Origin of the sequence: Micromonospora chokoriensis, from assembly GCF_900091505.1 — a bacterium.
GTDB classification, from domain to species: Bacteria; Actinomycetota; Actinomycetes; order Mycobacteriales; family Micromonosporaceae; genus Micromonospora; species Micromonospora chokoriensis.
Map to the genome: position 1 here is coordinate 4,152,385 of NZ_LT607409.1, position 57,671 is coordinate 4,210,055.

Here is a 57,671-nt window from a genome sequence, read left to right on the forward strand (position 1 = left end):
GTCACCGTGGCGACCCCGGACGACCCGGGGCTGGCCGACGGCTTCTACTGGATCTACTCGTCGCTGACCGGCGAGCACCAGTTCACGGCGACCGCCGGCAACTACGTCAGCCAGACCAAGTCGGTCGACGTCGAGGCCGACTGGGCGACCACCGCGAACTTCCAGCTCGCGGCGGGCCGACTGTCGGTGACCCCGACCGAGCTGAGCGCCACGCTCCAGATGCCCAACGGCAAGGCGAGCAGGACGTTCACGGTGACCAACACCGGCGGCGCGCCGGTCGAGGTCAAGTTCAGCGAGCGGGACAACGGCTTCGAGCTCCTCCGGGCGGACGGGTCCACCGTCACCCGGCAACAGGTGCTCGGCGCCAGCGGCGCTCCGGAGCAGCGGCTCACCGCACCGACGTCGTTCGCCGCCAAGGCGTCCGGCAAGGAGGCCAAGGCCACCGCCGCCGCGACCGGCCCGCAGGCCGCGCCGTGGACGGACATCGCCAACTACCCGGCGAACGTGATGGACAACCGGGTGGTGAACCTGGACGGCAAGGTGTACTCGATCGGGGGTGGCGACGGTAGCGCCTCCACCGCCAAGAACTACGCCTACGACCCGGCCGCCCAGACCTGGACGGCGATCGCCGATCTGCCGGGCGCACGCAACGCCCTGACGGTGGGCGTCGTGCAAGGCAAGATCATCGCCAGCGGCGGCTGGGGCGACGAGGGGCCCGACGCCGCCACCTGGTCGTACGACCCGGGGGCCAACACCTGGACCGAGCTGGCCGACAACCCGGCACCCCGGGCCGCGGCCGGTCAGGCGGTCGTCGACGGCAAGCTGTACGCCGTCGGTGGCTGCACCACCGCCAACTGCACGCCGATGTCGAACAGCGTCGTCCGGTACGACCCGGCCACCGATGCCTGGGCGGCGGTGGCCAACTACCCGAAGTCGGTGGCCTTCGCCTCCTGCGGCGGGATCGACGGCACCCTCTACTGCACCGGTGGTAACGACGGCTCCGCCGCGCAGAAGTCCAGCTACGCCTACGACCCGGGTGCCAACACCTGGACCGCGATCGCCGACGCGCCGGCCGACAACTGGGCCAGCTCGTACGCCGTCGCCAGCGGCAAGCTGCTCGTCGTCGGTGGCTCGCAGGGTGGGGCCATCAGCAACGCCGGCTTCGCCTTCGACCCGGCCGCCGGCTCGTGGTCCAACCTGCCGAACGCCAACACCCCCCGTTACCGGGGCGGCGCGGCATGCGGCTTCTACAAGATCGGCGGCTCGTCCGGCAACTTCAACGCGGCAGCCAACAGCGAGGTGCTCCCGGGCTTCGAGGGTTGCGCCGAGTCGGTGGCCGACGTCAGCTGGATGACCATCGACAAGACGTCGGCCACCCTGGCGCCGGGCGCGAAGGTCACGGTCACCGTCGGCCTGTCCGCCAACGTGGACCAGCCGGGCACCTACTCCGGCTCCGTCGGGATCACGGAGAACACGCCGTACGCGGTGGCGCCGGTCGCGGTGAGCATGACCGCGAACCCCCCGAAGACGTGGGGCAAGCTCATGGGAACGGTCATCGGCAGCAGTTGCCAGGGTGCGACCTCGCCGCTCGCCGGCGCGGTCGTCCAGGTCGACTCGTGGGCGGCGTCGTACACCTTCGCCACCGACGCCGAGGGCAGGTACGCCTACTGGGTGGACCGCCGCAACAACCCGCTCACGATGATCGTCGCCAAGGACGGCTGGAAGCCGCAGACCCGTCAGACGAGGATCAACACCACCACTCCCACGGTGGAGAACTTCGGGTTGGTGCCGATCAAGTGCTGACGCCCGAGCGCTAGCGCACAGTCCGGCCCGCCTGGCTCCGACCAGGCGGGCCGGACCGTGTCGGGGGGATCAGACCGGGGCGAGCCGGAAGCCGACCCCACGGACCGAGTGGATGGTCGTCGCGGCGTTGAGTCTCGCGAGCTTGCCGCGCACCCTGCGGACCACCGAGTGCATGTCGGAGCCCCGGCCGAGGTGCCGGTTGCCCCAGACCTCGAGGTGCAGACGCTCGTAGGTCCAGATCTGCCCGGGCGCGTGCACCAGGCAGAGCAGGACGTCGTGTTCCAACCGGGTCAGGTCGATCTCCTGATCGCGCCACCGCAGCACCCGACGGTCGGAGTCGACGGCCAGGTCCGGTGGCGGCGACTGCGGGCTCGGTGTCACCTCGGCGAGCCCGGCGGTGGCCGGCGGGGCCGGGACGAGCCCGGCGGTGGCCTGTGGGGCCGGGACGAGCCCGGCGGTGGCCTGTGGGGCCGGGACGAGCCCGGCGGTGGCCTGCGGGGCCTCGACGGGCCCCGGGCCGTCCGGTGAGGTCGCCGCCGTAGGCGTCTCGACCACGCCGAGAAACTCTCGGGCCTGGTCGACTGTCGAGACGATCAGAAAGGCGTCAGTGCCGCCGAGCAGCCGGGCCAGATGTCGGCGTTCGGCCGGCGAGGACGCGATGCCGATGACCAGGCTGGCGACTGGAGTTCCCTGCATTCCCCCCACCCCTTCCGGTGCCCCAGCTCTCCGGATGGATTCTTCGCACCGATGACCGAGACATCGATCGGTGTCCTGACCCTAGTGGTGGCTGATCTCGGCGGGGTAAAACATCGTTGCATGCAAGCGTGTGGATGTCAGACGTCCGTCGAGGGTCACCCGGCCCTCCCGACGACGATCCGCCTCCGGCCGGCGCCGGGGGCGGTTGTGACAGAACCAAGACAATCCGAGTACGGCATCCGGACCTGCCGGAGCGAGCATGGCCGACATGACCATCGGATCGTCGTACCCCGTGGGGCGAGCGACGCCCGGCGCGCCGTCGGCGCGACCCCTGCCCTCCGCCCGCGCGGCGGTGCCGCTGGGTTTCCGGCTGCTCGCGGTGGCGCTGTGTTGTCTGGTCGCGTTCGCGCTCACCGCCGCCGTCTTCGTCCGGACGTACCCCGGTCAGTGGCTGGACGGCCTGCTCCTGCCGCGCGCCGAGCGGGGTGGGGGATACGAGCAGGAGACCCACCTGGTGGGTCCGGCCAAGACCCTGCTGGCCGGCTTCGGCAGTCCGACACTCCTCGCCGCCCTGCTCGGCGCGGTGCTGCTGGTGGGTGTGCTCCGTCGCCGGCTGGTGGCGGGGGTCGCCGGTGTGGGCATGGTGGTCGGCGCGGTGGTGGCAGCCGGTGCGCTGAAGTCGGCGCTGCCCCGTCCGGATCTCCAGATCGAGAGTTCGACCACCCACAACAGCTTCCCGAGCGGGCACGTCGCGGCGGCGACGGCGCTACTGCTGGCGTTCATGCTGGTCCTGCCCGGATGGGCCCGTCGCTTCCTGGCGGTGCCCGGCGCGGTCGGTGTCTCGGCGATCGCCTCGGCCACGATGATCGCCGGCTGGCACCGGTTCAGTGACGTGCTCGGCGGCGTACTGCTGGGGGTGGCGTTGTTCTGCCTGGCCGCAGCCGCGTTGGTGGGCCTGCGCGGGGACCGGGACGCGGACGGCGAACCGGACGGCGGGAGCCGGTGGCGTCGGTCGGCCGAGGCGACGGTGGGTCTGGTCGCGCTGGTGTGGGCGCTGGTGGCGGTGGTGCCCGGTCTGTCGGCCTCGGTGCAGCGCGGGGCGCTCGTCGCCATCGTGGTGGCGGGTGCGACGACGATGGTCCTGGTGGGTGTGGTGGTGTTCCTGGTGCGTTCGGCGGACTTCGTGGTCCCGCTGGGAGCCCGGCGTGGTGGACTGCCGTCGTCGGCTGATTTCCAAAAGATCTCATGATGGGATACTTGACGACATGTCCCAGGTCCTGCTGATCGAAGACCACCAGACGGTGCGCGACGGGCTTCAGCTGGCGCTCACCCGACAGGGCCACACGGTGCACGCCGTGGAGACCGGCGAGCAGGGGTTGGAACGGCTTCGCAGCACCCCCTCCGATGTCGTGGTCCTCGATCTGATGCTGCCCGGGATGGACGGCTTCGAGGTGTGCCGCCGCATCCGGCAGCTCGGCGACCTGCCGATCATCATGCTGACCGCCCGTAACGACGACATGGACGTGGTGGCGGGGCTGGAGGCCGGCGCCGACGACTACGTAGTCAAGCCCGTGCAGGCCCGGGTGCTCGAGGCGCGCATCCGTGCGGTGCTCCGCCGGACCGGCGGCGAGTCGCGGCGTGCCGGTGGCGAGCGGCCCGGCCTGGAACAGCACGGCGCGTTGACCATCGACCGGGCCGCGCTGGTGGTCAGCAAGGACGGCGTGCCCGTCGGCCTCGCCCCGACCGAGCTGCGTCTGCTGCTCGAACTCTCGCACACGCCGGGCCAGGTGCTCAGCCGCCAGCAACTGCTGGAGGCCGTGTGGGAACACGGGTACCTGGGCGACTCCCGGCTCGTGGACGCGTGCGTCCAGCGGCTGCGCGCCAAGATCGAAGTCGACTCGTCGGCACCGGTCTTCATCCAGACCGTGCGCGGTTTCGGATACCGGTTCGGGCCGCTGTGACACTCTGGCGCCGGGCCGGCGCGCGGGTCTCGGGCCTGCGGGTCCGGCTGCTCCTGACGTTCGTGCTGCTCGGCGTGACCACCGCGGCCGTCGTGGCCAGCGGCAGTTACGTCCAGGCCCGGACGGTCATCCTGCAACAGGCGCAGGACGCCGCGGTGACGTCGCTGACCGACCAGCTCACCAAGTACTACCCGATAGCCCAGTTGCCGCCGACCCAGGACGACCTCGACATCCTGGCCCAGCGTCTCTCCGACCGGAAGACGACCACGGTGGTCGTCTACCACGATCTGCGGTCGCAGGGTGCCGGGGTGACCGAGGCGCTCACCCCGGAGCTGCGGCGGGAGGTCGGCGACGGCCGGATCGCCTGGCAACGGGTCGCGTTCGACGGGGAACCCAAGCTGCTCATCGGCACCCAGTTGGCGCTCGAACGACCCGACGGCACCTCCCGACCGTCCGGGCTCGAGGTGTACTCGATGCGCAGCCTCCTGCCCGAGCAGCAGAGCATCGACCAGCTCGCCGCCCGCGCCTGGCTGACCGGCGGGCTGTCGCTGGTCCTCGCCGTCCTGCTGGCCCTGCTGGCCGCCGGCAGCGTGCTGCGACCCGTACGCGAGTTGGGCCGGGCGGCGCGCAGCCTCGGCGAGGGTGACCTGACCACCCGGCTGACCGTCCGGGGCGTCGACGAGCTGGCCGATGTGGCGCGGACCTTCAACGACACCGCCGGGACGCTGGAGCGGCAGGTCGGGGAGCTGCGACGGATGGAGTCCGACGCGCGCCGGTTCGTGGCGGACGTCTCGCACGAACTCCGTACGCCGTTGGCCGCGATGACGGCGGTCACCGACGTGCTCGACGAGGAGGCCGAACACCTGCCCGGGGACGCGGGGCGGGCGGCCCGACTGGTGAGTCGGGAGACCCAGAACCTCACCCAACTGGTCAACGACCTCATCGAGGTCAGCAGGTTCGACTCCGGCACGGCGCGGCTCGCCCTGGACGACGTGGACGTGGCCGCGGCGGTGACCGCCGCCCTGCGCATCCGCGGTTGGGTCGACCGGGTGCACACGGAACTGCCGCCGGGTGTGGTGGCCCGGCTCGACCCCCGCCGGCTGGACGTCATCGTCGCCAACCTGGTCGGCAACGCCCTGCGGCACGGCGCCGAGCCGGTGTCGGTGCGCCTGGGCGCCGACGGGGACTGGGTCACCATCGAGGTGGCCGACCGGGGGCCCGGACTGGACCCGGAGGTGTTGCCGCACGTGTTCGACCGCTTCTACAAGGCCGACACCGCCCGGACCCGGTCCGAGGGTAGCGGCCTCGGTCTCGCCGTCTCCTGGGAGAACGCGCGACTGCACCGCCACGGTGACCGCCGGGGAAGCCTCGTCGCCGACAACCGCCCCGATGGCGGCGCCGTGTTCACGCTCCGCCTGCCCCGCGACACGACGAACGAGGGAGGTGCCCGGTGAACACCCGGAGGACGGGTCGCGCGCTGGTCGCCGGCGGGCTGCTCGTCGCAGTGCTCACCGCGGGTTGCGGGGTGCGGCCCAGCGCCGTCATCACCGGTCGCGCCGCGGTCAGCGGCCCGACCGAGGGCATCGGGATCTACCTGCTCGCGCAGGGTGACCTCGCGCTGGTCCTCCGGCAGCCGAAGGCGACCCAGGCCGGTGTCACGCCCGCCGTGACCTGTTCACCGTCGGCCCCGGGCGGCTCGCCCTGCCAGCCGGCTCAGGCCCTCGCCCTGCTCGCGGCCGGTCCGAGCGGGGAGGAACGCGCCAGCGGCCTGACCAGCGAGGTGCCCGCCGGGCTCGGCCCGTTCACGGTGAAGCCGGCGGCGCAGAGATCTGACCTCACGGTGAAGACGACCGGTGCGGTGGGGCCGTTGACGGCCGACGCGTTCGACCAGATCGTCTGCACGGTGACCGACAGCGCGACGCAGGTAGGCCTGGTGAATGGTCCCGCAGCGGTCAGCATCGTCGGACCCGACGGCGCTCGGCAGCCGCGGCGGTGCCCAATCAGATGACCGGGCACCCGCCACCGCTCACACCAGGTCGACCGCCCGTGCCGGCCGAGGAAGTCCGCCGGAGCGGCTCCCGTCCTCGTCGGCCAGCGCGCCGTCGATCAGGATGTCGATCAGGTCGACGAAGCCGAGGCCGGCCTTCTGCCAGATCTGCGGGAACTGCGACGCGGCGGTGAAGCCGGGGAACGTGTTCACCTCGTTCACGATGGGCTCGGGCGACCCCTCGGCGGGCAGGAAGAAGTCCACCCGGAGCAACCCACGGCAGTCGAGGGCGTGGAAGGCGCGGATCGCGCGGTCCTGGAGCACCTCGGTGGTCGCGGCGTCCAGCGCGGCGGGGATCTGGAAGATCGCGCCGCCGTCGTACTTCGCGTCGTAGTCGAAGAAGCCGGCCCCGGTCACCCGGATCTCCAGCGGCGGGCCGGCCTGCACCCGGCCGTCCGGGTGCTGCAGGACCGCCACGTCGATCTCCCGACCCCGGGCCCCCTGCTCGACGAGCACCTTCGGGTCGACCTGTCGGGCCTGCTCCAGCGCGGCGGGCACCCCCGACCAGTCGTCCACCTTGACGACACCCAGGCTGGACCCGGCCCGAGCCGGTTTGACGAAGACCGGCAGGTCCAGACGTTGCCGGTCCTCGGGCGACAGGTCCTCGCCCGACCGCAGGGTCACCCCCGGGCTGACCCGCAGCCCTTCGGCGGCGAGGAGCCGCTTGGTGACGCCCTTGTCCATACCGGCGGCGCTGGCGAAGACACCGTTGCCGACGTACGGCACCCCGAGCCACTCCAGCAGCGAGGCGACGGTGCCGTCCTCGCCGTACGGGCCGTGCAGAGCCGGGAACACCACGTCCTGGGCGCGCAGCACGCGCAACGCCGCAGGGAGTGCCGTCGGGCGTCCGTCGACGTGCCAGCCGCCGTCGGTGTCGATGAGCACCTCGGTGACCCGGTACCGCGCACGGTCCACGTGGGCGAGGATGCTCGCCGCCGAGCGGCAGGACACGTCGTGCTCGCCGCTCTGCCCGCCGTACAGCACTGCCAGTCGGGTTGTCATGAAATACGTGCCCTTCCGTGGAGGTGGTCGCGGGCCACCCGGGCCCCGATCCCGGTCAAGATCTCGTGTGGGTTGGTGTCGGCCCAGCGGGCCCACTCGGCGACGGTCGGCGGGTCCTGGTCGGCCTCGCTCGGGCCGAACACCACGACCGGGTCGCCGATCGCCACGGGAAGGTCCCCGGCGTCGACCACGCACTGGTCCATGGCGATGCGCCCGACGATCGGGCACCGCCGGCCGGCGAGCCACACCCGGGCGCGGCCACCCGCGGCGCGGGGGAGGCCGTCGGCGTACCCGAGCGGCAGCAGCGCCAGAGTGGTCGGTGCCCCGGTCACGTGCTCGGGCCCGTAGGAGACGCCGGTGCCGGCCGGCACCCGCTTGACGTTGACCACGCTCGTCCGCACCGTCATCGCGGCGTGCAGCCCGAACTCGCCCGGGCCGGTGGCGCCGAACGGGTCCACGCCGTACAGCGCGATCCCGATCCGGCAGAGGTCGTAGCGGGTCCGTGGCGCCGACAACGCGGCCGCCGAGTTGGCCAGGTGGACCAGTTCGGGGTCGAGGCCCGCCGACCGTGCGACGCGCAGCGCCTCCTCGAAGGCCGTCACCTGGCGGTTCAGCTCGGGGGCACCCGGGACGTCGGCGTCCATGAGGTGGGACCACACCCCACGCACCCGGATCCCACCCTCCCGTTCGTACTTGCGCGCCCAACCGACCAACTCGGGCCAGTCGTCGCCGGCGGCCCCGTTGCGGGACAGACCGGTGTCGGCCTTGAGCTGCACCATCGCCGGTACGCCGAGCCGGTGGACCGCGTCGGCGACGGCGTGCAGGTGCGTCGTCGTCGACACGCCGACGTCGACACCAGCGTTGATCAACTTACCGAAGTCGTCGTTCGGGCTGTGCAGCCAGCTCAACGTGGGCGCGGTCACACCCGCGGCGCGCAGGGCCAGCGCCTCGCTCGTCGAGGTCACCCCCAACCAGCTCGCGCCGGCGCGAAGGGCCGCCCGCGCCACCTGCGTCGCGCCGTGGCCGAACCCGTCGGCCTTCACCACCGCCATCAGGTCGGTGCCGGTCACCGACGCGATCGTCCGCACGTTGGCGGCGATCGCGTCGAGGTCGACGAGCGCCTCGGCCAGGGCGCTCATCGGGCCGCCTCCGGGCGGCGCGGACCGGGCAGGGCGAACAGCCAGCCCGCCCGGACCGCCAGCAGGCCACGGTGCGCGGCCAGGCTCAGAGCGATCACCAGGCCGGTCAGCAGAACCGGATATCCGAGCACGATCAGGCCCTGAGCGGACGCGCCCAGCTCGGAAACCGGTACGAGCACCAGCCGGTGCAGCAGAGCCAGGACCGGCATGTGGACGACGTAGATCGGCAGGGTGATGCGGCCGAGACTAGCCAGCGGTTTGCTGAGTGCCGACCAGCGGGACAGCTGCGCAGCTGCGGTTATGCCGAAGATCACTGCCACGACGGAGACCGCCGGCCACACGCCGAACCACCGCTGCGCGCCGACCGCCGCCATCGCGGCGAGCGCGAGGACGTAGCCGCCCGAGGTCAGCAGGAGACGGCGTCGCCCGGCGGTCTCGGCCCAGCGCACGATCCGCGGTCGCAGGTACAGGCCGGCGAGGAAGAACACCAGGTTCTGGTAGAGGCCACCACGGTTGCCCGGGGTGTCGAGCAGGCCGGCGGCGGCGACGGCGGACAGCACCCCGGCGGGTACGAGCACCAGCGCCCAGGGCACCCGACGGGTCGCCTTGGCGATCGTGAAGTACCACGCGAGGGCGTACAGGTACCAGAGATTGGACGGCGTGATGGTGAGCTGCTCCAGCACGCCGAGAGCGGAGGTGGCGCGGTCGGTCGGCAGCCCGGGGGCGGCGGCGAGGACCGCAGTGTGGATCAGGAGCCAGAGGGCGTACAGGTAGAGGAAACCGGCGATCCGGCTGCGGGCCACGACCCGCCAGGGGCGCTGGGCGGCGTTCGCCGCGAAGACGCCCGAGATGGTGAAGAACAGCGGCATCCGCAACGGGAGGAACTGCTCGCCCAGCGTCCCCCACAGGCCCGGCACCGGTACGCCGACGTGCCAGTCGATCTGTAGGTAGTCCTTCACCACGACGTGCCACAGGACGACGAGAATGATGCAGGCGCCCTTCGCGGCGTCGGCCCACTCCGCCCGCCGCGATCGTCCGTCCGCGCGGGTCGTCCCGGTCCGGTGCCGGTGGCGGAGCCGGACGCGCGTCTCGTCGGGCGGCAGCTCCGCGACCGGGGACCCGGTCAGCTGTTGGTTCATTCATCGAAAACTGCCAGCCGGATATCCGCACATGATCCACGGATTGTCATGATCCGGTAATAGAGATTGCCGCACCCGAGCACCAGCGAGGGCTGCCTCCCGCTGGAAGGCAGCCCTCGTCGGTGCTCGGCGCCGGGTCAGGCCACCGAGGCCGGGAACCGTTCCCACACCCGGTGCGCGGCCATCAACCGCTGCACCGCCGTCAGGGCCTCGGCACCGGAGCCCGCCGCGACGACGCCGGGGGTGCCGGCCACCCCGACCTGCTCCAACACGCTGACGCCGGCGCCCCAGGCGCCGATCGCCTTGGCGTGCCGCCAGCACTCCTCGACGAGCAGCAGCACGCGGGGATCCACGGCGGCCGGGCCGGGGCGGCCCGCCTTGTCGTCGCGGGCGGGGAGGGCGTCCGGTGCGGGCACCGGCGCTCCGGCCAGCAGGACCGCGTCGAACTCGACCGACCGGCCGGTGGCGAAGGTCCGCTGCACCGGCAGGTCGGCGACCAGGCCACCGCGCGGGGCGATGAGCAACGGCACCATGCCGGCCTCGAACACGGCCCGCCGGACCTCGGCGACACCGTCCAGGTCACCGTCCGGGTCGACCACGATCCCGACGGTACGACCGTCGCTCGGCCACTCCCGGCCGACCTGCGACAGCGCCGGGCTGGGCGTGACGTCGGCGAGCGGCACGCTGGGCTGCGGTGCGGGCAGGCCCAGACCGGCGGCGACCTGCTCGCACAGCACCGGGTCGATGGCGGCGAGGCTGCGCAGTTGGCGTTCCTTGATCGCCTGGTGGTAGCACTTGCCCAGCTCGAAGGTGTACGCCCGGATGATGTGCTCCTTCTCGACCGGCGACATGCTCGCCCAGAACAGGCGTGCCTGGCTGTAGTGGTCGTCGAACGAGGCCGGGTTCGCCCGTACCTTGGGCGCCTGCGCGACGGTGACCGGCACGTCGACGAACGCCTGCTCGGCGTCGCCCGCGGGGAAGGGGTTGCCGCCGTCGAGCGAGTTCGGTCGGTACGGCGCGACGCCCGCGTGCACGGCGTGCTGGTGGAACCCGTCGCGCAGCATGTCGTTCACCGCCGCGTGCGGGCGGTTGATCGGGATCTGCGCGAAGTTCGGCCCACCCAGCCGGGTGAGCTGCGTGTCGACGTACGAGAAGAGCCGGCCCTGCAACAGCGGGTCGTTCGTGACGTCGATGCCCGGCGGGAGGTGGCCCAGGTGGAAGGCGACCTGCTCGGTCTCGGCGAAGAAGTTCGTCGGCGTCCGGTTGAGGACCAGCCTGCCGATCGGCTGCACCTCGGCCAACTCCTCCGGCACGATCTTCGTCGGATCGAGCAGGTCGATGCCGGCGAAGGTCTCCTCGGGGGTGTCGGGGAAGACCTGGATGCCCAGCTCCCACTCCGGGTACGCGCCGGCCTCGATGGCGTCGTAGAGGTCGCGACGGTGGAAGTCCGGATCCATCCCGCTCAGCATCTGGGCCTCCTCCCAGGTGAGGGAGTGCACGCCCAGCTTCGGCTTCCAGTGGAACTTGGCGAGCACCGTCTCCCCGGCCTCGTTGACGAGGCGGAAGGTGTGCACGCCGAAGCCCTCCATCGTGCGGTAGGAGCGCGGGATGCCCCGGTCGGACATGTTCCACAGTGCGTGGTGTTGCGCCTCGGTGTGCAGCGACACGAAGTCCCAGAAGGTGTCGTGGGCGCTCTGCGCCTGCGGGATCTCCCGGTCCGGGTGCGGCTTGCCGGCGTGGATGATGTCGGGGAACTTGATGGCGTCCTGGATGAAGAACACCGGCATGTTGTTGCCGACCAGGTCGAAGGTGCCCTCATCGGTGTAGAACTTCGTCGCGAAGCCGCGGGTGTCGCGGACGGTGTCGGCCGAGCCGCGCGACCCGAGCACTGTGGAGAAGCGTACGAAGACCTCGGTCTCCCGCCCCTTCTTCAGGAACCCGGCCCGGGTGACCGCCTCGGCGGTGCCGTACGCGGTGAACACGCCGTGCGCACCGGCGCCCCGCGCGTGCACGACCCGCTCGGGGATGCGTTCGTGGTCGAAGTGCGTGATCTTCTCGCGGAGGTGGTGGTCCTGGAGCAGCACCGGGCCACGCGGTCCGGCCTTGAGCGAGTGGTCCGTGTCGCGCAGTCGTGCGCCGTTGGCGGTCGTCAGGTACGCACCCTGCTGACCCTTGGCGGTGGGCGGCGCGCCGGTCTCGGCGCCGGTGGGCGTACGCGTCTGCGGTGCCCCCTGTTCCGGCTTCGGTGGCAGCGGGTCGTGCGGCGTCGTCGGCTCCTCGACGGTTGGTGGCGCGCTTCCCGGCGCGCCCGGGACGTCGGGGGTCAGGGCGTCGGCGATCTTTCCTGAGGCGGTCTTCACGGCGTTCTTGACCGCCTCGGCGGGCTTGCTGGAATCCACGGGGTGAACCTCTCGATGGCGCGTGTACGGGCGGGCGCCTGCCCTGCTACCCCTGGTCGGAGGGCCGAAACACGGCTGATCACGGCAAATGCCGCCAGGACTGGTGATTCTGCCGATGCGGCGACCGGGCTGAGCGGCCAAAACTGACACACGTCGATATCCCTCGACTTAGGGAGTGCCCGACGTGTCCTCACCAACCACCACCCGTCCCCGTTCCGTCGCCGCCCGGCTCGGTCTGTCCGCCGCTCTGGTCGCCGGCGTCGTCCTGGCCGGACCGTCCGGTGCCGCACAGGCCGCCGGCCCGTACGAGCGGGGCCCCGCTCCGACCACCGCCATCCTGGAAGCCAGCCGAGGGCCCTTCGCCACGGCGTCGCAGAGTGTGTCCTCGCTCGGCGTCACCGGCTTCGGCGGCGGCGTCATCTACTACCCGACCAGCACCAGCGAGGGCACCTTCGGCGCCATCGCCATCTCACCCGGCTACACCGCCTCGTGGTCCAGCATCAGCTGGCTCGGGCCGCGGATCGCCTCGCACGGTTTCGTGGTGATCGGCATCGAGACCAACACCCGCCTGGACCAGCCGGACAGCCGGGGGCGGCAGTTGCTCGCCGCGCTGGACTACCTCACCCAGCGCAGCTCGGTGCGCAGCCGGATCGACAGCAGTCGACTCGCGGTGGCCGGTCACTCCATGGGCGGCGGAGGCAGTCTGGAGGCGGCCTCGTCGCGGCCGTCGCTTCAGGCCGCGGTGCCGCTGGCGCCGTGGAACCTGGACAAGAGCTGGTCCGAGCTGCGGGTGCCCACGCTGATCATCGGCGGCGAGAGCGACAGCGTCGCACCCGTCGCGACGCACTCGGTGCCGTTCTACAACAGCATCCCGTCGTCCGCCGAGAAGGCGTACCTGGAGTTGAACGGGGCGAGCCACTTCTTCCCGCAGACCACGAACACGCCCACCGGCCGGCAGATGGTGGCCTGGCTGAAGCGGTTCGTCGACGACGACACCCGCTACGAGCAGTTCCTCTGCCCCGGCCCGAGCGGCTCGGCCATTCAGGAGTACCGCAACACCTGTCCCAGCGCCTGATCGTGACGCGGGGCGGTCGCCGACGGCGACCGCCCCGTCCGCGTGCGGTAGGGCATCGAAGGTCTTGACGCGATACCCGAGAAACGTACACTGCGAGTGTAAATAAACACCCGCCACGACAGAGGGATGGGTGATGGAGCGCGGCCTCGAACTGCACCACATCGGCGTCCGTTTCGGCGGCCTCACCGCCCTCGACGACGTCTCGCTGCGGGTGCCACCCAACCGGGTGGTGGGCGTGATCGGGCCCAACGGCGCGGGCAAGACCACGCTGTTCAACGTGATCTGCGGCTTCGTCGCGCCGGAGACGGGTTCGCTCACCCTCGACGGTCGGCCGCTGCGCCCACGGCCGCACCGGCTGACCCGGCTCGGCATCGCCCGCACCCTCCAGGGCACCGGACTCTTCGCCGGTCTGAGTGTGCTGGAGAACGTGATGACCGGCGCCTCGCACACCGCCCGTGCGGGGTTCGTCCCGGCGCTGCTCGGGCTGCCGGCCAGCGACCGTGACGAGCGCCGGCTACGCCAGCACGCCCTGGACATCCTCGACGGTCTCGGCATCGCCGCGCACGCCGAGGCCGCACCGACCACACTGCCCTTCGCGGTACGCCAGGGGGTCGCCCTGGCCCGCGCGCTCGCCGCCCGACCCCGGCTGCTCCTGCTCGACGAGCCCGCCGGTGGCCTCGGCGCCGACGACATCACCGAGCTGGCGGAGCTGATCCGCGGGCTTCCCCGGCGGGACGACGACCCCTGCGCGGTGCTGCTCGTCGAGCACCACATGGACCTGGTGATGGCGGTCTGCGACGAGCTGGTGGTGCTCGACTTCGGCCGGGTGATCGCCGCCGGCACTCCGGACGAGGTCCGGGACGACCCGGCGGTCACCGACGCCTACCTCGGTGCCGCCGTCGAGGAGGCCACCCAGTGAGCGCGAGGAGTGAGCCGGGTTTGCGAGCCCCGCAGTCGCGAACGAAAGGTGGCTCAGCATGACCGGCACCGATCTGCTCGTCGTGCGCGGGCTGGTGGCCGGTTACGGCGCCGCGCCCGTGTTGCAGGCCGTCGACCTCACCGTCCCGGCGGGCACGATCGCCGCGGTCGTCGGGGCCAACGGCGCCGGCAAGACGACCCTGCTGCGTGCGCTCTCCGGCATGATCCGTCCGGCCGCCGGCCAGGTCGTCCTGGCCGGGGAGGACCTACGGGGTACGCCGGTGGAGCAGCTCGTCCGACGCGGCATGGCGCACGTGCCGGAGGGCCGGGGTGTGATCAGCGAGTTGACCGTCGACGAGAACCTGCGCCTCGGTGGGCTGTGGCGGCGCGACCGGGCCGACGCCGGACGGGCCCTGGACGAGGTCTACGAGCTGTTCGAGCCCCTGGCCCGTCGCCGCCGGCACCTCGGACACCAGCTCTCCGGCGGTGAGCGTCAGATGCTCGCGCTCGGCCGGGCCCTGGTCGGTCGCCCCCGCCTGCTGCTGCTGGACGAGCCGTCGCTCGGCCTGGCGCCCCGGGTGGTCGCCCGGACCATGGCCCTGCTCCGCCAGCTCCGCGACCGCACCGGCCTGACCGTGTTGCTGGTCGAGCAGAACGTCCGCAGCGCGCTCGCCGTCGCCGACCAGGGGATCGTGATGTCTCTCGGCCGGGTGGTGATCGCCGCCCCGGCGGCGAAGCTGCGCGACGACGTCGACCTGCGCCACGCGTACCTCGGTTTCTGACCACCACCTCGTCCCCCGGAGGGAGGACTGTTGGACCGCTTCGTCTTCCTCACCGTCGACGGCCTGTCCCGGGGCGCGGTGTACGCCGCGTTCGCGCTGGCCCTGGTGCTCATCTGGCGGGCGGCGCGGGTCGTCAACTTCGCCCAGGGCGCGATGGCCGTCGCCGCCGCGTACGTCGCGTACTCCGTCGCTGCCGCGACCGGTTCCTACTGGCTGGGCTTCGTGGTCGCGATCGTCGCCGGCCTGCTGCTCGGTGCGCTGGTGGACCGCGTCGTGATGCGGCACGTCGACCATGCCTCACCGCTCAACCCGGTGATCGTCGCGCTCGGGCTGGTGCTGTTGATCCAGGCCGTGCTGGGCATGGTGTACGGCAACGAGTTCCGCCCCGCCGAGGCGCCGTTCAGCAGGGCCGCGCTCAGCGTGGGCGGTGTCGCCGTGCTGTCGCCGTACGATCTGTTCGTCTTCGCCACGATCGGGGTGGTGGTCAGCGCCCTCGCGTGGATGTTCGCGCGTACCCCGGTGGGGTTGCGGATGCGGGCGGCGGCCTTCGCGCCCGAGGTGTCCCGGCTGCTCGGGGTCAACGTCGGTGGCATGTTGACCCTCGGGTGGGCGCTGGCGTCCGGGGTGGGCGCGCTGGCCGCCATGCTGGTCATCCCGACGGAGCTGGGCCTGCATCCGCACGCGATGGACCTGGTGTTCGTCTCCGCGTTCACCGCGGCGGTGGTGGGTGGGCTGGACAGCCCGCCGGGCGCTGTGGTCGGCGGGCTGGTGGTGGGTCTGCTGCTCTCCTATGTGAGCGGCTACGCCGGCAGTGACCTCACGCCGCTCGCGGTGCTGGTCCTGCTGCTGGCGGTGCTGCTGGTCCGGCCCGGCGGGTTGTTCGCCCCGGTCGCGGCGAGGCGGGTGTGAGCGCCACGAAGGCGGCGCTGCCGCCGAGGCAGCGGTCGGACGACGCCGCCGGGCGTCCCGTCAACCGGAGACGCGGCTCGACAGTGCTGCGCCACCTCGCGATCGTGCTGGTCGTCGGGTTGGTGCTGGTGGGGGTCAGCTACGCCGTCGAGCCGTTCCGGAATTTTCAGCTCGCCACGGTGGCGGCCTACCTCTGCGCGACTGCCGGGTTGACCGTCCTCACCGGCCTCAACGGTCAACTGTCGCTCGGGCACGGGGCGTTGATGGCCACCGGTGCGTACACGGTGGCCCTGTGTCAGAACGCGTTCGCCGACCGGGGGATGACCGGCGGCTGGCTGTTGCCGCTCTCGCTGGTCGCGGCGATCGTCAGCACTGTCGCGGTCGGCGCGGTGGTGGGTGTGGCCGCGGCCCGGCTACGCGGCCCCTACCTGGCCGGGGTGACCCTCGCGGTGGCCATCGTCGTGCCGGCGCTGGCGGTGACCTTCGACGGTGTGTTCAACGGGGAGCAGGGGTTGTCCGTGCCGGTGGAGCCGCCGCCGTTGGCGCTCGGCCCGTACTTCCCCTACGAGCGGTGGCAGCTCTGGCTCACCGGGGCGGCGACCCTGCTCGCCCTGCTGTTGCTGGCCAACCTCATCCGCAGCCGGTACGGGCGGACCTTCCGGGCGGTCCGGGACGACGAGGTGGCCGCCCGTCTCGCCGGCATCCACGTGGCCCGCACCCAGGTCCTCGCGTTCGTGGTCAGTGCCGCCACCGCCGGACTCGGCGGCGCGCTGCTGGCGGTCCTCGCGCAGAGCGTCTCCCCGGGGGCGTTCTCGCTGACCCTGTCGCTGTTCCTGTTGATGGCCGTGGTGATCGGTGGTCTCGGCCGTCTCACCGGCGCGTTGTGGGGTGCCGTCCTGCTGGTCGCCCTGCCCGACCTCACCCACTCCGTGACGGAGATGCTCACGCTCTCGCCCGCCGTGGCGCAGCGGCTGGAGGGCAACCTCCCGCTGGCGATCTTCGGCCTCACCCTGATCGTCGTCATGATCGCCGCTCCCGGCGGTGTGCAGGGACTGCTGTCCCGTCTTGGTCGGCGCCTGCGGGCCCGGCGTTCCTGAGCTGTTCTCCAGCCCGGCCCCGGCCGGGCGCCCCACCACCCACACCGTTCCCGCAAACCGGACCGAGAAAGGTCGGTGTTCTCCATGCACCGTTTGGCACAACGTGGTCTCGCGATCGCCAGCACCATCGCCCTGTTGGCCGCCGCCGCTGGTTGCAGCGGTGACGACGGTTCCGGTCCCGGCGGAGCGTCCGTGCCGGGCGTCACCGACACCGAGGTCGTCGTCGGCACCCACATGCCGCTCACCGGGCCGGCCTCGGCGGGCTACTCGAAGATCGCCCCGGCGACGAAGGCGTACTTCGACTATGTCAACGCCAACGGCGGTGTGCACGGCCGGAAGATCACCTACAAGATCATGGACGACGGCTACAACCCGGCGAACACCCAGCAGGTGGTCCGTCAGCTCGTCCTGCAGGACAAGGTCTTCGCCATCCTCAACGGCCTCGGCACGCCGACGCACACCGGCGTGCTCGACTTCCTGAAGAGCAACCGGGTGCCCGACCTGTTCGTCGCCTCCGGCAGCCGCAGCTGGGACCAGCCGGACAAGTATCCCGGCACGTTCGGGTTCAACCCGGACTACACGGTGGAGGGCAAGATCCTCGCCAACTACGCGAAGCGGGACCTGGCCGGGCAGAAGGTGTGCTTCCTCGGCCAGGACGACGACTTCGGCCGGGACAGCCTGGCCGGTGTGGAGAAGGTGCTCGGCGCTGGTGCCGTGGCGGTGAAGCAGACGTACGTCACCAGCAACACCAACGTCGCTCCGCAGATCGGCGCGTTCAAGGCGGCCGGATGCCAGGTCGTCGTGCTCGCCACGGTGCCGGGCTTCACCGCGCTCTCCGTCGGCACCGCGGCCCGGCTGGGCTTCAAGCCGCAGTGGCTGGTCTCCAACGTCGGCGCCGACCACCCGACCCTGGCCAAGCAACTCGGTGCCGCCGCGCCGCTGCTGGAGGGCATGGTCGGCACCAACTACCTGCCGATGCAGAACGACACCGCGAACCCGTGGATCCAGCTCTTCACGAAGGTCAACAAGGAGCACAACGGGGACGCCCCGTTCGACGGCAACACCGTCTACGGCATGTCGGTCGGCTACCTCTTCGTGCAGACGTTGCTCGCTGCCGGCAAGGACCTCACCCGCGAGAAGGTGCTCCAGGCCGTGCAGAAGGGCGGCTTCCAGGGCCCCGGGCTGGTGCCGCTGCGCTTCTCCGAGAAGGACCACTCAGGCTACGGCGGTCAGCGCCTGAGCCGGGTGACCGGGGGAGTGCAGAGCTACTTCGGGCCGGCGTACGAGACCGACGAGGCCGACGGTGCGGTCACCGAGTACACCGTCGCTCCGGCCGCGCCGCCGGCGAACGGGGTGCCGACCGTCTCCTGACCCGATCGGCAGCCGTCCGACCGGGCGTGGTCCCACCTGACCGTGCCCGGTCGGACGGCTGTGCCCGCGTACTCCGACTGATCGTCCGGGCGTTGACCGTCACCGATCTGTCCTCCTACTATCTGCACTGTGAATGCATATTCGGTTCGGCTTCGGCATCGTGTCGTGATCGTCGCCGGCACGAGTCGCGGCATCGGCCCGGCCGTCGCCCGCGACGGCGGCGTCTCGCTGACCGGTCGGTCCGGATGACGGTGCCGACGGTCGGCCCGGAACCGCTGATCACCGCCTGTCTAGACTCGGCGGTGCGTCAGGAGACGCCGTGGCGGTGAGGAGGCGGGGGCGGATGGACGGGGTCGAGGTAGCGAGTCGGGTCGACGGGCGCACCGCCCGGGCCGAGCGCACCCGCGCGGCCATCGTCGAGGCGCACCTCGCGCTCATCGGCGAGGGCGACCTGCGCCCGACGGGGGAACGCATCGCCGAGCGGGCCGGCATCTCGCTGCGGACGCTGTGGACCAACTTCAAGGACATGGAGACGCTCTTCGAGGCGAGCGGCGCGGAGGTGCTCCGCCAGCAGGACGCCGCCTACCGGCCGATCCCGACCGGGATGCCGCTGGCGAAGCGGGTCGACGCGTACTGCCGACAGCGGGCCCGGCTGCTCCAGCTCATCGCCCCGTCGGCACGGGCCGCCCAGATGCGGGAGCCGGTCTCCGAGCAGTTGCACCGCAACCGCCTCAAGCACATCGACCGGGTACGGGACGAGGTCGAGGACCTCTTCGCCCCCGAGCTGGTGCTGGCTGGTCGGGGGCGGGAGCAACTGCTCAACGCCCTGGTGGCGGCGAGCATGTGGCCAGCCTGGTCGATGCTGCGGTACGGCCTCGATCTCGGCGTGGACCAGGCTCGCGCGGTGATGACCCGGACGGTGGGTGCCCTGTTGGCGGAGGTCGCGGCCGACTGACATCGGTCTGGTTCGATGTCGCAGCCTCTTTCCATCCGGATCCCAATGGGTGACACTGGCAGGCATGGTTGCTGCATCAAGAGTGCAACTAACCGTGCTGCGTGGCCGGGACGACGAGTGCCGGTCGGTCCGGAGCCTGATCGACGACGTGACAAGCGGTGGCGGTGCCCTGCTGCTGCACGGCGAACCCGGATCGGGTCGGACGGCGCTGGTCGGCTACGCCCACCGGCACGCCCAGCGCTGCACAGTGCTCGCCGGGAGCGGGCTCGCCGAGGAGGCCGCTCTCCCGTACGCCGGCCTGCAACGTCTGGTCGACCCGGTGCTCGACCGGGCCGCCGCCCTGCCCGAGGAGCAGCGGCGGCTGCTGCGGCGCGCGCTGGCCGGCGACGGCTGCCCGGCCGACCGCCGGCTGACGCTGTCGATGGCGGTGCTCGGGCTGCTCGGCGCGGCGGCTCGGGACCGTCCGCTGCTCGTCACCATGGACGACGTCGACCGGGGTGACCCGCAGACCGCCGAGGTGTTGGCCTTCGTCGCCCGCCGGTTGCGGCCTCTGCCCGTCGCCGTCCTGCTCACCGCAGGTGTCACCGCCGCTGTCGACGGGATACCCGCGTACCGGCTGCGCGCGTTGACCGAGCAGGAGAGCGCCGCCGTCCTCACCGACCGGCTGCGGTCGTCCGCCCGACCGGAGGAGGCCGACCGCCTTCCCGAGCGCCCCGCAGCGTCGGTCCTGACCGCGTTGGCCGTCGTCGGAGGCGGCAACCCGCAGGCGTTGGTGGACCTCGTCGCGGTCCTCAGCCCGGGTCAGTGGCGCGGGGAGGAGTCGCTGCCGGCGGCGCCACCGGCGGACGGCGTCCTGGGCCGTGCGTACCGGGCCCGGCTGGACCGACTGCCGCCGGAGACCCGACGGGTGCTGCTGCTCGCCGCGCTCGACGAGGGCGGCGGGTCGGGAATGATCCGGGCCGCCGGCGGCGAGGTCGAGGCGCTCGCCCCGGCGGAGGTGGCGGGCCTGGTCCGCGTTGAACCCCGAGGCGTCACCTTCCCTCAGCCGCTGGTGCGCACGATGATCGCGGCCGGCGCGCCGCTCGCCGACCGACGCGCGGCGCACCGACTCCTCGCCGGGGCGCTGGTCGCCGACGGGCAGCGGCTGCGCCGGGCGATGCACCTCGCCGCCGCCGCGACGGGTGTGGACCCGACCCTCGCCGACGAGCTGGAAGAGGCGGCGGCCGGTGGCGCCGACGGCTGGGCCACCGCGTCGGCGGCGCTGTGCTGGGCCGCGGAACTCAGCGACGACCCGGCCCGTTCGGCGGCCCGGCTCCTGACCGCCGCCCGTTACGCCTGGGCCGGGGGTCAGCCCGACGTGGCTCGGCTCCTGCTCGACCGCCTCCGCCCGGCGTGCACGGACCCGGACGTCCGGAGTCGCGCCGATCTGCTGCTCGGTGAGCTGGAACTGCGGTGCGGCGACGCGGCGCACGCGTCGGCCCGGTTGCTCGCCGCCGCCGCGGCGGTGGCCGGCACCGACCGTGTGCTGGCACTGTCCGGGCTGGTCCGAGCCGGCGAGGCGGTCTGCTTCGCCGGTGACCAGTACCGCTACGCCGAGGTCGGTCGGCAGGCGTCGGCGTTGCGCCGGCCGGACGACCCTCCCGCCACGGGGTTGATGAGCAGCCTGGTCGCCGGAGTGGCGGCGACCCTGCGGGGTGACCACGAGCGGGCCGGTCCCGCGCTGCGTCGCGCCGTCGTGCTGGGTGGCCGGCTGACCGGGCCGGCGGCGACCCCCACCGCGCTCAGCTGCGCGGCGGCGGCGGGCCTGGTGGTCGCGGTGGACGGCGCGGCCCATCGACTTGCCGACCGTGCCGCCGCTGTGGCCCGGGACCGGGGTGAGCTGTCCATGCTGTCCCGGGCGCTGGAGTTGCGGGCGGTCGCCGAGTACTGGCTGGGTCGACACGAGGCAGCGGCGGAGACCTCCCGGGACGGGTTGCGGGTCGCCCGGGCCACCGGTCAGGTCAACTGCGCCAACGTCCACCTCGGCATGCTCGCCGTGCTCGCCGCCGTACGGGCCGACCGGGACGCCACCCTGGGGCGGATCCGCGAGATGGGCGAGGCGCCGACGGCGGGCAGCCGCCCGCACGCGCTCGCCGGCTGGGCACTGGCCGTGCTCGACCTGGCCGACGGCCGACACGCCGAGGCCGCCGACCGGCTGGCGTCGTTGGCCCGGCTCGGCACCGGGCGCGGTCAGGTGCTCGTGCAGGTGATGGCCACGCCGTACCTGGTGGAGGCGGCAGCGCACCTGCCCAGCCGGCCGACGGCGACGGCGGCGCTCGCCGTGTTCGACAGGTGGGCCAGCAGCACCGCGAGCCCGTTGCGTCGGGCCCTGTCCGCCCGGTGCCACGCGTTGCTCGCGCCTCGCGGCGGGCCCGAGGCCGAGCAGGAGTTCCAGCGGGCGCTGCGGCTGCACCCGACCGATGCCGGCACGTTCGAGCGGGCACGCACCGAGCTGTTGTTCGGCCAGGAGTTGCGTCGCCGTCGACGCCCGCGCGACGCGCGGACGCACCTGCACCAGGCCCGCGAGATGTTCACGTTGCTCGGGGTCGGTCGCTGGGCCGAGCAGGCCACCACGGAGCTGCGGGCGGCCGGGGAGTCGGTCGGCCCACCGGACCTGCCGGCGGCGCGGTTGCTGACCGGGCAACAACTACGGATCGCCGAGCTGGTCGCCGAGGGCGCCACCAACCGCGAGGTCGCCGCCCGGATGTTCCTCTCCACCCGTACTGTCGACCACCACCTGCGCAACGTGTTCCACCGACTGGGCATCCGTTCCCGTACCGAGTTGGCCCGTGCGTTCGCCACCGAGCGGCACGTCGGGCTGATTCCCGACCGGTGACGGTCCGGTCTGGACGCCATTAACTATCACCGCTAGTTTAATGCGCATGGAGCTCACCCTCTCCGCCGAGCAGGCTGCGGTCCGCGACCTGGCCGCCGACTTCGCCGACCGGGAGCTGTTGCCGCACGCGGCCACCTGGGACCGACGCGAGTCGGTCGACCCCGCCATCGTCGGCATGCTGGGAGACCTGGGTTTCCTGGGATTGACCATCGCCGAGGCCGACGGCGGCTCCGGTGGCGACCACCTCGCGTACTGCCTGGTCCTGGAGGAACTCGGCCGGGGCGACTCGGCCGTGCGCGGCATCGTCTCGGTCTCGCTCGGCCTGGTCGCGAAGTCGATCGCCGCCCACGGGTCGGCCGACCAGCGGGCCGAGTGGTTGCCCCGACTGTGCGCCGGCAGCGCGCTCGGCTGCTTCGCGCTGACCGAACCGGACAGCGGCTCGGACGCCGCGGCGCTGCGGACCCGCGCGGTCCGCGACGGCGACGACTGGCTGCTCAGCGGCACGAAGACGTTCATCACCAACGGCACCACCGCCGACGTCGCGCTGGTCTTCGCCCGCACCGGCGGCCCCGGGCACCGAGGGATCACCGCGTTCCTGGTGCCCACCGACAGCCCAGGGCTGACCCGACGGGAGATCCACGGCAAGCTGGGTCTGCGGGGCCAGGCCACCGGCGAGTTGGGCTTCGACGAGGTACGCGTGCCCGACGCGGCCCGCCTCGGGCCCGAGGGCGGTGGGTTCCGCCTGGCCCTGGCCACCCTCGCCAAGGGGCGGATGTCGGTGGCCGCCGGGTGCGTCGGCATCGCCCAGGGCTGTCTCGACGCGGCGGTCGGCTACGCGGGGGAGCGGACCCAGTTCGGCAAGCCCATCGCCGGGCACCAGCTCGTCCAGCAGCTGCTCGCCGCCATCGCGGTGGACACCGCCGCCGCCCGGCTGCTGGTGTGGCAGGTGGCCGACCTGATCGACCGCGACCAGCCGTTCGCCACCGAGGCGTCGATGGCCAAGCTCTTCGCCAGCGAGGCCGCGGTCCGCGCGGCCAACAACGCGGTCCAGGTGTTCGGCGGGTACGGCTACATCGACGAGTACCCGGTCGGCAAGTACCTGCGGGACGCGCGGGTCGCCACCCTCTACGAGGGCACCAGCCAGATCCAGCAACTCCTCATCGGACGCGCCCTCACCGGCGTCAACGCCTTCTAGCTACCGGGAGAGCAGGCATGAGAGTCTTCAGCTCGTTCGAGGAGTTGGCAGCCGCGGTCGGCGAGACCTTCGGGCCCGGGCCGTGGCGACCCGTCGAACAGAAGCGCGTCGACCTCTTCGCCGACGCCACCGACGACCACCAGTGGATCCATGTCGACCCGGCCCGAGCCGCGGCGGGGCCGTTCGGCGGCACCATCGCCCACGGGTACCTGACCCTGTCGCTGCTACCGACGCTGGCCGGCCAGCTCTACCGGGTGGACGGGGTGACGATGGGGGTCAACTACGGGCTGAACCGGGTGCGTTTTCCCGCACCGGTGCGCGTCGGCACCGCCGTCCGGGCCACCGCCACCATCGCCGAGGTGACTCCGGTGAGCGGTGGGGTCCAGGTGGTCGCGACGGTCACCGTGGAGAGCGACGGCGGTGGCAAGCCCGTCTGCGTCGCCGACACCGTGAGTCGTCTCTACCGCGCCCCGGAGCAGTGATTCCGGTGGTGTGTTCCGGCACCCCCTCCGGACCACGTCCTCAGGCTACGGAGCGGCGACGGGACCCGTCGCCGCCCCGTACCGGCAGCATGCCCTTCAGTCAGGGCCTGGGGAGGCTTACCCCGCCGCCGTGAATCTTGGTGGGTCAGAGGTGTCCTCCTCGGTGGCGGGGTCGTAGAGGTCGAGGGGAGGTTGTTCCCTTTTCTTCTGCGTGGAGTGTTCCTCGTGCTGGTCGATGGATCGACGTCGCCTCGACAGCCAACTCGTTATCGAATACCCCCTCGTCTGTTCGGGATCGCTTGACACCCCCCGATCCAGAACGCTCATCAGGGCGCTAGTAATCGCGCCGATGCCGTTTCTGGTGCGTGTCACACGTCCCTTCCGCCCATCCTTCGTGGCGTCGACCGTGCTGGACTGCCGGGCGTGGCCGCACCTCTGGTTGCGCTGTGGCCGCAACCCGACACAGGCCGATCGGCGTTCACGGGACTAGATATAGTCCTGAATGGATTGTTTGCCAATCATGTCGCCAGGCTGACAAACAACTCTCTGACGGGGGACAACGTGGGCAGACCTGAGCGGCCGCTCGACCCGGAGGCGGGTGAGCTGGGGCGGTTCGCGCTCGGCCTACGCCAGCTGCGGACGGAGGCGGGTTCGCCGACCTACCGTCAACTGGCCAGACGTGCGCACTTCTCGGTGACCACCCTGGCGAACGCGGCCAGCGGTGAGACCGTGCCGAGCCTTCAGGTGACACTGGCGTACGTCGCCGCCTGTGGCGGCGATCCGACGGAATGGACCGAACGGTGGCACAGCCTGATCGCAAGCCTGGCTGCCGCCGAGACGGTGGAGGGCAGCCGAGGGCCGTACTGGGGAATGGCAGCGTTCCAGCCGGAGGACTCAGAATGGTTCTTCGGACGCGAGCGCCTGGTGGCTCAGCTCTGTGAATTGCTCACCCGCCGCCGGTTCGTCGCGGTTTTCGCGCCGTCTGGAGCGGGCAAGTCGTCCCTGCTGCGAGCGGGCCTAATAGCGGCGGTGGCCGACAATCCCGTGAAGGGTCAGCCGGGCTGGTCCACGGTGCTGATGACGCCCGGCGAGCATCCGATCGAAGAAATGGCGACCCAGCTCGTCGCTGGACAAGACCTGCCCCGCGACACGGTCCAGCGCCACCTGACCGCCGACCCGTCCAGCATCCGCGAAACGATGGAGCAGATTTTCAGTACCCGTCCACCGGCCGGGACCGTGCTGATCGTGGTGGACCAGTTCGAGGAGCTGTTCACGCTCTGTCGCGAGGAGGAGGAACGGTCGGCGTTCATTGCCGCGCTGCTCGCCGCGGCGGAGGTCCCCAGGGCGCGCGTGGTGCTCGGCGTACGGGCCGACTTCTATGGTCGGTGTGCCGCCTACCCGGCCCTGGTGGCCGCTCTCCACGAGCACCAGCTGCTGGTCGGCCCGATGGACGACGAGGATCTGCGTCGGACGATCACCGGGCCCGCCGAGCGCGCCGGGTTGCTGGTGGACCCGGCGCTGGTGGAGATGGCCGTGGCGGACGTCGGCGGTCAGACGGGCGCGCTACCGCTGCTGTCCCACGCACTTCTGGAGACGTCGCGCCTGCGGCAGGGCAAGCGGATCACACTGGCCCACTACCGCGAATCGGGCGGCGTGAACGGCGCCATCACCCGTACCGCGGAACGGGTGTACGCGCAGTTCGACGAGGGGCAGCGAGGGCTGACACGAGACATCTTCCTGCGCCTGACCGCCCTCGGGGACGGCACCGAGGACACCCGACGTAGGGCACCCCTGGCCGAGCTGATCGGCGGGGTGGACCCATTGGCCGCAGCCGAGGTGCTGAGCAGATTGACGGCTGCACGGCTGGTCACGGCGGATGAGAAGGGCGTCATGGTCGCCCATGAGGCGCTCATCCAGGAGTGGCCCCGGCTGCGTCGCTGGCTGACCGACGATCGGGAGCTGCTGCGCTCGCACCGCCGGCTGACGGAGGCCGCCGCCGAGTGGGATCGCCACCACCGGGTGGACGGATTCCTGTATCGGGGGGTCCAGTTGGCGCTCTGGGGAACGCGCCAGGTGATGAACCTCAGCGACCTGGAGCGGGACTTTCTGGAGACCAGTCGAGCACGAGAGAATCGGCGCCGGGCGGCCCGACGGCGGCGGACCCGCGTGGCGTTGACCGGGCTCGCGGCAACCGTCGTCGTGGTGAGCGTCCTCGCGGCGGTGGCACTCGTGCAGGCGGGCCGGGCGGCCACCGAGAGGGACCTCGCTGTTTCCCGGCAGCTGACGGTTGAGGCCAACAACCAACTGCAGATCGATCCGCAGCAGGCGCAGCGCCTCGCCAGACGTGCTCTGACCACACGTCCCACTGTCGGTGCGGAGATGGTGCTCCGCCAGGCTGCCGTTGACGACCGGCTGCAGGCGATCGTGCCGATGAGCAGCAAAAAGGCGTTGGGCGTGGCGTTCAGTCCGGACGGGCGGCGAGTGGCGGCCACCGGGGCGGACGGCGAGGTGCGGGTGTGGAGCTGGGCCGGGCACGGCGTCTCTGGACCGGGCCTGGCCCTCACCGGCGGCCCGGAGGGGCAGGTCTGGAGCCCGATGTTCAGCCCGGACGGGAAGCGACTGGTCGCCGCCGGCTCGGACGGCACCGTCCGGATCTGGCAGGTCGACGGAGCCGCTGGGCCCATCGTCCTACGTGGGCACGAGGGCCCGGTCTGGGGAGTGGCCTTCAGCCCCGACGGACGGTCGGTCGCCAGTGCCGGCGAGGACACCACCATCCGGGTCTGGGATGCCCGCGGCGTCGGCCGACCGGTGGTGCTGCGTGGGCACAGCAAGGTGGCGGTCGGGGTGGCCTTCAGCCCCGACGGGCGCCAGTTGGCCACCAGCGGCCACGACGCGACGGTTCGGCTCTGGGATCTGGCCGCGCGATCCACCAGGACGATTCTCACCGGGCCGAGGGAGGCCACCAGGACGTTGGTGTTCAGCCAGGACGGCACCCGCCTGGCCTGCTCCAGCGCCGACGGTACGGCGTGGGTGTGGCCGTTGACCGGTTCCGCAACCCCGGTGGTGCTGCGGGGGCATGAGGGCACTGTGGAAGGGCTCGCGCTGAGCTCGGACGAGCAGTGGATCGCGACCACCAGTGACGATCTGACCGTACGGATCTGGAGCGCCAACGGCGCCGGTGACCCGTTGGTGCTGCGCGGCCACACCAACCGGGTCTGGGCATTGGCGTTCAGTCCGGATGGATCCCGGCTGGTGAGCGCGGCCGATGATGGGACGCTGCGGATCTGGGACCCGGGCAGTGACCGTCTGATCCTGCGGGGTCACGAGAAGGCGACCTGGTCGGCCGCGTTCACCCCGGACGGGCAGCGGGTGGTCAGCGGCGGCGAGGACGGCACGGTGCAGGTCTGGAACCTGGCCACACCGGCCGAGCCTCGGGTGCTCGGCCGCCACGACGGCGACGTCTACGGTCTCACGGTGAGTGCGGACGGGTCGAGTGTGGCCACCGGCGGCCGTGACGGGAGCGTACGAGTCTGGGACCTCGCTGGCAGACACGACCCTGTGGTGCTTCGCGGCCACGAGAAGCAGGCGTGGATCGCCGACTTCAGCCCGGACGGCCGTCGTTTGGCCAGTGTCAGCAACGACGGAAGCCTGCGGATCTGGGACCTGACCGGCCAGAGCGCCCCGGTGGTCCATCGGGCCGCCGAGGAGATCCGCTACGCCGCCTTCAGCCCGGACGGCGAGAAGGTCGCCACAGCCGGTGCGGAGGGCACCCTGCGGATCTGGGACGCGCTCGGCACGACCGAACCGCTGCTCCTTCCCGGTCACGAGGGATTGGTGTGGGCAGTGGCCTTCAGCCCGGACGGGCAGCGGGTCGTCAGTGCCGGCTTCGACGGCACCGTGCAGATCCACTCCGTCGCCGGCGGCATCGCGCCAATGGTTCTGCGAGGGCACGAGGGGCCCGTCTGGCACGTGTCGTTCAGCCCGGACGGACAGTGGGTGCTCAGTTCTGGAAAGGACGGCACCGCACGGTTGTGGCACGCTTCGGAGGTCGCGCAGCCCGTGACGTTCGGGGGTTTCGGCGCTTCCGTCGAGACCGTCGACTTCAGCCCGGACGGCGGGCGGCTCGTCTCGACGCATGACGACGGCACCGTACGTGTCTGGCCCTGCCGCGCGTGTGCTCCGGTCCAGAACCTGCTGGAGTCGTGACGCGGGGGTTCGCGGCGTCGACGCACAAGGCGGCGTCTGGTCGACGACCGGTGTCGACGACCGGTGCCGGGCCACCGGACCCGGCACCGCGACGGGTGGCGTCAGGCGACCGTGCAGGCGGTGCCGTTGAGGGTGAACGCGGACGGGCGGCCACTGTTGCCGGTGTGGGTCGCCTGGAAGCCGATGTCGACCGAGGTGTTCGGCGCGATCGTGGCGTTGTAGGAGACGTTGCGGGCGGTGACCGCGCCACTGGACGGGGAGTAGCCGGCGTTCCAGCCGCTGGTGATGCTCTGCCCACCGGGCAGCGTGAACGCCAGGGCCCAACCGTCGACCGGCGTGCTGCTCGTGTTCGTCACCGAGATCGAGGCGGTGAGACCACTGTTCCAGGCGTTGACCGTGTACGCGACGCGGCAGTCACCCGACGGCGGGGGAGTCGTGGGTGGGGGAGTGGTCGGCGGGGGAGTGGTCGGCGGGGTGTCGCCGCCGATGCTGCCGGGCACCGTCCTGAGCGCGTCGTACCAGGCTGCGGCCATCTTGCGGTAGCCGGTGGCGTTGGGGTGCACGCCGTCGGCGAGGTCGCTGAGCGTCAGGGCACGGTACATGTCGACCAGGTGGACACGCTTTCCGGCGGCGGCGCGGCTCTGCACGATCCCGGGGATGGCGTTGTTGTATCCCCGCACCTGGGTGTCCGCACCGGCCTTCGGGATGATCGTCGCGACGAACACGTCCGCGTTCGGGGCGGTGCTGGTGATCCGGTCGACGAGCGCGGCCAGTCGACCCGGTGCGCCGGACGTGTCGCCGTACATGTCGTTGGTGCCGATGTGCAGCAGCACGGTCCGGGGGTTCGTGGCCCGCAACCAGTTGACCACGTTGGCGTGGATCTGGGCGATCGTCCAGCCGGAGTGCCCCTGGTGGTCGTGGTCACCGAGGCTGGCTGGGCCGTTGAACTGCGAGCCGACGAAGTCGATCCGGTAACCGCCGGCCGTGAACCGTTGCCACAGCTCGATCCGGTAACCGCCGGGCACGTTGAACCCGTCGGTGATGGAGTCACCGAGCGGCATCACGCGTACACCGCCGTTGGACTCTGCGCTCGCGGGACCGGTCGCGATCGGCACGGCGGCGACCATGGCGGCGACGGCGGTCAGGGCGGTCCACCACAGGCGGGCGCGCCGGGGCCGCGGCGCCGTGGCGGTGGGTGCGGGAGGGACGGGAGTGGCGAGCATCGAACTGCTCATGGGACTTCCTCTGGTGAGGTGCGCGACAGGCAGCGGCCGCCGACGGGGACGGCTGCTGCCCTGACGCGGCACGCGGGGGTGGGCGTCGCGGTACGACCAGGAGCCCGGACATCGTCACTGGTGGTCGTGGCGCGGTGGCTCGCACCGGTCGGGTGTGGCGGACCGATGAGCCGTGACGGAGGTGTGCCCTGCACCTCGCCGACGCACCATAGCGTGTTATCGCTAACACCGGCAATGCGCGCCGAGCCGGCGGGGACCACGCACGACAGGCGTGGACCACGCACGACACAGCCGAGGCCGGCTATCTCAGCGGGCGGAAATGGTGCCGGACCGCATAGCGGTAGACCTGCTCCCCGATCTTCGCCCCCTCCACGTCAGCGGTCCGGAAGTGGACGCCGCCCCAGACGCGCGCGCCGATGAGCTCGTCGAGCGCCTGCGAGAAGCTGGTGAATCGCCTGGTTGTGCCGGAGTCGGCGCTGGACCCGCTGAAGGCGATGTCGTCTCGGCCGAAGAAGTGCCGGTACAGCGACATGCGCGCACCCGTGCCGCAGGCGTGACCGGAGGGGTACTCGGGAAAGGGCGGTGTGACGAGCAGCGACTGCCAGCCCGGGTCGGCGGCCGTCCTCGGGTTACCGTCCGTGTCGGCCTGGTGGATCGCGGTGACCGGACGCCAGTAGCTCCACGCGTCCTTCTGGCTGAAGCACGCCACGCCCGAGTCGGCCACGATGAGGTCGGTCATCGCGAAGAAGCGCGCGGTCTGCAGCGCGTCCAGCTGTTGGGTGGTGGCGAGCTGCCGCTTGATCTCCCAGGAGCCGGATCGTCGGTCGTGCCACCAGATCGCGGCCTCCGTCTGGTCCTGCGTACGCGCCGTGCTCGTCGCCGACCCGAGCTGCTTCACCTCGTTGAGGTCGCGGGTGTAGGCACCGCTGGTCAGTTGCGGCGGCTCGGGTGCGCGGAACATCGACGCACGGGGGATGAGGAACGGCCGCAGGTGGCCGGTCCATGCGCCCTGGGACAGGAACAGCGGCGGTGTGGGCCGCCACTGGCCGGGCCTTGTCCCCTGGCTCCACTGCTGGTCCCCGAACGCGCCGTCGTCCTGCCGTGCGGCGACCATCGTGGCCGCGGCTCGCGCCCCGATCCTGATGCCGCCCTGCTTCGACCGCCCGTCACGAATCGTGGCGAGAGCAGCGTCGTGCTGGACCCGAAGCCGCTCCCGCTGATCAGGAAACAGAGCGGCGAGTACGCCATGGGCGGCGGTGGCGACGGCGGCGTCCACCGACTCGGTCCCGCTTGACGACGGTGCGGCGAGGTACGGCTGGTACGGGGTGCCGGCGATGGCGTTCACCGCGTCGTAGACGGCCCCGTTCACCATTGCGAAACTACGCACCTGCTCGTTCGGTTGCTGGGCCGCGACGTCCCAGATTGCCGTCTGGGCATTCAGGTCCCAGGTGACCACCGGATTGGCGCGGCCGGTGCCGGAGACCGCGGCAGCGGGGGCCGGGCCGGTCATCGCGGAGACGACCAGCAGGCCGAGCGCGATGGTTGCGGGGATAGCGCGTGACCAGATCAGGTGACGTGATTGCTGACGGCTCCTCATGGTTCCCCCGTCGGTCGGATGGCGATGCAGGCTGTCGAACCCAGGTGGTGCACGACGCGCACATCGATGTCGACCGAAAGTAACATTGCTGAGCCTCGATGGGTGGTGATCACCCGGTGGATGCGTGAGCGGGATGGAGGACCGAGGCGAGCCAGCGCAGCTGACGTCGGACGTGGACCGCTTCGCCGCCCTCGTGGCCGTTGAACGGGTAAACGTGGATCTCCCGCTCCGGTGGGGTGGGTCGACCGTTCGCGGCGCCGTAGTGGTTGTAGGCGGCGAAGGCGGTTCGCGGCGGGCAGACGGTGTCGCGTCGGCCGACCCCGAAGTGCGCCGGTGCCGTCGCCCGCCGGGCGAAGGTGACCGCGTCCACGTAGGACAACGTCCGCCACACGGCCTCCTCGCCCTCCCGATGCACGGCCAGGTAACGGCCGATCTCGCCGTACGGCGCGAGGTCGGTGAGCCCGACGGCGCTGCGCATGTCGCAGAGGAACGGCGCGGTGGTCAGCACCGCGGCGAGGTCGTCGACGAGGCCGGCCACGGCCAGGGCGAGGCCGCCACCCTGACTGTTGCCGACCACGCTGACCCGGTCACCGTCGACGTCGGGCAGGGCGCGGACCGCCTCGACCGCCCGGACCGCGTCGGTGATCAGACGGCGGTAGTGGTAGTCGCGCGGGTCGAGGATCCCCCAGGTGGCCGGCGAGGGCCCGCCGGGGGCGCCGTGCGGGTCGGGGGTGTCCCCGGTGGCGTACTGCCCGGCCTGACCCCGGTTGTCCATCAACAGGTGCGCGTACCCGGCCACCGGCCAGGTCAGCCGCTCGTGCGGCAGGCCGCGGCCGCGACCGTAGCCGGCGTACTCGACCACGGCCGGCAGAGGTTCCCGGGCACCGGCCGGGCGGGTGTACCAGGCCCGCACGGGGTCGCCGCCGAAGCCGGCGAACGTGACGTCCCAGGAGTCGAGCAACGGTAGGTCGGTCGGCTGCGGGCGGACGTCGACGAGCACCGGGCGGGCAGCCGCCTCGGCGAGGGTGTCCCGCCAGAACTGGTCGAAGTCGTCGGGCTCGGCGACGTCCGGGGCGTACCGCTGGAGTTCGTCGGGGGTGAGGGCGGAGTGGGGCACGGGTCCTCGCAGGGGCCGGGGTCAACGCGGGTCGGCGGGCGGTGCGGTGCTCTCCCGGACGACCAGCTCGGTCACCAGGTCAATCCGGCTGGTCGCCGGCTCGTTGCCTCGGGTCAGGTCCAGCAGCATCTGGGTGGCGATGCCGGCCATGTCGCGCAACGGTTGGTTGATCGTGGTGAGGGCCGGGTCGGTCCAGGCGGAGACGGGCAGGTTGTCGTACCCGATCACCGAGAGGTCCTCGGGCACTCGGAGGCCGCACTGGCGGGCGGCCCGGAGCACTCCCATGGCCTGGATGTCCGAGCCGGCGAAGATGGCCGTGGGGCGGTCCGGTCGGCGCAGCAGTTGCAGACCGTGGGCGTGACCGGCGCCGGCGGAGAAACTGCCGTAGCGGACCAGTTCACGGTCGACCACGATGCCGGCCTCGTCGTGGGCCGACTGGAAGCCGGCGGCCCGGGCGCGGCTGCACAGCACGTCGGGCGGCCCGGAGATGACGGCGATCCTCCGGTGCCCGAGATCGAGGAGGTGCCGGGCGGCGAGCAGGCCGCCGTTCCAGTTGTTCGAGCCGACGGTGGGCACGGAGGCCGAGGTCGCGCTGTCGGTGTCGACGACGACGAACGGTATGCCCTGGCGGCGCAGGTGCTGTTGCTGGGCCTCGGCCAGGTGGGAGAGGACGAACACCACGCCCAGGGGCCGGTCGGCGAGCAGCGCCTCCAGCCATCGGGCCGGCGGGCGGTGCGCGCCGTCGAGTTGGGCCACCGACAGCCCGACGCCGGCAGCGGTCGTCGCCGCCTCCACGCCGCGCAGGATCTCCATCGCCCAACCGGTGTCGAACTCGTGGAACACGAGCTCGATGCGACCGCTGCCGGTCGAAGGTCGCCGGACGCGGCGCTGGTACTGGTGGCGGTCGAGGCTCGCCTCCACGCGGGCTCTGGTGCCGGGGGCGACATCACCACGTCCGTTGAGGACCTTGGACACCGTCGCGACCGAGACGCCGACGTCGTTGGCGATGGTCGCGATGGTGGTGGAGGCGGGTGGGTCGAGTGGGCGGTGCTCCGTCATCGCAGCCTCACGCAACATCCGAAAGTTTCGGCAGACCCTAACACGATCACCCATTCCCGCCAGTCGATGCTGCTCCCACCTCGTCGGCCCCCGCTCGCCATACGGCTGATGTGCTGGGATGACTCGGGGGTGTCGGCGGCGATCGGTGGAGGTCCATGCCAGCCCTTGACACCCATCGATGGGGCACTTAGGTTGCCGAAAAGGTTACGCGGGATTCCGGAAACTTTCGGATCGTGGGAAAAGTCGGCTGCGAACCGGGTGCGGGGATGTGGCCGGAGCTGAGGGGTCTTGGCATGAGAAGTCAGTTGCCCGGGGACAGCGACGCCGCGCCGTGGCGCGATCCGCGGCTGTCGCCGACCGAACGGGCCGAGGCGCTCGTGCCGATGATGTCGCTGGAGGAGAAGATCGCCCAGCTCGTCGGCGTCTGGGTCGGCGCCGAAGCCAGCGGCGAGGGCGTCGCACCACACCAGTCCGACATGATCAGCGAGACGCCGCAGTGGAGCACCGTCATCCGGTACGGGTTGGGCCAGCTCACCCGACCGTTCGGCACCGCGCCCGTCGACCCGGTGCTCGGCGCCCGGTCGCTGGCGGCCTCGCAGGCGCAGATCGTCGCGGCCAGTCGGTTCGGGATCCCGGCGCAGGTGCACGAGGAATGCCTCACCGGGTTCGCGGCGTGGCGGGCCACCGTCTACCCGACTCCGCTCAGCTGGGGCGCGTCCTTCGACCCCGAACTGGTCGAGGCCATGGCCGACCGGATCGGACGCTCCATGCGCGCCGCCGGTGTGCACCAGGGTCTCGCCCCGGTCCTGGACGTCACCCGCGACTACCGCTGGGGCCGCACCGAGGAGACGATCGGCGAGGACCCCTACCTGGTGGGGACGACAGGTGCCGCGTACGTGCGGGGCCTGGAGCGGGCCGGCGTGGTGGCCACGCTGAAACACTTCGCCGGTTACTCGGCCTCCCGTGGCGGGCGCAACCTCGCGCCGGTGCCGATGGGCCCCCGGGAGTTGGCCGACGTCATCCTGCCGCCGTTCGAGATGGCGCTGCGGCACGGTGGCGCCCGCTCGGTGATGAACTCCTACGCGGAGATCGACGGTCTGCCCGTCGCCGCCGACCCCGGGTTGCTGACCGGGCTGCTGCGTGACGAGTGGGGCTTCACCGGCACCGTGGTCGCCGACTACTTCGCCGTCCGGTTCCTGGAGACCCTGCACGGGGTCGCCGCGGACGCCGCCGACGCCGCCCGGCTCGCCCTACGAGCCGGCATCGACGTCGAGCTGCCCACTGTGGACACCTTCGGCGCGCCGCTGGTGGAGGCGGTACGTCGTGGCGAGGTCGACGAGACGCTGATCGACCGCGCGCTGCGGCGGGTCCTGCGCCAGAAGATCGAGCTCGGTCTGCTCGACGAAGGCTGGAACGAACTGCCCGACGACGTGGCGTCCCTGCGGTTCGACGACGACGTCAGCCAGGACGTCGCCGTACGCCTCGCCCGGGAGGCCGTCGTGCTGCTGCGCAACACCGGTGTCCTTCCCCTGACCGCCGGTGGGCGGGTGGCCCTGGTCGGCCCGCTCGCCGACGATCCGATGGCCATGCTCGGCTGCTACTCGTTCCCCAACCACGTGGGCGTGAACCACCCCGAATTCGGGATGGGTCTGGACATTCCCTCGTTACGCGACGAGCTTGCCCGACGCGTCCCGCTGCTCACCCACGAACCCGGCTGCGCCATCACCGGCGAGGACACCTCGGGCATCCCGGCCGCGGTCGCCGCGGCGGCCGACGCCGACGTGTGTGTGCTCGCCGTCGGCGACCGGGCGGGGATGTTCGGCCGGGGCACCTCGGGGGAGGGCTGCGACGCCGCCGACCTGCGGCTACCCGGTGTGCAGGCCGACCTGGTCCGGGCCGTTCTCGCCACCGGCACCCCGGTGGTCCTGGTGCTGATGGCGGGCCGCCCCTACGCGCTCGGGCCGGAGTTCGACGCCGCGGCGGGCGTGGTGCAGGCGTTCTTCCTCGGCCAGCGCGGCGGGCAGGCGCTCGCCGAGGTGCTCACCGGCGCGGTCAACCCGTCCGGGCGGTTGCCGGTCAGCGTGCCCCGCGACGCGGGCGGGATGCCGAGCACCTACCTGGCACCCCCGCTCGGTCGGCGCAACAAGGTCTCCTCGATCGACCCGACGCCGAGCTACCCGTTCGGCCACGGGTTGAGCTACACCACCTTCGAGTGGTCCGACGCCCGCGTCGTCGAGGCGGCGGACGACGCCCCGGACCAGCCGGCGGCCTGGCCGGTCGACGGCGAGGTGCGGGTCCGGATCACCGTGGCCAACACCGGTGACCGGGACGGTGCCGAGGTGGTGCAGCTCTACCTGCACGATCCGGTCGCGCAGACCACCCGTCCGGTGGTCCGGCTGGTCGGCTACGCCCGCCTGCCGTTGGCACCCGGCGAGTCGGCGCACGTGACCTTCGGGGTGCCGGCCGACGTCGCGTCGTTCACCGGGCTCTCCGGCCGGCGCGTCGTCGAGCCCGGCGACGTCGAACTGCGGTTCGGCCGGTCCAGCGGCGACCTGGTGGCGAGTCTGCCGTTGCGGTTGACCGGCCCCGAGCGCCAGGTCGGCCATCAACGGGAACTGCTCACGTCGGTGCGGATCGAGCCCCTCGTGGCCGTTCCGCAGTCCGCCTAGGAGGCCGCCGTGACATTCACGTTGCGGCCACCCCCGCCGGCGCCACCGCGCTCGCCGACGGTCGCCAGCCCCGCCCCCCGCTCGCCGCGCCGCGGCCGGACCTGGCGGCAGGCGCTGCGCCGGGACTGGCAGCTCTACTCGCTGGCGGTCCTGCCGCTGCTGTTCTTCCTGATCTTCCGGTACCTGCCGATGCTCGGGAACATCATCGCCTTCCGGCGCTTCAAGCCGGGCGGCAACATCTTCGGTGAGTACTGGGTCGGGCTGCGCTACTTCCGGATGTTCCTCACCGACCCGACGTTCTGGGATGTGTTCACCAACACCCTGGTGCTCGGGACGCTGACCCTGCTGTTCTGCTTCCCGCTGCCCATCGTGCTGGCGCTGCTGCTCAACGAGGTGCGGGCCCGCCGGTTCAAGCGCTTCGTCCAGTCCGTCTCCTACCTGCCGCACTTCCTGTCGATCGTGATCGTGGCGGCGATGGTCATGCAGCTGACCTCGATCGAGGGCACTGCCAACCAGATCGTCAGCCTGTTCGGCGGCGACCCGGTGGCATTCCTGCAGAAGCCGGAGTGGTTCCGCACCATCTACGTCTCGTCCGAGGTCTGGCAGACCGTCGGCTGGGGCACGATCCTCTACCTCGCCGCCCTCACCACCATCGACGAGGACCTGTACGAGGCCGCCCGGATCGACGGCGCGGGCCGGCTGCGACAGACCTGGCACGTCACCCTGCCCGGCATCCGGCCCACGATGATGACGCTGCTGATCCTCAACATCGGCAGCTTCCTGGCCGTCGGGTTCGAGAAGATCCTGTTGCTGTACAACCCGTTGACGTACCCGACCGCCGACGTGGTCTCCACCTACCTGTTCCGGATGGGCTTCCAGTCCAGCAACTTCAGCTACGCCGCCGCCATCGGCCTCTTCGAGGCCGTGATCGGGCTGATCCTCGTCCTGTCGGCGAACGTCATCTCCCGTCGCACGGTGGGGACGAGCCTGTGGTGACGCTCGGCACGAAGAGCGACGCCCCGAAGACCCGCGGACCGGACGACAGCCGGGGCTACCGGATCTTCCGGATCGTCAACACCATCGTCCTGCTCGGCGTCGTGGTCGTGACGCTGTACCCGTTCCTCACCATCGTGGCCCGCTCGCTCAGCGAAGAGGCGTACATCCTCGCCGGGAAGGTGACCGTCGTCCCGCGTGGGTTCGACCTGACCTCGTACCGGCTGGTGATGTCCGACGGGCTGTTCTGGACGAACTACCGCAACACAGTGGTCTACACGGTGGTCGCCACGCTCATCTCGATCGTGCTGACCACCTGCTACGCGTACGTGCTGTCCAAACCCCAGCTCAAGGGGCGCGGCCTGCTGGTCGGTGTCGCGCTGTTCACCATGTTCTTCTCCGGCGGTCTGATCCCCAACTACGTGCTGGTCACCAGCCTCGGCATGAAGAACACCATCTGGGCCGTGGTGATCCCCAACGCCATCAGTGTGTTCAACCTGCTGGTCATGAAGGCGTTCTTCGAGAGTCTGCCGACCGAGTTGGAGGAGGCGGCAGCGGTCGACGGGCTGAACACGTACGGCATCCTGTGGCGGATCGTGCTGCCGCTCTCCAAGGCGATCATCGCGACGATGGTGCTCTTCTACGCGGTCTCCTTCTGGAACTCGTGGTTCACCGCGTTCCTCTACATCGACGAGCAGGACCTGCTCCCGGTGACGGTCTACCTGCGCAACCTCATCGCGGGCGCCACGAGCGCCGAGTCGGCCGCCGCCGACGCCGACAAGGTCCAGGCCGCGGCCACGCTCCAGGCCGTGACGATCGTGCTCACCACCCTGCCCATCCTGGCGGTCTACCCCTTCGTCCAGCGGTACTTCGTCCGCGGCGTGATGCTCGGCGCGGTAAAGGGATGACGTCGACCTCCGCACCGCCTCCACCGAAACCCCACCACCGAAAGGACGAGCCATGCTCCACAAGCCGTGGCGCCGAGTGGCGGTAGCCACCGCGGGTCTGCTCGCGCTCACCCTGATCTCCGCCTGTTCCGAGGACCCCGGCGAGTCGAAGGACCTCACCGAGAACCGGGTCGGCGCGATGGAGAAGTACGGTGTCGGCGACCAGTTCAAGGCCACCGAGGCGCTCTCCTTCTCCACCCTCTACAACAACCACACGTTCTACCCGCTCAAGGAGGACTGGCCGTTCTGGTCCGAGCTCACCAAGCGGACCAACGTGAAGATCGAGCCGGTCGCGGTGCCGCTGAGCGACTACGAGCAGAAGCGCAGCCTGCTGATCGGCGCCGGCGACGCCCCGTTGATCATCCCGAAGACGTACCACCCGCAGGAGAACGCCTTCGTGTCCTCCGGGGCGATCCTCCCGGTGAGCGACTACCTGGACCTGATGCCCAACCTCAAGGACAAGATCAGCAAGTGGAACCTCAAGCCGGAGATCGACAACCTGCGGCAGTCCGACGGTAAGTTCTACCTGCTGCCGGGCCTGCACGAGAAGCCCACGCAGGACTACACGGTGCTGGTGCGCACCGACATCATGCAGGAGCTCAACCTGCCGACCCCGAAAACCTGGGACGACCTGTACGCCGTGCTCAAGGCGATGAAGGCGAAGTACCCGAACGTCTACCCGTACTCCGACCTCTTCAGCAAACCGAACCCGACCGGTGCCCTGCTGAACATCCTCGGCTCGGCCCACGGCACCCAGGCGGGCTGGGACTACCAGCACGCCACCTGGGACGCGGCGACGAAGAAGTTCAGCTACACCGGGGCGTCCGAGCAGTACAAGCAGATGGTCACCTTCCTGCACAAGCTCGTCGCCGAGGGTCTGCTCGACCCGGAGAGCTTCACCCAGACCGACGACCAGGCGCGCCAGAAGCTCGCCAACGGCAAGTCCTTCGTGGTCACCGGCAACGCGCAGACCCTGGTCAACAACCACCGACCGGACCTGGCCAAGACCCTGCCGAACGCGAAGATGGCCAAGATCCCGCTGCCGATCGGCCCGGCCGGTGAGATCAACCCGTTCCCCCGACTGGAGAACGGCATCATGATCTCCTCGAAGGCCCGGGAGAGCAAGAACTTCGTGGCCATGATGCAGTTCATCGACTGGTTGTGGTATTCGGACGCCGGCCTGGAGTTCGCCCGCTGGGGCATCGAGGGCACGACCTTCACCAAGGACGCCTCCGGCAAGCGCACCCTCGACCCCGGCATCGACTTCCTCGGCCTCCACCCGAAGGCGCCCAAGCACCTGCAGAAGGACTTCGGCTTCCACAACGGCGTCTTCGCCTACGGCGGCACGCCCGACCTGGTCCGTGGGTTCTTCTCCCCGGAGGAGCTGGAGTTCCAGAAGGTGATGGACGCCCGGCCACCGAAGGTGGTGCCCCCGCCGGCCCCGTTGACCGACGAGGAGCGCGAGCAGGTGTCGCTCTGGGAGACGCCGCTGAAGGACTTCGTCACCCAGAACACGCTGAAGTTCGCCCTCGGCCAGCGGCCCCTCAGCGAGTGGGACGCGTACGTGGCCGAGTTGAAGGCCAAGAACTCCGAGCAGTACATCGACCTGGTCAACAAGGCGTACGAGCGGTTCCAGAAGAAGAACGGCTGATCGGCGCGGTGTCCGGTCGGGTGGGGTCACCCGCTCGACCGGACGCCCGGCGACCACCGGCCGGTGCGACGCGCGTGACCCGCCCGCCCTCCGGCGAAGCGACCAGAAGGAGCGACAGTGAGTGGGGCGGCCCAGACCTGGCGACAGTTCGGTGACGGACCACTGTCGCGGATCACCTCACGCGTCTACATCCTGCTCGTGGTCGAGCTGCTCCTGCTGCTGACCACACTGCCCGGCCTGCTTCCGCTGCTGGTGCTCGGCCGCGACCCCAGCAACCTGCCCCTGGCCGCGCTGTTCCTGGTGCCGGTCGGCCCGGCGATCTCCGCCGCCCTGTACGCGCTGCGTCACCAGCGGACCGACCTCACCGACCTGCGCCCCGCCGCCCGGTTCTGGCGCGGTTACCGGACGAACGTGTCCGGCGTGCTGCGCGTCTGGGTGCCGACGTTGGTGTGGCTGACCGTGCTCGCCATGAACCTCGCCTACCGTGACGCGGTCGGCCTCGCGAGCTGGTGGGCGGTGCCGCTGGTCCTGCTCGCGGTGGGGGTGACACTCTGCGCGGCCAACGCACTGGTGATCACCTCGTTGTTCGACTTCCGCACCCGTGACGTACTCCGGCTGGCCGTGCACTTCCTCGTGCGTACCCCCGGTGTCACCGTCGGCACCGCGCTGCTGCTGGCCGCGGCGACCGGCGTCACCGCGGTCCTCTCCGAGGCGGTGCTGGCGATGCTCGGTTCGGTACTGGTCCTGGCACTTCTGCGCGTGGCTGACCCGATGGTCGACCTGATCCGGAAGGAGTTCGCCGAATGAGTCTGCCCGTCACCGCCAAGGTGCCCTTCGGAGGCGACTACAACCCGGAGCAGTGGCCCGAGGACGTCTGGAAGCAGGACCACCGTCTCTTCGACAGCGCCCGGATCGACCTGGTCACCCTCGGCGTGTTCGACTGGGCGCTCACCCAGCCCGCCGAGGACGTCTACGACTTCTCGCTGCTGGACCGGATCGTGGAGCGGGCCGCCGCCGAGGGGCGCGGCATCTGCCTGGCGACCGGCACCGGTGCCCACCCGGCCTGGTTGGCGACGGCGTACCCGGAGGTGACCCGCACCGACTTCGAGGGTCGCAAGCGCCGCTTCGGTCAACGACACAACTCCTGCCCCAGTTCCCCGGTCTACCGCCGGCTCTCGGTCGAGTTGGCGCGCCGGGTCGCCCGCCGCTACGCCGACACCCCGGCGGTCGTCGCGTGGCACGTGGGCAACGAGTACGGCGGCGCCTGCTACTGCGACCTGTGCGCGGCCGGGTTCCGGGGCTGGCTGCGCAACCGCTACGGCACCCTCGACGACCTGAACGCGGCCTGGTACACGACCTTCTGGTCGCACACCTTCACCGACTGGGAGCAGATCGAGCCGCCGTCGGCGTTGACCGAGCACTGGCGCGGCCCCGACCACACCGCGTTCCAGGGCATCACCCTGGACTACCTGCGGTTCTCCTCCGACGCCATGCTGGCCAACTTCCACGACGAGAAGGCCGCCATCCGCGAGTCCAGTCCCACCCTGCCGGTGACGACCAACTTCATGGGCATGTACCGGCCGATCGACTACCACCGCTGGGCGGCGCACCTGGACTTCGCCTCGTGGGACAACTACCCGCCGGACGACGAGTCGGCGGCCCGGATGGCGCTGACCCACGACCTGATGCGGGGGCTGAAGGACGGCCAGCCGTTCTGGTTGATGGAACAGTCCCCGGGCGTGACCGCGTGCCGCGACGTCAACCCGCTGAAGCGGCCCGGCGTCATGCGGCTGTGGAGTTGGCAGGCGGTGGCGCACGGCGCCGACGCGGTGCTGTTCTTCCAACTGCGCGCCTGCCGGGGCGCCAGCGAGAAATACCACGGAGCGGTCATCGGCCACTCCGGCCGCTCCGACACCCGGGTGTTCCGGGAGGTCGCCGAGCTGGGCGCCGAGTTGGTCCGCCTCGGCTCGGCGTCGTTGGGCGCGCGGACGCCCGCCCGGGTGGCGCTGCTCTTCGACTGGGACAGCTGGTGGGCCTTGGAGATCTCCGACGGGCCGTCCCGGCTGGTCCGCTACCAACAGGTCGTGCTCGCATACCACCGGGCGCTGTGGGACGCCGGGGTGGACCTGGACGTCGTCGCGGTGACCGCCGACCTGTCCGGCTACGACGTGGTCGTCGCGCCGGCCCTGCACATGCTCAAGGGCGACCTGGCGCAGCGCCTGGAGGACGTGGCGGCGCGCGGCGGGTCGGTGCTGACCACCTACCTGTCGGGTCGGGTGGACGAGAACGACCAGGCCTTCCTGATGGACGTGCCGGGCCCGCTCGGGCAACTGACGGGTGTCCGGGTCGACGAGTGGGACGCCCGTGGCCCGGAGGTGGTCAACCCGGTCCGCCTCGGCCACGGCGCCGAGGCTGTCGACGTCGAGGCGCGGCTGCTGTTCGAGCTGGTGATCCCGCAGGGCGCGCAGGTGGTCGGCACCTACCAGGCCGACTTCTACGCGGGCACACCGGCGGTGACCCGCAACTCCTTCGGCGACGGCGACGGCTGGTACGTGGCGACCGACCTGGACCAGACCGGGGTCTCCTGGGTGGTCCGGCAGGTGATCGCGCGGCACGACGTGCTCGGGCCCTACCCGGACGTCGCGGACCTGGAATCCGCCGTCCGGGTCGCGCCGGACGGGTCGCGGCTGCTGTTCCTGCTCAACCACCGCGCCGACGCGGTCGAGGTGCCCGCCCGCCGCGGCGGGGTCGACCTGCTCACCGGTGACCGGATCTGGACCGGTTCAACAGTGCGCCTGCCGGCGTACGGAGTCGTGGTGCTGAAGGAGGACTGGTGAACGCAGACGAGTCGGTCCACCTGGAGCAGCTGATGTTCGTCGACGATCCGATGGAACCCCACGAGCCACGCGTGCACCCGGCCTGGCTGCCGCCGGAGGCGTTCCGGTCGCTCGGCGCACGCCGCGTCCTCGTCCACGGTGATGGGCTGCTCGTCGACACCGTGCTGCACGAGGTGTCGCGCGCCTGCGCCCGCTACGGCGGGCGGGTGTGGCACTCCCCGTCCTGGGACATCGACGTCGACCTCGTGTTCGCCCTGCGCGGCGACGACGAGCCACCCAGTTCGGCGGTGCGGGCGGCACGGTCGGCGGGGGAGTCGGCATTGACCGAGATCGGCGACGGGGGGTCGCTCGGCGACGAGGGGTTCCTGCTGGCCCGCCACGGCGACGTGACGGTGGTGCTGGCCGACGCGCCCGCCGGCCTGCTGTACGGCCTGTTCCACGTGGTCCGGCTCTGCGCGGCGGCGTTCGACCCCGAGCGCCCACCGGAGCGGCACCGGCCGGCGCTGCGTCGGCGGATGCTGGACCACTGGGACAACGTGGCCGTGCACCCGGTGATGGGCCAGGTCGAACGGGGGTACGCGGGCGGTTCGATCTTCTGGCGGGACGGCCGCCCGCGCGGTGACCTGGCCCGGATCCGGGAGTACGGGCGGCTGCTCGCCGCGAGCGGTGTCAACGCGATCTCGGTGAACAACGTCAACGTCGCCCGCACCGAGGCGCTGCTGCTCACCGACCGGCTCGGCGACGTCGCCGAGATCGCCGACGTGCTGCGTCCGTACCACATCCGGGTGCACCTGTCGGTCACCTTCGCCGCGCCGGTGGTCCTCGGTGACCTGTCGACCGCCGATCCCCTGGACGAGGGGGTGCGGGCCTGGTGGGCCGCGACCACCCGCACGGTGTACGACCGCATCCCGGACTTCGGCGGTTACGTGGTGAAGGCCGACTCGGAGGGGCAACCCGGCCCGTTCACCTACGGACGTGACCACGCCGACGGGGCGAACATGCTGGCCGAGGCGTTGGCGCCGTTCGGGGGAGTGGTGCACTGGCGGGCGTTCGTCTACAACCACCACCAGGACTGGCGGGACCGGTCCACCGACCGGGCGCGCGCCGCGTACGACCACTTCGCCCCCCTCGACGGCCGCTTCCGCACCAACGTGGTCGTGCAGGTGAAGTACGGTCCGGTGGACTTCCAGACCCGAGAACCGGTGTCCCCGGTGATCGCCGCGATGCCGGCCACCCGGATCGCTGTGGAGTTGCAGGTCACCCAGGAGTACACAGGTCAGCAGCGGCACGTCTGCCACCTCGGCCCGTGGTGGAGCGAGGTGCTGCGGTTCGCGCCCTGGGGTCCGGACGGACGGACGGTGGCGGACGTGGCGGCGGGCGAGTCGGGCGTGGGCGGCGGCCTGGTCGCGGTCGCCAACGTGGGCGACGACCTCTTCTGGACCGGTCATCCGTTGGCGCAGGCCAACCTGTACACGTTCGGCCGGCTGGCCTGGGATCCCCGGCGGGACCCCACCGCCGTCCTCGACGAGTGGATCACGCTGACCTTCCCGCCGTCGGCGACCGCCGACCCGGACCTGGTGCGGCGGACGCTGCACGAGATCATGGACGACTCCTGGCGCACCTACGAGCGGTACACCGCCCCGCTGGGCGTCGGCTTCATGGTCAACCCCGGCGACCACTACGGCCCCGGCGTCGACGGGTACGAGTACACGCGCTGGGGCACCTACCACTTCGCCGACCGGGACGGTGTCGGCGTGGACCGCACCCGCGCGTCGGGCACCGGTTTCACCGGGCAGTACCCGCCGTACTGGGCGCAGGTGTACGAGTCTCTGGAGACCTGCCCGGACGAGCTGTTGCTCTTCTTCCACCACGTGCCGTACGGGCACGTCCTGCACAGCGGGTCGACGGTCATCCAGCACATCTACGACACCCACTTCGCCGGTGTCGAGGAGGTGACGGCGATGCGGCGGCGGTGGCGGACCCTCAACGGGATGATCGACCCGGCCGTGTACGAGCGGGTCGCCGAACGCCTAAACGAGCAGGTGCGATGTGCCATCGAGTGGCGTGACCAGATCAACACGTACTTCTACCGGAAGTCCGGGGTGCCCGACGAGCGAGGGCGGGACATCCACTGACGCGGATCGCAGAGCTTTCCGGCACGTTCCGAGAACGTGCCGGAAAATGCTCGCCGGCGGCCGGTGGCGGTGGTCTCTGCCGAACCCCGCCGACGCGCAGGTGACGCCGGAAACCCTTGCAGCGAAAGGTTTTCGGAAGTCTTGACAATCGAGTTGTCTCGATTGAAGCTGACATGGTCACGCGAGCCGCGGTCAAGGTCGGGCGAAGGGCAGTCCTCGACTTAAGTCCCCTTCCACGCGCCTTTTTCGCAAGGGATCGCGCCCATGACACTGAAGACCCGGATGCTTGGCGTCGCCATGGCGGCCGTGACACTGGCCGCCGCCGCGTTGACGTTCGCCGCGCCGGCGTCGGCGGCGACGCTGACGCAGGTGTCCAACTTCGGCACCAACCCCACCAACCTCCAGATGCACCTCTACGTCCCGGACCGGGTGGCGTCCCGGCCGGCGATCCTCCTGGCGCTGCACTACTGCACCGGCACGGGCCCGGCGTTCCACTCCGGCACGCAGTACGCGTCCCTCGCCGACCGGTACGGGTTCATCGTGATCTACCCGTCGGCGACCCGCAGCAGCAAGTGCTGGGACGTGTACTCGCCCCAGGCGCTACGCCGTGGCGGCGGCAGCGACCCGGTCGGCCTCATGTCGATGGTCGACTACGTGAAGCAGCGCTACTCCGCCGACCCCACCCGGATCTTCGCGACCGGCACCTCGTCCGGGGCGATGATGACGAACGTCATGCTCGGCGACTACCCGGACGTGTTCGCTGCCGGCGCGTCCTTCGCCGGGGTGCCGTTCGCCTGCTTCGCCACCGGCGGCACCTCCGAGTGGAACAGCCAGTGCGCGAACGGGCAACTCGTCAGGACCGCCCAGCAGTGGGGTGACCTGGTCCGCCAGGCGTACCCGGGCTACAGCGGCCAACGGCCCCGGATGCAGATCTGGCACGGCACCAACGACGACACGCTGCGCTACCCGAACTTCGGCGAGCAGGTCAAGCAGTGGACCAACGTGCACGGGCTGAGCCAGACCCCGACGTACACCGACTCCCCGCGGTCCGGCTACACCCGCACCCGGTACGGCAGCAGCGGCCCGATGGCGCCGGTCGAGGCGATCAGCATGCAGGGCGTCACGCACAACATCCCGGTCGACGCCGCGCAGGTGATCCGCTTCTTCGGCCTGGACGGCACCGCCCCTCCGACCACGCCGCCGCCGACCACCCCGCCTCCGACCACGCCGCCGCCGACGACGCCACCCCCGACCACTCCGCCACCCACGACGCCGCCTCCGAGTGACGGCGCCTGCCGGGTCGGCTACACGGTCAACGCCTGGAACACCGGCCTCACCGCGAGCGTGACCATCACCAACACCGGCTCCGCCGCCGTGAACGGGTGGGCGTTGACCTTCACGCTGCCCAGCGGACAGCGCATCACCAGCGGCTGGAACGCCCAGTACGCCCCGACGAGCGGAGACGTCACCGCCCGCAACGTCGCCTACAACTCCACGATCGCCCCGAACGCGTCGGTCGAGATCGGCTTCCAGGCCACGCACGAGGGGGGCAGCGGCAAGCCCTCGTCGTTCGCCCTCAACGGCGCCGCCTGTTCGGTGTCCTGAGTGTCCTTCCCACCCACCACACAGAAGGAGTCGCCCGAGATGAGAAGAACCAGATGGAAGGTGGCATCGAGAGCCGCCGTGGCGCTGACCGGAGTGGGCGCCCTCGCCGCCGGCATGGCGCTGTTCATGACGGCGCCGGCCGCCGCCGGGACGACACTCGGCGCGTCCGCCGCCGAGAAGGGTCGCTACTTCGGCACGGCGGTGGCCGGCTTCAAGCTCTCCGACAGTGCGTACACCACGATTTTGAACCGTGAGTTCAACATGGTGACCGCCGAGAACGAAATGAAGATGAACGCCACCGAGCCGCAGCAGGGGCGGTTCAGCTTCACCGACGCCGACCGGATCGTCAACCACGCCCGCAGTCGGGGCATGAGCGTGCGGGGTCACACCCTCGCCTGGCACTCGCAGCAGCCGGGGTGGATGGAGAACATGAGCGGCAGCGCGCTGCGCTCGGCGATGCTCAACCACGTCACCCAGGTGGCCACCTACTATCGGGGCAAGATCCACTCGTGGGACGTGGTGAACGAGGCGTTCGCCGACGGCAGCTCCGGCGCCCGTCGCGACTCCAACCTCCAGCGCACCGGCAACGACTGGATCGAGGCGGCGTTCCGGGCGGCGGATGCCGCGGACCCGAACGCGAAGCTCTGCTACAACGACTACAACACCGACAACTGGACGCACGCGAAGACGCAGGCCGTGTACAACATGGTGCGCGACTTCAAGGCGCGTGGCGTGCCGATCGACTGCGTCGGGTTCCAGTCGCACTTCAACAACGACTCCCCGTACGTCAGCAACTACCGCACCACCCTGTCCAGCTTCGCGGCGCTCGGCGTGGACGTGCAGATCACCGAGCTGGACATCCAGGGCGCCTCGGCGAACACGTACCGCAGCGTCGTCGAGGACTGCCTGGCCGTCTCCCGCTGCAACGGCATCACGGTGTGGGGCATCCGCGACAGTGACTCGTGGCGTTCCAACCAGACCCCGTTGCTGTTCAACAGCAACGGCTCGAAGAAGCCGGCGTACGACGCGGTGCTCGCCGCGCTGAACAGCGGCACCACGCCGACCGACCCGCCGCCCACCACCACGCCGCCGCCGACCGACCCGCCGCCCACCACGCCGCCCCCGGGCCCGGGTGGCTGCACCGCGACGGTGTCGGTGAACCAGTGGAACGGTGGTTTCGTGGCGAACGTGCGGGTGACCGCCGGTTCGTCGGCGCTCAACGGCTGGACGGTGACGATCGCGCTGCCGTCGGGCGCGACGGTCACCAACGCGTGGAGCGCCGACCGCAGCGGTAACACCGGCACCACGATCTGGCGCAACGTGGCCTACAACGGTCAGGTCGGCGCCGGACAGTCCACCGAGTTCGGGTTCCAGGCCAACGGCACCGCCGGCAGCCTGAGCCCCACCTGCTCGGCAGGCTAGAACCCAGCGGGCCGGTGCGGAGGCGGTCCCGCCCCGCACCGGCCCCACCCCACCGCCCCCACCGCTCCCACCCCCACCCGCCCCCACCCGCCCCCGGTGATCAAGAGGTTTGCGTCATCCGGCACGGCGTGTCGTGACGCAAACCTCTTGATCACCGCGCGGAGGCGGGTGGGGTGGGGGTGGGTGGGTGGGTGGGCCAGGATGGCGGCGCTTCAGTCGGCGCTCGATTTGCTCGCGGCCGGGCTGAACTGCTCACACGAGGACATGTCGACCTGCCCGAACTATCGCAGTCGGCTCGCCGAGCTGGTCGAGGTCGGCGGTGGTTGCTAGCCGTCGATGCGGGTGATGTTGCGGATCTTGTTGGCGGCGTCCAGGGCGGCCACCTTGTACGCCTCGGCCAGCGTCGGGTAGTTGAACACGGCGTCGATCAGGTAGTCGATCGTGCCGCCGCAGCCCATGACCGCCTGCCCGATGTGGACGATCTCGGTGGCGGCGGTGCCGAACACGTGCACCCCGAGCAGCCGGCCGTCGGCGGGGGAGACGAGCAGCTTCAACATGCCGTACGAGTCGCCGACGATCTGGCCACGGGCCAGTTCCCGGTAACGCGCGATGCCCACCTCGAACGGCGTCGAGCTCTCGGTGAGCTGCGCCTCGGTCTGCCCGACGAAGCTGATCTCCGGGATCGTGTAGATGCCGATCGGCTGCAGGCCGTGCATCTCCCGGATCGGCTCGCCGCAGGCGTGCTGCGCGGCCAGCCGACCCTGCTCCATCGAGGTCGACGCCAGGGCGGGAAAGCCGATCACGTCGCCGACCGCGTAGATGTTGTCCACTGTCGTGCGGTAGTTGGCGTCCACGGCGATCCGGCCACGCCGGTCCGCCTCCAGCCCCGCCGCCTCCAGCGCCAGGTCGTCGGTCTGACCCTGTCGGCCGGCGGAGTACATCACCGTGTCCGCGACGATCTTCTTGCCGCTCTTGAGGATGCACAGCGCGGCGGTCTGGTGCTTCTCGACGGCGGCGACCTCCTCGCCGAAGCGGAACGCCACGGACAGGTCGCGCAGGTGGTACTTCAGCGACTCGACGATCTCCTCGTCGCAGAAGTCGAGCATCCGTTCGCGCCGTTCGACGACAGTCACCTTGGTGCCCAGGGCGGCGAACATCGAGGCGTACTCCATGCCGATCACTCCGGCGCCGACGACGACCATGCTGCGGGGTACGGCCTGGAGGTTGATCACGCCGTCGGAGTCCACGATCGTGCGGTCGTCGAAGTCGACGCTGTCCGGACGGGCCGGCCGGGTGCCCGCCGCGATGACGATCTTGTCGAAGGTCACCGTGGACTCCCGGCCGGACCCGCCGTCGACCCAGATCGAGTGCGCGTCCGCGAACCGGCCGGTGCCGGTGATCATGGCGACCCGGTTGCGGGCGAGCTGGTTGCGGATGACGTCGGTCTGCCTGGTGATGACGTGCTGGGTCCGGGCGGCCAGGTCGCTGACCGTGATCTCGTCCTTGACCCGGTAGCTGCTGCCGTACAGGTCACGTTGGCTCAGGCCGGTCAGGTAGAGCACGGCCTCGCGCAACGTCTTGGACGGGACCGTGCCGGTGTTGATGCACACCCCGCCGATCATGTCGCGGCGGTCCACGATGCCGACCCGCCTGCCGAGCTTGGCGGCCGCGATCGCCGCCTTCTGACCGCTGGGACCGGACCCCAGCACCACCAGGTCGTAGTCATACATATCCGCTAGCGTCGCAAGATGTCGCGGCGCGCGCCAGACCCCGTAGGTGAGCGTTACTCGTCCGCCACCTCGCAGAGGCCGCCGTTGAGCGTGACCTCCTGCGGCAGTTGCGTGCCGGAGGCGACGAGGCCGAGCGAGACGCTGCCGCCGGGCGGGATCACCGCGTTGCGACCGGTGTTGCCCACCCGCAGGTAGCTGTTGGTGGGACGGTCGATGACCTTCGCGCCCCAGATGCCGTGGACCTGCTGGCTGGCCCAGAACCGCCACGTCATCGTCCACCCGTCGACCGCGGTGGTGCCGGTGTTCGTGACGGTCAGGTGCGCCACGAAACCGTCCGACCACTGCCGCGCGACGGACCGGACCTCGCAGCTCGGCGGCGGTGGCAGGGTGGTGACGGTGATCGGCGCGGACAGCGGGGACAGGAGGCCGACCTCGTCGCGGGCGCGCACCACGAAGGTGTACGTGGTGTTCGGCGTCAACCCGCTGATCTGGGCACTGTTGTTGGGCGGGTATTGGGAGACGTCGCGGACCAGTGTGAGAGCGCCGCCGGCGTCCACCCGGAACACCTCGTACCGTTCGAGCACCACGTTGTCCACGGAGTGCGCCCAGCGCAGCCGGACCACCGTGGCGGTGACGTCGAACGCCACCGGTTGACCCGGCGCGCCCGGCGGTTGGTCGTCCCCCGGTGGCATGGTCAACCGTAGGGGCCCGCTCGACGGGGAGCCGTTGCCGGCCGCGTCCAGCGCCGACACGAAGAAGGTGTACGTGCGCGACGGCCGCAGGCCGGTGATCCGAATGCTGTTGGTGTCGGTCGACCAGGTCAGGCCGCTGTCCTCGAACCGTGCGGAGACCGGGTAACGGACCACCCCCACGTTGTCGGTCGAGGGCGCCCAGGTCAAGTCGACCGAGGTGGTGTCGATGGCGGTGACGGTGATCGGGCCGGGGGCGGTGGGGGGCTGGGTGTCCGCCGCCGCGTACGCCGGGGTCGCGCCTGTCGCCACCACCGCCGCGGTGAGCGTGCAGGCGGCCAGTGCGGCTGCCCGGGACCGGACGCCGCGCCACGGATGATCACGCATGGTTGATCGCCTCGCCTTCGGGTGAGCGCAGCGGACCAGTCATCGACTGACAACGATGGTAGGCGAGTGGCCGTCGCGCCGTTGTCCCGTCAACCGACGAGGCGGCGTTCCCAGGCCCAGGCGGCGATCTCGACCCGGTTGCGGGCCTTGAGCTTCATCTGGACGCTGGCCAGGTGGGTCTTGACGGTGCCGACGGCGATGAAGAGCCGGGCGGCGATCTCGGCGTTGGTCAGGCCTCGGGCGACGAGCTTCACCACGTCGAGTTCCCGTGGGGACAGCGCGGCGTCGTCATAGGCCGGAGCGGGTGAGCTGAGGTGCTCCAACAGCCGCACCGTGATGGACGGGCTGATCAGCGCGTCACCCGAGACGGCAGCGCGGACCGCCTCGACGAGCAGGGCCGGGCCGGAGTCCTTGAGCAGGAAACCGCAGGCGCCGTTGGACAGGGCGGTGTGCACGTACTCGTCCAGGTCGAAGGTCGTCACCACGACCACCCGGACCGGGTCGGCGACGCCCGGCCCGGCGAGCAGCCGCAGCGCTTCGAGGCCGTCGAGGCGGGGCATCCGGATGTCGAGCAGCACCACGTCCGGGCGCAACCGCCGGGCTAACTCCACGGCGACGACCCCGTCGGCGGCCTCGCCGACGACCGTCATGTCCGCCTGCGCCCCGATGATCATCCCGAAGCCCGTGCGGACCATCGCCTGGTCGTCGGCGATCAGCACCCGGATCATCGACCCACCTGCAACGGGAACGCGGCGTCGAGCACCCAGCCGCCGGCGACGCCCGGTCCGGCGCTGATCGTGCCGCCGAGGGCTCGTACCCGCTCGGTCAGGCCGATCAGGCCGAAGCCGTGCCCCCGCGCCGGGGCGGTGCGCGGCGACGCGCCGTCGTCAGCCACCCGGACCAACAACCAGTCCGGGGTACGACGCACCGCCACCTCCACCGACCGGGCGTCCGGCGCGTGCTGCCGGGTGTTGGTCAGCCCCTCCATCACCACCCGGTACGCCGAGGTCGACACCTCCACCGGCAGCCCACCCAGGTCGCCCTCGACGTGCAGCCGGGCCGGCGCATTCGCTGCACCGTTGAACCCCGTCACCAGCGGCGCCAACTCGCCCACCCCGGCCAGTGGGGTCAGCGGCGCGTCCGGTGGCGCGTTCGGGTTCCGCAGGATGCCGACCATCCGCCGCATCGAGGCCATCGTCTCCGCACCGGCCCGTTCGATCTGCTCCAGGGCGACGATCACCCGTTGTGGGTCCTGCTCGGCGACGAACCGGGCGCCCTGCGCCTGCACCACGATCCCGGTCACGTGGTGGGCGATGAAGTCGTGCAGGTCCCGGGCGAACTCGGCGCGCTGCTCGGCCCGCACCAGCGCGATCGCCCGCTCCCGCCCGGCGGCGACGATCCGCAGGTAGAGCCCCACCCCGGCGGCGCCGGCCGCGGCGATCACCTGGAGCAGACCGAAGATCACCAGCAGGTTCTCGGTGCCGACACGCAGCGGCAACGCGGCGACGGCGAGCCCGGCGGCCGCCGCCGCCCACGGGGCGAGCCGGGGCGCGCCCCAGCGGCTCACCACGAAGACCACGCCGATCAGCCCGGCCGACTCGGCCAGCCCCCAGGTGCGGGCGAGCAGGATTCCGCCGCCTCCGGAGACGAGCACCACCCCTGCGGTCACGGCCAGTGAGGCGGCGGCGAGCGCCAGCGCGGCCACCGGCAGCCGGTGGGAATCCGGTCGGTGCACCGGCAGCCAGAGGGGCACCGTCGCCACCGCCAACAGCATGGGCACGAGCATCAGCAGGAGAGCGACGATGCCGCGGTCGTCCGCCGTGCCGGCCGCGAAGTCGAAGAGGGCGAGCAGGCCGAAGGCCGCCAGCCCGGCCGCCTGGGCCAGGCGTACCCACAAACGTCGAAGATCCGGCGCGCTCATGGTGACCCAGCGTAGCCAACCGGGCGGGGGTGGCAGATCGGCCGAAAGACAGACCCGGCGAGGGCGATACCCGGCCCCGGGCCGATGTGCCCACCCGCCGACGACGGCGAGGCTTGCCGCTGTCACATCGCAGCCACTGGAGGAACAATGACGACCCACGCCCCGCCGGAGACCAGCCACGCCGCGGTCACCGCGGTCGACTTGGTGAAGGTGTACGGCAGCGGCGACACCGCCGTCCGTGCCCTGGACGGCGTGTCGGTCGGCTTCGGCCGCGCCGAGTTCACCGCGATCATGGGTTCGTCCGGGTCCGGCAAGTCGACACTGATGCACTGCCTCGCCGGTCTCGACACCGCCACCTCGGGACGTGTCCTGCTCGGCGGCACCGAGCTGACCGGTCAGTCGGACCGGACGCTGACCCGGGTACGGCGGGAGCGGATCGGGTTCGTCTTCCAGTCCTTCAACCTGCTGCCGCAGCTCACCGCCGCGCAGAACATCACACTGCCGCTGGACCTCGGCGGCCGCAAGCCCGACGCCGACCTGCTGGCCCGCCTGGTCGACGAGTTGGGGCTCGCGCAACGGTTGGGTCACCGGCCCAGCGAGCTGTCCGGCGGCCAGCAGCAGCGGGTCGCGCTGGCCCGGGCCCTGGTGGCGCGGCCCGAGGTGGTCTTCGCCGACGAGCCGACCGGCAACCTCGACTCCCGCTCCGGCGCGGAGGTGCTCAGCATCCTGCGCGACTCGGTACGCGACCTCGGTCAGACCGTCGTCATGGTGACCCACGATCCGATCGCCGCCGCGTACGCCGACCGGGTGGTGCTGCTCGCCGACGGGCGGATCGCCGGGGAGATCGACAAGCCGGACCAGGTGTCGGTCACCGACGCGCTTCGTGATCTGGCGGCCCGCGCATGAGGGCGACGGTGTTGCGTACCCAGACGAGCGCCGCGGCGCGGCGGCCCGGCCGGCTGATCCTGACCGGCCTCGCGATCCTGGTCGCGTCGTTCGTCGTCTTCGGCACCGTGCTGGTGCAGCAGATCACCGAACGCACCGTGCGGGACAACCTCAGCGGCACCCCGGCCGCCACCGACCTGGTGATCGGCAGCACCGACGTGCCGCCACCCACTGTGAAGGACGTGCAGCAGATCCGGGCGGTGCCCGGCGTTGCCGAGGCGGTGGCCCGGGTGTCGACCGGCATCTCGGTCGGCGAGGGCTACCTCAACCTGTCGGCGGACCCGGGCACCGGTCCGCTGAGCACGGTCCGGGTGATCGAGGGGCGCTACCCGGACCAGCCCGGCGAGATCGCCGTCACGCCGAGGACCGCCGAGCGGCTCGGACTCTCGGTCGGCACCACGACCACCGGCACCGGCGGTGAACTCACAGCGCCCGCCCGGCTCACGGTGACCGGCATCGTCGACACCGCTGTCGACGCCGGCTACGACGCGTACGCCCCGGAGAGCGCCGTGATCGGCTGGGCGCGCCTGACGGCTGTGGAGCGGGTCGACGTGCGCGTGGTCCCCGGCGTCTCGGCGGATGCCGTCCGGCAACGGGTGACGGCTGCGGCGGGCGACCAGCCGATCCGGACCGGCGCGGAGGTACGCCAGGCGGAGGCCGACGCGGCGGCCGAAGAGGTCGGGAAGCTCTTCATCCTGGTCGGCGTCTTCGTCTCGATCGCTGTCGTCGCTGCGGCGCTGGTGGTCACCTCGACCTTCCGCATCGTCTTCGCCCAGCGGATGCGGCAACTCGCGTTGCTGCGGGCCGTCGGCGCGAACCGGGGCACCCTGGTCGGGGCGTTGACCGCCGAGGGGGCCCTGACCGGGCTGGCCGCCGGCGTCGTCGGGGTCGGCGGCGCCAGCGCCCTCGGGTACGCGTTGCCGGCGATCCTGCGTGCGTCCGGCATGGCGGTCTCCTCGCCGGGCCTGCCGGTGACGACGGCGGTGTCGGTGGTGCTCGGCGCCATCGTGGTCACCGTGCTGGCCGTCCTGGCGCCGGCGTTCTCGGCAGCCCGGGTCTCTCCGCTGGAGGCGCTGCGCGCGGCGAGCACCACGGCGGGACGACGGGGCATCGGGGTGCAGCGCCTGGTGTCCGGGCTGCTCCTGGCCGTCGGCGCGGTGCTGGCCGCGGTGGGGACGTTCAGTCAGCTGCCGAAGCCGGAGCAGTCGAACTACGACCCGACGCTTCCGCTGCTGATGCTGGTCGCGTCGGGCGGGATGGCGTTCTTCGCGCTGGTGGCGCTCGGGCCGCTGCTGGTGCGGCCGGTGCTGGCAGTGGTGGGTTGGCCGTTGCGTCAGCTCGGACCACTCGGGCGGATGGCTGTCGGCGGGATCGGCGGGGCGCCGCGCCGGGCGGCAGCGGTCTCCGTGGTGGTCGCGCTCGGCGTGACCCTGATCTCCGGGGTGGTCATCGGCGGTGCGTCGCTCCAGGTGCTCACCGACCGTGAGATGGCATTGTCCGCGCCGACCGACTTCGAGGTCACCAGCACCGAGGGGACCCTGCCGGCGGGTGTCGTTACCCGGGCCGAGGCGGAGCGCGCGGCGCTGGTCCGGGTCGTGCCGTACCGACGGCTCGACGACGTGACGCTGCTGCGCGGCGCGAACAAGATCGGCAACGTCGAGTCCGGCTACCCGACCAACGACCTGGATCTGGCGGCATTGCCGAATACCGGGAAACTGGACGTGGCCCAGGGTTCGTTGGCCGATCGTGGCCCGGGGCGGATCGTGGTCAACAGCTGGGTCGCCCGGGACGCGGGTCTGCGGGCCGGAGACACCGTCACGCTCGCCCGCGTCGGGCGCACCGTCGACGTGCGGGTGGCGGCGGTGCTGCCCGGTGACGGCCCGCTGCACGCCGGCATCCTGGCCGACCGGGGTGACCTCGACCGGCTCGGCGCGCCGACGGCGTACACCGGTCTGCTGGCCGACGCGGCAGTTGCCGGCGAGGACGGCCGCACCGCCGGTGTGCGGGCGCTGCGGCAGGCGATCGGGGACGCCGACGGGGTGGGCCTCGCGGTGCTCGCCGACGAACGGGACCGCACCGACGCCCTGGTCCGGACACTGATCTGGATCGGTCTCGGTCTGGTCGGGCTGACAGTGCTGATCGCTGTCGTCGGCGTGGGTTCCACGACCGCGCTGTCGGTGGTGGAGCGCATCCGCGAGTCCGGGTTGCTTCGGGCGATCGGCCTGTCCCGGACCGGCCTGCGCACCATGCTGACCGTCGAGTCCGGCCTCTACGGGGTGATCGGCGCGACCATCGGCCTGCTGATCGGTGTCCCGTACGGCTGGTTGGCGATCCAGACCCTCGGGATCAACGCGCCGCTGACGGTGCCGGTGCTGCCGCTGGTCGGGCTCTTCGTGGCACTGGTCGGGCTGACCGCGTCGGCCGGGGTGCTGCCGGCCCGCCGGGCCTCGCGGGTCAGCCCGGTGGTGGCCCTGGGAGCCGACGGCTGAGCACCGCCACGGGTCGGCGCCGCGGCGCCGCGAACGACCCCCGGCGCGAGCGCGCCGGGGGTCGTTCGGAACAGGGGTGTCAGCGCAGGCCAGGCACGTCGATCACGATCAGCTCCGTGTCGTCCGGACGGCCCGGGATGCGCCCGTCGTTGCCCGGGAAGTTGTTGTCGTTGGCCACCAACACCCGGTCACCGCCGAGCGGCAGCACCGACTCGACCGACTGCAACGGGAACGAGAAGAGCGGGCCGACGCCGTACTCGCCCGGGCGGGCCGGGGTGGAGACACCCTTCGGGTCGGCCACGCGCATCAGGTCGACCACAGTGCGCCGCGGCAGGTAGCCGTCCGCGCCCACCTCGTCCAGATCGGTCACCACCAGACGCTTGACCACCGACTGCCGGCCCATGCCGTTGTCCCGCTCGATCAGCAGCAGCCGGTGACCGTCGAGCACCGCCGCGTCCCCGACCAGCAGGGACGGGTCGTCCACCCGGAACGACCAGGTGCGGCCGGTGTACCGGTTGCGCCGCACGTCGAACTCGTAGACCACCCGACGGCGCTGGTCCGCGTCGTCGACCCGGGCGCCCTCCAGGATCGGGTAGAGCGTCCAGCCGTCCGCGCTGGTCGCCATCGCCTCGAAACCGTTGCTGGCGCGCAGGGTCGGCGTCTCACCCGCGGCGAGATCCGGCGACTGCGGAGACCTGATGCCGTCCGGCAGCGGGATCGGCGCCTGCAGCACCTTTCCGGTCCGGTCGGTGCGCACCAGGTACGGGCCGAACTCGTCGCCGATCCACAGGTCGCCGCGCGCGTCGCGGGCCAGCGACTCGATGTCGAAGTCCGCGCCGGTCAGCAGACGCTCCGGGGTGTCGCCGTTGACGATCGGGAACGGCACCCTGCGGTCGGGGTCGCGGACACTGATGTGCCCCCGGACCGTCACGCCGTGCCGCTGGTAGTTCGGTTCGATCTCGTACGCCCGCAGCAGGAAGTCGGCCGAGTTGGTCTTCGCCCCGAACCCGTTGTCCGGCATGGCGAGCAGCCGCCGGCCGGACCTGTCACCCGGCTGGGCCGGGATCACCGCGGAGAAGCCGGGAATGGGCTGGCCGGGGAAGGGCGCGGTGATCCCGTTGACCGGGGTCGTGGCGAGCTGGGTGCCGGAGACCGGGCCCGGCTGGTACGCGGTCGCCGACAGCAGCGCCCGGTCCCGCAGCGTCACCTCGGGACGCAGCCTCACCGACAGCGCGTACACCCGGGTGGTCTGGGTGGCGCTGCCGTTGTCGTCGCTGATCAGGTACAGCTCGCGGCGACCGCCCGGCAGGTCACGACCGAGCGTGGCGCCCTCGATGTTGTCCAGCAACGGGTTGGGCTGCGGCTGCTTCGTGGTCGCGCCGGACGGCGGGCAGTCGGCGATGTCGACCAGCAGCTCCTTACCCAGCCAGGAGCGTGGGTCGGTCGCCGTCGACAGGGACGCGACGCTGGACACGTCGGGCGCGCCGGTCGCCGAGACCCGGTACACCCGGACGGTGTTGCCCACCCCGGTCGTGAAGCCCCGCTCCACCGAGAGCAGGTGGTCGTCGCCGAGCGCGATCAGCTCGACCAGGCCGAGGTTCGGGTCGGTCCGGTAGGCGTACTGGGCTGTCGGGGCGTACGCGCCGCCCTCGCGGCCGTCGTACCGGATGATCCGCTGCCGGCCGCGGCCCTCGGCGTCGCGGCCGTCCGCCGCGAGCGGGCCCTCCATCCCGGCGTAGAGCACCCGGTGATCCCCGGTGGCGGTCAGCGCCTCGAAGGTCTGGTTGGCGGCGGCCTCGCCGGCCGGGGCGACCTGGAAGCGGGCCGGCACCGGCAGCGAGCCGATCTCCCGGCCGTCGGAGAGCCGGAACCGGCGGATCGACGGCTCCCGCTCCGAGCTGGCCAGGACGGTGTCCCCGCCGCGCTCGGCGACGAGCCCTTCGCCGTCGAAGTCGGCCCCGGTGTACGGCGTGCCGTCGGGTCGGGTGAGCACTGTGACGTCCCGGACACCGACGTCCACGCCACGCCGTCCGGTGTCCAGACCCAGCTCGTAGACGCGGGCCGGAGTGGTGCCGATGTTGTCCACCAGCGCGAGGGCACGCCCGGGGCGGGCGAACGACAACGCGGACAGGCCGGCCACCGGAGTGCCCCGGACGGTGGTCTTGTCGAGAGCGTCGGAGAAACCGAGCAGC

Annotated in this window: 42 protein-coding genes (2 of these 42 only partly in view); 28 read left to right on the top strand and 14 right to left on the bottom strand. The window is 71.4% G+C overall.

Features of this window, described 5'->3' with window-relative positions; all coding sequences use genetic code 11:
- Nucleotides 1-1,803, top strand: partial view of a S8 family serine peptidase gene (locus GA0070612_RS19185; protein ID WP_231924255.1) — the 3' end only. It extends 2,580 nt beyond the left edge of the window; only the last 1,803 of its 4,383 coding nucleotides appear in the window; the start codon falls outside the window, past its left edge; it ends in the stop codon at nt 1,801-1,803.
- A gap of 69 nt (nt 1,804-1,872) precedes the next feature.
- On the opposite strand, the gene GA0070612_RS19190 is transcribed toward GA0070612_RS19185, so the two are convergent.
- A complete protein-coding gene (locus GA0070612_RS19190; protein ID WP_088989163.1) occupies nt 1,873-2,499 on the bottom strand; it encodes a winged helix-turn-helix domain-containing protein in 627 nt (208 codons plus the stop codon).
- 259 nt (nt 2,500-2,758) lie between these two features.
- On the opposite strand from GA0070612_RS19190, the gene GA0070612_RS19195 reads away from it, so the two are divergent.
- The 4 genes from GA0070612_RS19195 to GA0070612_RS19210 are packed head-to-tail and all read left to right on the top strand — an operon-like array spanning nt 2,759 to nt 6,468.
- Nucleotides 2,759-3,748: a phosphatase PAP2 family protein gene (locus tag GA0070612_RS19195; RefSeq protein ID WP_088989164.1), complete on the top strand. Its 990-nt coding sequence runs from the start codon at nt 2,759-2,761 to the stop codon at nt 3,746-3,748.
- 16 nt (nt 3,749-3,764) lie between these two features.
- Complete coding sequence (locus tag GA0070612_RS19200) at nt 3,765-4,460, top strand: response regulator transcription factor (protein ID WP_088989165.1); 696 nt, start codon at nt 3,765-3,767, stop codon at nt 4,458-4,460.
- Nucleotides 4,457-5,914, top strand: a complete 1,458-nt coding sequence (locus GA0070612_RS19205; protein ID WP_088989166.1) for a sensor histidine kinase — start codon at nt 4,457-4,459, stop codon at nt 5,912-5,914. Before GA0070612_RS19200 ends, GA0070612_RS19205 begins: the two co-directional genes overlap by 4 nt.
- Nucleotides 5,911-6,468: a hypothetical protein gene (locus GA0070612_RS19210; RefSeq protein WP_088989167.1), complete on the top strand. Its 558-nt coding sequence runs from the start codon at nt 5,911-5,913 to the stop codon at nt 6,466-6,468. The genes GA0070612_RS19205 and GA0070612_RS19210 overlap by 4 nt, the downstream gene beginning before the upstream one ends.
- Before the next feature lie 18 nt (nt 6,469-6,486).
- Here GA0070612_RS19210 and GA0070612_RS19215 read toward each other — a convergent pair whose 3' ends face one another.
- The 4 genes from GA0070612_RS19215 to GA0070612_RS19230 form a co-directional block, all read right to left on the bottom strand.
- Nucleotides 6,487-7,509, bottom strand: coding sequence for a D-alanine--D-alanine ligase family protein (locus GA0070612_RS19215; RefSeq protein WP_088989168.1), 1,023 nt, complete (start codon nt 7,507-7,509; stop codon nt 6,487-6,489).
- Nucleotides 7,506-8,648, bottom strand: a complete 1,143-nt coding sequence (alr, locus tag GA0070612_RS19220; protein ID WP_088989169.1) for an alanine racemase — start codon at nt 8,646-8,648, stop codon at nt 7,506-7,508. Before alr ends, GA0070612_RS19215 begins: the two co-directional genes overlap by 4 nt.
- On the bottom strand, nt 8,645-9,787 hold the full coding sequence (locus tag GA0070612_RS19225; protein ID WP_088989170.1) for an acyltransferase family protein: 1,143 nt from the start codon (nt 9,785-9,787) through the stop codon (nt 8,645-8,647). Before GA0070612_RS19225 ends, alr begins: the two co-directional genes overlap by 4 nt.
- A gap of 137 nt (nt 9,788-9,924) precedes the next feature.
- Nucleotides 9,925-12,186: a catalase gene (locus GA0070612_RS19230; RefSeq protein ID WP_088989171.1), complete on the bottom strand. Its 2,262-nt coding sequence runs from the start codon at nt 12,184-12,186 to the stop codon at nt 9,925-9,927.
- Nucleotides 12,187-12,370: 184 nt separating this feature from the next.
- Here GA0070612_RS19230 and GA0070612_RS19235 point away from each other — a divergent pair, with 184 nt between their 5' ends.
- From GA0070612_RS19235 to GA0070612_RS19285, 11 genes are all read left to right on the top strand, one after another.
- Nucleotides 12,371-13,261: an alpha/beta hydrolase family protein gene (locus GA0070612_RS19235; RefSeq protein ID WP_088991612.1), complete on the top strand. Its 891-nt coding sequence runs from the start codon at nt 12,371-12,373 to the stop codon at nt 13,259-13,261.
- A 133-nt stretch (nt 13,262-13,394) separates the two neighbouring features.
- Nucleotides 13,395-14,180: an ABC transporter ATP-binding protein gene (locus GA0070612_RS19240; RefSeq protein WP_088989172.1), complete on the top strand. Its 786-nt coding sequence runs from the start codon at nt 13,395-13,397 to the stop codon at nt 14,178-14,180.
- A 58-nt stretch (nt 14,181-14,238) separates the two neighbouring features.
- Complete coding sequence (locus GA0070612_RS19245; RefSeq protein ID WP_088989173.1) at nt 14,239-14,961, top strand: ABC transporter ATP-binding protein; 723 nt, start codon at nt 14,239-14,241, stop codon at nt 14,959-14,961.
- Between the two features lie 30 nt (nt 14,962-14,991).
- Complete coding sequence (locus GA0070612_RS19250) at nt 14,992-15,870, top strand: branched-chain amino acid ABC transporter permease (protein ID WP_088989174.1); 879 nt, start codon at nt 14,992-14,994, stop codon at nt 15,868-15,870.
- On the top strand, nt 15,867-16,967 hold the full coding sequence (locus GA0070612_RS19255; RefSeq protein WP_088989175.1) for a branched-chain amino acid ABC transporter permease: 1,101 nt from the start codon (nt 15,867-15,869) through the stop codon (nt 16,965-16,967). The genes GA0070612_RS19250 and GA0070612_RS19255 overlap by 4 nt, the downstream gene beginning before the upstream one ends.
- A gap of 84 nt (nt 16,968-17,051) precedes the next feature.
- Nucleotides 17,052-18,338 (top strand): ABC transporter substrate-binding protein, encoded by a 1,287-nt coding sequence (locus tag GA0070612_RS19260; protein ID WP_088991613.1) that lies wholly within the window; start codon nt 17,052-17,054, stop codon nt 18,336-18,338.
- Nucleotides 18,339-18,681: 343 nt separating this feature from the next.
- Nucleotides 18,682-19,293 (top strand): TetR/AcrR family transcriptional regulator, encoded by a 612-nt coding sequence (locus tag GA0070612_RS19265; protein WP_088989176.1) that lies wholly within the window; start codon nt 18,682-18,684, stop codon nt 19,291-19,293.
- A 64-nt stretch (nt 19,294-19,357) separates the two neighbouring features.
- Nucleotides 19,358-22,168 carry an AAA family ATPase gene (locus tag GA0070612_RS19270; protein WP_088989177.1) on the top strand — a complete coding sequence of 937 codons (2,811 nt, stop codon included), beginning with the start codon at nt 19,358-19,360 and terminating at the stop codon, nt 22,166-22,168.
- A gap of 46 nt (nt 22,169-22,214) precedes the next feature.
- Nucleotides 22,215-23,363: an acyl-CoA dehydrogenase family protein gene (locus GA0070612_RS19275; RefSeq protein ID WP_088989178.1), complete on the top strand. Its 1,149-nt coding sequence runs from the start codon at nt 22,215-22,217 to the stop codon at nt 23,361-23,363.
- Nucleotides 23,364-23,380: 17 nt separating this feature from the next.
- Nucleotides 23,381-23,845: a MaoC family dehydratase gene (locus GA0070612_RS19280; protein WP_088989179.1), complete on the top strand. Its 465-nt coding sequence runs from the start codon at nt 23,381-23,383 to the stop codon at nt 23,843-23,845.
- Nucleotides 23,846-24,406: 561 nt separating this feature from the next.
- Entirely contained in the window at nt 24,407-28,051 is a 3,645-nt protein-coding gene (locus tag GA0070612_RS19285; RefSeq protein ID WP_088989180.1) for an nSTAND1 domain-containing NTPase, read from the top strand.
- Between the two features lie 101 nt (nt 28,052-28,152).
- On the opposite strand, the gene GA0070612_RS19290 is transcribed toward GA0070612_RS19285, so the two are convergent.
- The 4 genes from GA0070612_RS19290 to GA0070612_RS19305 all read right to left on the bottom strand — a co-directional run bounded on the left by GA0070612_RS19290 (nt 28,153) and on the right by GA0070612_RS19305 (nt 33,059).
- Nucleotides 28,153-29,286: a cellulose binding domain-containing protein gene (locus GA0070612_RS19290; protein WP_088989181.1), complete on the bottom strand. Its 1,134-nt coding sequence runs from the start codon at nt 29,284-29,286 to the stop codon at nt 28,153-28,155.
- 301 nt (nt 29,287-29,587) lie between these two features.
- Nucleotides 29,588-30,883: a vanadium-dependent haloperoxidase gene (locus GA0070612_RS19295; protein WP_197699194.1), complete on the bottom strand. Its 1,296-nt coding sequence runs from the start codon at nt 30,881-30,883 to the stop codon at nt 29,588-29,590.
- Nucleotides 30,884-30,992: 109 nt separating this feature from the next.
- On the bottom strand, nt 30,993-32,000 hold the full coding sequence (locus tag GA0070612_RS19300) for an acetylxylan esterase (RefSeq protein ID WP_088989183.1): 1,008 nt from the start codon (nt 31,998-32,000) through the stop codon (nt 30,993-30,995).
- A gap of 21 nt (nt 32,001-32,021) precedes the next feature.
- Nucleotides 32,022-33,059, bottom strand: a complete 1,038-nt coding sequence (locus tag GA0070612_RS19305; protein WP_088989184.1) for a LacI family DNA-binding transcriptional regulator — start codon at nt 33,057-33,059, stop codon at nt 32,022-32,024.
- A gap of 293 nt (nt 33,060-33,352) precedes the next feature.
- On the opposite strand from GA0070612_RS19305, the gene GA0070612_RS19310 reads away from it, so the two are divergent.
- The 10 genes from GA0070612_RS19310 to GA0070612_RS32825 all read left to right on the top strand — a co-directional run bounded on the left by GA0070612_RS19310 (nt 33,353) and on the right by GA0070612_RS32825 (nt 47,648).
- Entirely contained in the window at nt 33,353-35,728 is a 2,376-nt protein-coding gene (locus tag GA0070612_RS19310) for a beta-xylosidase/alpha-l-arabinosidase (RefSeq protein WP_088989185.1), read from the top strand.
- Nucleotides 35,729-35,737: 9 nt separating this feature from the next.
- The gene (locus GA0070612_RS19315) at nt 35,738-36,724 is read left to right on the top strand and encodes an ABC transporter permease (protein ID WP_088989186.1); all 987 of its coding nucleotides are present in this window, start codon (nt 35,738-35,740) and stop codon (nt 36,722-36,724) included.
- Nucleotides 36,721-37,629: a carbohydrate ABC transporter permease gene (locus GA0070612_RS19320; RefSeq protein WP_231924256.1), complete on the top strand. Its 909-nt coding sequence runs from the start codon at nt 36,721-36,723 to the stop codon at nt 37,627-37,629. Before GA0070612_RS19315 ends, GA0070612_RS19320 begins: the two co-directional genes overlap by 4 nt.
- 52 nt (nt 37,630-37,681) lie before the next feature.
- The gene (locus GA0070612_RS19325; RefSeq protein ID WP_088989188.1) at nt 37,682-39,319 is read left to right on the top strand and encodes an ABC transporter substrate-binding protein; all 1,638 of its coding nucleotides are present in this window, start codon (nt 37,682-37,684) and stop codon (nt 39,317-39,319) included.
- Between the two features lie 117 nt (nt 39,320-39,436).
- Entirely contained in the window at nt 39,437-40,126 is a 690-nt protein-coding gene (locus GA0070612_RS19330; protein WP_088989189.1) for a DUF624 domain-containing protein, read from the top strand.
- Complete coding sequence (locus tag GA0070612_RS19335; RefSeq protein WP_088989190.1) at nt 40,123-42,156, top strand: beta-galactosidase; 2,034 nt, start codon at nt 40,123-40,125, stop codon at nt 42,154-42,156. The genes GA0070612_RS19330 and GA0070612_RS19335 overlap by 4 nt, the downstream gene beginning before the upstream one ends.
- Entirely contained in the window at nt 42,153-44,291 is a 2,139-nt protein-coding gene (locus tag GA0070612_RS19340; RefSeq protein ID WP_231924257.1) for an alpha-glucuronidase, read from the top strand. Before GA0070612_RS19335 ends, GA0070612_RS19340 begins: the two co-directional genes overlap by 4 nt.
- A 264-nt stretch (nt 44,292-44,555) precedes the next feature.
- Nucleotides 44,556-45,896 (top strand): extracellular catalytic domain type 1 short-chain-length polyhydroxyalkanoate depolymerase, encoded by a 1,341-nt coding sequence (locus tag GA0070612_RS19345; protein ID WP_088989191.1) that lies wholly within the window; start codon nt 44,556-44,558, stop codon nt 45,894-45,896.
- Nucleotides 45,897-45,935: 39 nt separating this feature from the next.
- Nucleotides 45,936-47,318, top strand: a complete 1,383-nt coding sequence (locus GA0070612_RS19350) for an endo-1,4-beta-xylanase (protein ID WP_088989192.1) — start codon at nt 45,936-45,938, stop codon at nt 47,316-47,318.
- Nucleotides 47,319-47,519: 201 nt separating this feature from the next.
- Nucleotides 47,520-47,648, top strand: a complete 129-nt coding sequence (locus GA0070612_RS32825; RefSeq protein ID WP_269458264.1) for a hypothetical protein — start codon at nt 47,520-47,522, stop codon at nt 47,646-47,648.
- Here the strand turns inward: GA0070612_RS32825 and sthA are convergent.
- From sthA to GA0070612_RS19375, 4 genes are all read right to left on the bottom strand, one after another.
- On the bottom strand, nt 47,645-49,048 hold the full coding sequence (gene sthA, locus GA0070612_RS19360) for a Si-specific NAD(P)(+) transhydrogenase (RefSeq protein WP_088989193.1): 1,404 nt from the start codon (nt 49,046-49,048) through the stop codon (nt 47,645-47,647). The genes GA0070612_RS32825 and sthA overlap by 4 nt on opposite strands.
- Nucleotides 49,049-49,101: 53 nt before the next feature.
- A complete protein-coding gene (locus tag GA0070612_RS19365; protein ID WP_088989194.1) occupies nt 49,102-50,124 on the bottom strand; it encodes a fibronectin type III domain-containing protein in 1,023 nt (340 codons plus the stop codon).
- A gap of 89 nt (nt 50,125-50,213) precedes the next feature.
- Nucleotides 50,214-50,852, bottom strand: a complete 639-nt coding sequence (locus GA0070612_RS19370; protein WP_088989195.1) for a response regulator — start codon at nt 50,850-50,852, stop codon at nt 50,214-50,216.
- Entirely contained in the window at nt 50,849-52,045 is a 1,197-nt protein-coding gene (locus GA0070612_RS19375) for a sensor histidine kinase (RefSeq protein ID WP_088989196.1), read from the bottom strand. Before GA0070612_RS19375 ends, GA0070612_RS19370 begins: the two co-directional genes overlap by 4 nt.
- 147 nt (nt 52,046-52,192) lie before the next feature.
- Here GA0070612_RS19375 and GA0070612_RS19380 point away from each other — a divergent pair, with 147 nt between their 5' ends.
- Together GA0070612_RS19380 and GA0070612_RS19385 are read left to right on the top strand one after the other, a co-directional pair.
- A complete protein-coding gene (locus GA0070612_RS19380; protein ID WP_088989197.1) occupies nt 52,193-52,951 on the top strand; it encodes an ABC transporter ATP-binding protein in 759 nt (252 codons plus the stop codon).
- Nucleotides 52,948-55,479, top strand: a complete 2,532-nt coding sequence (locus GA0070612_RS19385) for an FtsX-like permease family protein (RefSeq protein ID WP_088989198.1) — start codon at nt 52,948-52,950, stop codon at nt 55,477-55,479. Before GA0070612_RS19380 ends, GA0070612_RS19385 begins: the two co-directional genes overlap by 4 nt.
- Before the next feature lie 79 nt (nt 55,480-55,558).
- Here GA0070612_RS19385 and GA0070612_RS19390 read toward each other — a convergent pair whose 3' ends face one another.
- Nucleotides 55,559-57,671: the 3' portion of an esterase-like activity of phytase family protein gene (locus GA0070612_RS19390; RefSeq protein ID WP_088989199.1), read on the bottom strand. It continues 146 nt past the right edge of the window; the window shows 2,113 of its 2,259 coding nt (coding positions 147-2,259); the start codon falls outside the window, past its right edge; the stop codon is at nt 55,559-55,561.

Coding starts and splice junctions, on each gene's coding strand:
- GA0070612_RS19280 (WP_088989179.1), top strand. CDS start 23,381: ATGAGAGTCTTCAGCTCGTTCGAGGAGTTGGCAGCCGCGGTCGGCGAG.
- GA0070612_RS19265 (WP_088989176.1), top strand. CDS start 18,682: ATGGACGGGGTCGAGGTAGCGAGTCGGGTCGACGGGCGCACCGCCCGG.
- GA0070612_RS19385 (WP_088989198.1), top strand. CDS start 52,948: ATGAGGGCGACGGTGTTGCGTACCCAGACGAGCGCCGCGGCGCGGCGG.
- GA0070612_RS19200 (WP_088989165.1), top strand. CDS start 3,765: ATGTCCCAGGTCCTGCTGATCGAAGACCACCAGACGGTGCGCGACGGG.
- GA0070612_RS19310 (WP_088989185.1), top strand. CDS start 33,353: ATGAGAAGTCAGTTGCCCGGGGACAGCGACGCCGCGCCGTGGCGCGAT.
- GA0070612_RS19260 (WP_088991613.1), top strand. CDS start 17,052: ATGCACCGTTTGGCACAACGTGGTCTCGCGATCGCCAGCACCATCGCC.
- GA0070612_RS19375 (WP_088989196.1), bottom strand. CDS start 52,045: ATGAGCGCGCCGGATCTTCGACGTTTGTGGGTACGCCTGGCCCAGGCG.
- GA0070612_RS19275 (WP_088989178.1), top strand. CDS start 22,215: ATGGAGCTCACCCTCTCCGCCGAGCAGGCTGCGGTCCGCGACCTGGCC.
- GA0070612_RS19190 (WP_088989163.1), bottom strand. CDS start 2,499: ATGCAGGGAACTCCAGTCGCCAGCCTGGTCATCGGCATCGCGTCCTCG.
- GA0070612_RS19215 (WP_088989168.1), bottom strand. CDS start 7,509: ATGACAACCCGACTGGCAGTGCTGTACGGCGGGCAGAGCGGCGAGCAC.
- GA0070612_RS19335 (WP_088989190.1), top strand. CDS start 40,123: ATGAGTCTGCCCGTCACCGCCAAGGTGCCCTTCGGAGGCGACTACAAC.
- GA0070612_RS19240 (WP_088989172.1), top strand. CDS start 13,395: ATGGAGCGCGGCCTCGAACTGCACCACATCGGCGTCCGTTTCGGCGGC.
- GA0070612_RS19245 (WP_088989173.1), top strand. CDS start 14,239: ATGACCGGCACCGATCTGCTCGTCGTGCGCGGGCTGGTGGCCGGTTAC.
- GA0070612_RS19370 (WP_088989195.1), bottom strand. CDS start 50,852: ATGATCCGGGTGCTGATCGCCGACGACCAGGCGATGGTCCGCACGGGC.
- GA0070612_RS19290 (WP_088989181.1), bottom strand. CDS start 29,286: ATGAGCAGTTCGATGCTCGCCACTCCCGTCCCTCCCGCACCCACCGCC.
- GA0070612_RS32825 (WP_269458264.1), top strand. CDS start 47,520: ATGGCGGCGCTTCAGTCGGCGCTCGATTTGCTCGCGGCCGGGCTGAAC.
- GA0070612_RS19380 (WP_088989197.1), top strand. CDS start 52,193: ATGACGACCCACGCCCCGCCGGAGACCAGCCACGCCGCGGTCACCGCG.
- GA0070612_RS19325 (WP_088989188.1), top strand. CDS start 37,682: ATGCTCCACAAGCCGTGGCGCCGAGTGGCGGTAGCCACCGCGGGTCTG.
- GA0070612_RS19350 (WP_088989192.1), top strand. CDS start 45,936: ATGAGAAGAACCAGATGGAAGGTGGCATCGAGAGCCGCCGTGGCGCTG.
- GA0070612_RS19305 (WP_088989184.1), bottom strand. CDS start 33,059: ATGACGGAGCACCGCCCACTCGACCCACCCGCCTCCACCACCATCGCG.
- GA0070612_RS19195 (WP_088989164.1), top strand. CDS start 2,759: ATGGCCGACATGACCATCGGATCGTCGTACCCCGTGGGGCGAGCGACG.
- alr (WP_088989169.1), bottom strand. CDS start 8,648: ATGAGCGCCCTGGCCGAGGCGCTCGTCGACCTCGACGCGATCGCCGCC.
- GA0070612_RS19225 (WP_088989170.1), bottom strand. CDS start 9,787: ATGAACCAACAGCTGACCGGGTCCCCGGTCGCGGAGCTGCCGCCCGAC.
- GA0070612_RS19270 (WP_088989177.1), top strand. CDS start 19,358: ATGGTTGCTGCATCAAGAGTGCAACTAACCGTGCTGCGTGGCCGGGAC.
- GA0070612_RS19365 (WP_088989194.1), bottom strand. CDS start 50,124: ATGCGTGATCATCCGTGGCGCGGCGTCCGGTCCCGGGCAGCCGCACTG.
- sthA (WP_088989193.1), bottom strand. CDS start 49,048: ATGTATGACTACGACCTGGTGGTGCTGGGGTCCGGTCCCAGCGGTCAG.
- GA0070612_RS19295 (WP_197699194.1), bottom strand. CDS start 30,883: ATGAGGAGCCGTCAGCAATCACGTCACCTGATCTGGTCACGCGCTATC.
- GA0070612_RS19345 (WP_088989191.1), top strand. CDS start 44,556: ATGACACTGAAGACCCGGATGCTTGGCGTCGCCATGGCGGCCGTGACA.